The organism is Pseudomonas zhanjiangensis (genome assembly GCF_041027545.1).
Classification (GTDB): Bacteria; Pseudomonadota; Gammaproteobacteria; order Pseudomonadales; family Pseudomonadaceae; genus Aquipseudomonas; species Aquipseudomonas zhanjiangensis.
The window spans coordinates 335169-389442 of the sequence record NZ_JBFTEG010000003.1; the positions used below are offsets into that span (position 1 = coordinate 335169).

Here is a 54274-nt window from a genome sequence, read left to right on the forward strand (position 1 = left end):
GATTTATGCTGGTGGCGCGCTCCTATGGCGCCATCATCGAACTGCTTAGCAGTGAGTCAGGACTAGTGAGCAATACTGAAGGCTATCGCGCGAGTCTCGGCGTGTTGGGCTATCTGCTACCAGATCTCGGCGCGCTGGACGTGCGGATGCTGGCGCTCTACGGCAAGCCGGAGTTTCTGCCGGCCGATTGGCCCTGGATGCTGTTGAGTAACTTGGCCTACGCCGTCGCCCTACTGGCATTGGCGGTGTGGGCGCTGCAGCGCAAGCGGTTCGCCTGATTATGCGCAACCGTCGCTCTTGGCCCCTGCTGCTAGCGTTGGTCGGCTTCGCCCTTTTTTCTGCCGCCTCGCAATGGCGCGCCCAGGCGCCTGCGCTTGTCGCGCCCACCGTTGAAGGGCGGGTTGTGATAGCCGCGCCAGTATTGCTGGCGCTGTTCGGTGGCGATCGCTTCCTGGCGGCCAGTCTGGAAACCATGCGCCTAGCGGCTACTGGGGTGGATTGGGGGCAGGCCGATACTGGCTACCTAATCCGTGCCCAGCAGGAGGTAGCCAAGCTCAATCCCTGTCATGAAGATAACTACTACCTGGCCAACGGCCTGTTGACCTGGGGCGGGGCGGATCGTGAGGGCACCGAGGTGCTACGCCAAGCCATGCAGTGCCGCTTCTGGGACGAGCTGCCGCCGTTTTTCTATGGCTTCAACCAGGCGTTCTTCAACAAGGACATCGCCGAGGCCAGCCGTGCGCTGAACCTGGCGGCCCAGCGCGCCACCGGTAATGCGGCGGGCTTTCGCAAGCTGGCGGTGATGCTGCAGGCGGAGTCCTTCGCCGACGAGAAGCTGGCCCTGGATTACTTGATTCAGCAGCGCGACGCGGCGCGCGACGATCCCAAGTTGCAGCAGATGCTCGACAAGCGTGTTGTGCGCCTGCAAGGCCTGGTCGACCTGCGCGACGCGCAGCGCCGCTTCGAGGCGGATAACGGCGCCCTGCATGATCTGCAGCAGCTGGTAGAGTCTGGTTTGCTCAAGGCCCTGCCGGATGACCCGCTGCGCCTCGGCTACGAGCTGCGCGACGGGCGCATCATCCTGAAGAAAATGAAAGTTGCCGGAGTGGAGGATCAGTCGTGAATGCGGCACTGGAGTTTCACGGCGTCAGCCAGACCTTTCATGCCAAGGGCAAGTCGGTGCGGGCGCTGCGCGATGTCAATCTCAGGGTGACTGAGGGCGAGGTGTTCGGCTTCGTCGGACCCAATGGTGCCGGCAAGTCCACCACCATCAAGGTGATGCTCGACCTGATCAACGACTATTCCGGCGAGGTGACACTCTACGGCACCTCCTCGCGCGACCCCAGGTCGCGTGAGGGCATCGCCTATGTGCCGGAAACCCCGGCGCTGTACGAGCAGTTCACACCGCTGGAAATCCTGCGCATGGCCCTGTCGATGTACGGTATTCGCCGCCGCGATGAAAAAGTCTGGTGCATGAGCTGGTTGGAGCGCTTTTCGGTGGCGGAAAATGCCAACCGGCGTGTTCGCGAGCTGTCCAAGGGCAATGTGCAGCGCGTCGCCCTGGCCCATGCCATGGTCGTAGAGCCTAGATTGCTGGTGCTCGACGAGCCGCTGTCCGGCCTCGACCCGGTCGGTCGCAAGGACGTGGTGGATATCCTCAATGAATACAAGGGCCAGGGCGGGGCGATCTTCTTCACTTCCCATGTGCTGCACGATGTCGAGCGCATCGCCGACCGCTTCGGCTTCATCAACAAGGGCGAGCTGTTGACCGTGCGTTCGCCCCGCGAGCTGGCGGCCGAGCGGGTCGATCAGATGCTGGTGCGTTTCAATGCCGAGCAGCCGATCGAGCCGGGAGCGCGCCAGTTGCGCGACGGTGAGTTCGAGTGCGAAGTCAGCCAGCAGTCGCTGCCGGCCTTTATCGCCCAGTTGAACCAGGTGGGCGGGCATCTGCTGACGGTGAAGCCGGCGGTGTCGCTGGAGACCGTGTTCTTCAAGATTCTCGAGGGTGCATCCGGCGGGGGCGAATCGCCGAAAGCGCCGGTGCCGGCCAGGGTGCCGGCCTAATCTTCATAATGCTGTCGCCCCGCACTTGGCGGGGCGATTGCTATGTAATTCTGCTTTCGCTGCGGCTTACAAACTCAGCCGCATCGACAGATCCACCGCCTTGACATCCTTGGTCAGTGCGCCGATGGAGATGTAGTCCACGCCGGTTTCGGCGATGGTACGCAGGGTGCTCTCGTTGATTCCGCCGGAAGCCTCCAGTTTGGCCCGGCCCTGGTTGAGGGCCACCGCCTGGCGCATGTCGTCCAGCGACAGCTCGTCGAGCATGACGATGTCGGCGCCGGCATCCAGCGCTTCGCGCAACTCCTCCAGGCTTTCCACTTCGATCTCCACCGGCTTGCCCGGGGCGATCCGGTGGGCCGCTTGCACCGCCTGGGCGATGCCGCCGCAGGCGGCGATATGGTTTTCCTTGATCAGGAACGCGTCGTACAGGCCGATACGGTGGTTGTGGCAGCCGCCGCAGGTGACCGCGTATTTCTGCGCCAGACGCAGGCCTGGGAGGGTCTTGCGGGTATCGAGCAGTTTGACCTGGGTGCCCTGCACCAGGTCGGCATAGTGCCGGCAACGGGTCGCCACCGCGGAGAGGGTCTGCAGAAAGTTCAGCGCGCTGCGCTCGCCGCTGAGCAGGGCTCGGGCCGGACCTTCCAGGTGGAACAGTGGCTGGTTGGGGCTTACCCGTTCACCATCGCGGACCTGCCAGTGCACCGCCACGCGCGGGTCTAGCCGGCGGAATACCGTGTCGACCCAGGCGGTGCCGGCAACCACCGCCTCTTCGCGGGTGATCACGCTGGCGTGGGCCAGGCGCTCGGCCGGGATCAGTTGGGCGGTGATGTCGCCACTGCCGATGTCTTCGGCCAGGGCGCGGCGCACGTTGGCCTCGATTTCGGCGGACAGGTCGGCGAGGGTGAGATTGGGCATGTCGGGCTCCAGGGGCTGGGTCCGGCGATTATAGGGATTGCCGGCGTGCGCTGCAGCGGGAAAGGCGCAGGATTATCGGACAGGCGGTCAACGGAGGGGCGATGCCGGGCGCTTGGCCTGCGGGCAGCCTGTTGCCGGGCACTGTATCGGGTGCACCATCGAGTTGGCCTGGGCAACAGAAGCGGGATTGCTGCGGCGGGTCGCCCTGGGGCGGCGTTTCCCAGATGGCCAGCGACTATGCTTACTGGAGTGGCGCCAGTCGCCGCGCCCGTCTAGGCGCAGGCAATTTTCGCGGTGACGCTTGCCGGGCAGCGCGTGGTTCGGCCAGTGAGGAGCGCTTTTGCACTAACTGTGACTTGGGTCATATCTGGAGCAGAAGCCCGCTTTGGTATGTGTTGGTGCATCCCTATAATGGCTTTGCTCTTCGTTAAAAATTGACGCCACACCCTTGACGTTACGGACGACGCCCAGCTGTTGTTTTGCAGGTGGTCACGCCCTGTCGTGCCATCTGCTGGAGAGTTGCAATGAAGACTGAAGCGAAAGTGGTGCACCTGAACAAGGTGGCCTCCGAGCAGTCTCACACTTCGCCGGTAGGAAGGCTGCCCGTGGCGCTCACCCAAGTCCGTGACAAGGCTGCGCAACAACTCAAGCAGGCACTGCAGGCGCTGTTCGACAACGCCGACGACACCCTGTTCGAGATGGCCGACCGTGCGCTGAGCAACCCCGAGCAGAATACCTTCTTCGAGGCCATGCGCGACTTGCGCTTGAAGCGCAAGAGCATCGAGCGTGGCTTCCTGCAAAACGTCTTCGAGGCCTTCGTCGCGCTCAACCAATACGAGGTCGGCAAGCCGGCGGCGCTCGATGGCCTGTCCTTCGACAGCCTGTCGCTGGTACAGAACGACGAGCTGGAAGAGTCCGTGGCGCTCGATGCCATGGTCGCCAAGGTGATGAGCCGCGATGGTCTAGCGGTCAGCCACTTGACCACCCGGATGAACGTGCTGGTCAGCAAGAAACTCGATGATCGCGGTAATCCATTGGGGCCCTCTGCGCTCTGCGGTTTCTTCCTGGAGGCGTGCAGCAGCCTGGGCGTGGAGATCAGGGTCAAGCTGATCATCCTCAAATTGTTCGAGAAGTACGTGCTGGCCGACCTCGAGCAGCTGTATGCCGAAGCCAACCAGACGCTGATCGCCGCCGGCGTGCTGCCGGAATTGAAGTCGGTGCCATTGCGGCGCAATCCTGGCCGTTCGGCGCCCGGTCGTGTCGAGGCTGCTGCGTCTATGTCGGCGCACGCAGGCGGGATCGGCGATGAGGAAGTGCAGGAGGTCTTCGGTGCCTTGCAGGAGCTGCTGGCCGAGGTGCGCGGTACGGTCGCGCCGCGGCGCCCGGCGCCTGCTGGCGCGCAGCCCATCTCCAGCAACGACCTGATGCGCCTGCTCTCGCATATGCAGCAACGAGCACCGGCGCAGGCGAGCGATGATTTCGACCTGCGCGAGCAGCTGGAACGGCTGCTTGGTCGCGCCAGCGCCAAGAGCGGCAAGGCCCGGGTGGTCGGGGAGGTCGATGAGGACGTCATCAACCTGGTGTCCATGCTGTTCGAGTTCATTCTCGACGACCGGGTGCTGCCCGATTCGCTCAAGGCGCTGATCGCCCGCTTGCAGATTCCCATGCTCAAGGTCGCGGTGCTGGACAAGACCTTCTTCAGCCGCGGTAGTCATCCCGCCCGGCGCTTGCTCAATGAAATCGCTTCCGCCGCCCTGGGCTGGGGCGAGCATGACGACAGCCAGCGCGACAGCCTGTATCTAAAGATCGAGCAGGTCGTGCAGCGCCTGCTCAATGATTTCGTCGACGATCCCCTGATCTTTTCCGAATTGCTGGCCGACTTTCTGGCATTCACCGGTAACGAAAGACGCCGCAGCGAGTTGCTCGAACAACGCACCCGCGACGCCGAGGAAGGCAGCGCCAGGGCCGAACTGGCCCGGCGCCAGGTCGAACTGGCGCTGAACGAGCGGTTGCTAGGCAAGAAGCTGCCAGAGGTGGTAGTGCGCTTGCTCGAAGAAGCCTGGAGCAAGGTGCTGATGCTGGCCTGCCTCAAGCACGGAGTCGACTCATCCGAATGGCGAGCGGCCCTAGCTACCATGGACGACCTGATCTGGAGCGTCGCGCCCCACGAGGATCCCGAGGCCAGGCTGCGCCTGCTCGAACTGGTGCCCGGGTTGCTCAAGGCCTTGCGCGAAGGCCTGGCCAGTGCAGCCTTCGATCCGTTCTCCACCGGTGAGTTCTTCAGCCAGCTGGAAGTGCTGCATGTGCAGGCGTTCCACCGTTTCAAGCGGATGACACATGAGTCGGAGCAAGCGGCTGAGCCTGCCCTCGAGGCGAATGAGACCGCTGTCGCCAACGGCGCAGCGGAGCCGGCGCTGTTGGCGCTGGGGGCTGTCGAGGCCGCGGACGAGCCGGCGATGGTCGAGGTGGTCGAGGAGATCGTTCTGGGGGCGCCCGAGCAGGCCGCTGTGCCGGAGCCCGAGGCCAGCCTAGCGGTCGATGACGCCACCCTGGCGCAGGTCGATAGCCTGCGGGTAGGCAGCTGGGTCGAGTTTCAGGAGGACGAAGAGCACCGGTTGCGCTGCAAGTTGGCGGCGGTGATAAAGCCGACCGGCAAGTACATCTTCGTCAACCGCACCGGCATGAAGGTTTTGGAGAAAACCCGCATGGGGCTGGCCGTGGAGTTTCGCCGCAATGCCATTCGCCTGCTCGACGATGCGCTGTTGTTCGACCGCGCCCTGGAATCGGTGATCGGCAACCTGCGCAAACTCAAGGGGGCCTGAGCGCGCGCGGCGATTGTCCTGGGCCTAGTCGGCTGCCGGCAATGGCGTGCGCGGCGAGTCCACCGTCCATTGCCGGTTTCCTGGGCGGCTGACGCTTGGCCTGGTGGTGAGGGTGCTCTAGAGTGATGGCTCTGACGAGGAGCCTTTATGCAGTTGGATTGCACCAGTGGTTGGTGTCACGGCATACGCCACTGTCCCTCCCCCAATTTCAATGCGCGTCCGCCGGGCGAGATCTCCCTGCTGGTCATTCACAATATCAGCCTGCCACCGGGCCAGTTCGGCACCGGCAAGGTGCAGGCGTTCTTTCAGAATCGTCTGGTCGCCTCGGAGCATCCCTACTTTGCCGAGATTGCGGCGCTGCAGGTATCGGCGCACTTCCTGATCGAGCGCGACGGGGTGATTACCCAGTTCGTTTCCTGTAACGAGAGGGCCTGGCATGCCGGCCAGTCCTGTTTCGACGGCCGCGAGAACTGCAACGATTACTCCATCGGTGTCGAGCTGGAAGGAACCGACCAGCAGCCCTTTACCGATGTCCAGTACGCGGCCCTGGTTGAGCTTACACTTGTCTTGCAACGGTGCTTTGCGGCGATCACCCTAGAGCGAATCTGCGGGCACAGCGATATCGCGCCGACACGCAAGACCGATCCGGGGCCGGCATTCGATTGGCCACGCTTGCGTGCCGCACTCATGGACAAAAAGGAGCGGGTATGACTTTCCTGGTGTTGCTACTGGTGCTCTGGGTCGAGAAATTCTCTTCGTGGCGTACCCATATCCAGCACGATGGCCCTTGGTTGCGCTTGCTGGCCTGGACCGAACGGCAGAATGATTTCGTCGAGAGCCCGTGGCTGGCGGTCATAGTCCTGGTGCTGTTGCCCCTCCTGGGTCTATGGATTGTTTTGGCCGTGCTGCAGCCACTGCTCTACGGCTGGCTGGTGTTGCCGGTGCACCTGCTGGTGCTGGTCTACAGCCTGGGACGTGGCGACTTGCAGGCGGCACTGGGGCCCTTCCGCGATAGCTGGCGCCGCAGTGACGGCGAGGCGGCCTATCTGGTGGCCCGGCGCGACCTGGCGCTGGAGGCCGAAAACGAGTCGGCGCTGCTGCAGTCGGTGCAGAAGTACATGGTGTGGCAGGCCTACCAGAGCTTCTTTGCGGTGATCTTCTGGTATGCCTTGCTCGGCCCCCTGGCGGCGCTGGCCTATCGGCTGCTGGCGATGATGGCCGAGCATGGCCAGCAGGTGAATGTTCGCGAGCGCGCCGTGGCCCTGCGTCATGCCTTCGACTGGTTGCCGGTGCGCGTGCTGGCGGTGAGCTTCGCCATAGTGGGCGACTTCGTAGCGGTCAATCGGGCGCTGCTGCATGAACTGTTGAGCTGGGACATTTCCGCGGCGCAACTGGTGATCAACGTCGGCCGCGCCGCCAGTGAAGCGCCTGAGCCGCAGATCGGCGAGGCTGGCGTCGCCAGCCTGGATGGTCTGTGGCAGTTGATGGTGCGTGCCGCGGTGCTCTGGTACGCGGTGTTTGCCCTGTGGGCGCTGTTCTACTAGGACATTGCTGGCGGAGCGGGCACGCCCGTCTGGTTGGCTGATGCGTCCAGGCGTCGCACCGACGCCTGCGCCTGCTCCTGCCGGTGCAGCGCTTGGTTGGTCAGGCGGTTCTAGGTGCCAGTCATGCTCTTGCCGCAATGCCAGGAGCTTTCCCCGGTAAAGCGGCTTCGGCTGCCGCCGTGCCCTGCATGTACAGCTGTCCGGGGCATGGTCATATCCTTCGCGACGGGGCTGCGCCGAGCGAGCGGCGCGAGTCCCATTTCGTCCAGCGCAAGGCCGCGCCATTCTTAACCTTAAGTTACAGTGCATCGCGTCGATAACGGGTATATAGGTGGCTGTGTTCGGTTCGCCTATCGCGGCGTGGTCAGTGCGCATCTGCCTGGATGCACTGCGTTGATCCTGCGTCTCGGATCGAGCTCTGAGGAGTGCAAAGTGGCCCTGTGACCCGCCGGGCGGCTTTCTGTTTCGCGCCAAAATAACTAGAACTGGAGACGTCCTGTGAAGACCGTGCTGTATCCGGCCATCGCGCTAATGAATCGCCTCAGCTTCGGCATGAAGTTCAGTTTGATCAGTGTCTTGTTCTTTCTGCCCATGCTGGTGACCAACTTCTACCTGGTGCGTGACTCCTACCGCCAATTCGTCGGTACCCAGGCCGCTCTCGAGAGCCTCGATCTGCTCGGCGCCTCGTTGTCGCTGCGGCGAGATCTGGAGAGTTTTGCCGACCTGTTGCAGATCAACGAAATGATCGGCCAGTCAGGTCAGGCTGGTGATCTCGAGAAGCGCATCGAACAGTTGCACGGCGATCTGGAAAGCGCATTGCAGGGGCTGATGCCGGTGGTGCACGAGGCCGAGCAAATCGCCGAGTTCAATGCCAAGCGCGACGAGATGCTCGCCGAGCTCAAGGCGCTGGAGGGCGACACGTCCTTGCAGAGCAAGACGGCGACGGCCAGGAAGCTGCTGGGCAAGTCGCAGGTATTCATCAAGCTGGTCGCCAGCCAGGCGGGGCTGAGCCAGGACCGCCAGCGCGAGGTGCGCCAGATGGCCGAGTTGGTCACGGTGGTGACGCCAATGGTGACCGCGCCCCTGAGCGAGGGCCGCGCGGTCGGCGCCTATTCATTGGGCCAGGGCTTTCTGAACTCGGCGGCGAGCACCAAGTTCGACGACTTGCTCCTGGAGTTGGAAAAACTTCATGCAGAGTACGGCCTGAACCTGCAGGACGCCTTGAATGCCAACCCGGACGCACGTGCGGCGCTGGAGTCTCTGGCCATGACCAGCCAGGCAACCCTCAAGGACACCGCGCAGTTGTTCGAGGACAGGGTGGTGATCGCCGACAGCCTGGACACGCCTTGGCCGCAGTTCTTCGATGAAGTCAGCGGCGCGCTGGGCAAGACCTATGCGTTCAACGATGCGGTGCTGGCGTTCCTCGATCAGCAACTGCAGATTCGCCTGCAGGAAAACCGTGGCCAGATGCTGCTGCTGGCGGTCGCGCTGGTGCTGGTATTCCTGTTGATCGTCTACCTCTACAGCGGCTTCTATGTGTCGACACGTACCACCTTGAAGAGCCTGGGTCAGGTGATGGACAAGGTCGCGGCCGGCGACATGACCGTCAGCTTCAGCCCCCAGAGTCGAGACGAGCTGGGCGAGCTCGGCCTGGTCTTCAACGAGACCGTGCGCAAGGTTCACGACCTGATCGAGCGTGTCGGCCAGACCGTGGTGGAGGTCGAGCGCCAGGCCGACAGCGTCGAGACGGTGTCGGGTCAGAGCAACCAGTCGGTGGCCAGCCAGCGCAGCCAGATCGAGCAGGTGGCGACGGCAATGAATCAGATGTCCGCCACCGCCCAGGAAGTGGCGCGTAGCGCGGCGGCTGCGGTGGACAGTGCGCAGAGCGTCAATCAGGAAACCGTCAGCGGTCGTGCCCTGGTCGAGTCCCAGGTCGGCAGCATCCAGCGGCTGGCCGACGAGATCGACCAGTCGGTTGCGGTGATCAACCAACTGGCCAGCGACAGTGCGTCGATCAGCCAGGTGCTGGACGTGATCAAGGGGATCGCCGAGCAGACCAATCTGCTGGCGCTCAACGCGGCGATCGAGGCGGCGCGGGCCGGCGAGCAGGGCCGTGGTTTCGCCGTGGTGGCCGACGAAGTGCGCAATCTGGCCAAGCGCACTCAGCAGTCCACCGAAGAAATCGAGAAGATGATCGACAGGTTGCAAGGCGGCGTGGGTGCAGCGGTGAAGACCATGAACGTCAGCCACCAGATGGCCGATGGCACGGTCAGCGAATCGGGCAGGGTACAGCTCGCGCTGGAAAATATCCTGGGCGCGGTGGGCATGATCGTCGACCAGAGCCAGCAGATTGCCGCGGCCGCCGAACAGCAAACCGCAGTGGCCCACGATATCGACCAGAACATCGTCGAGATCAACCGCGCCGGCGAGCGTACCGCCGAGGGCGCCAGCCAGACCGAGCGGGCCAGTCGCGAGCTGTCCGAACTGGTTTCGCGGCTCAAGCAGCTGATCGGTGCCTTCCGCGTCTGATCGGCCCGATGAATGCACAAGGCCCGCCAATTGGCGGGCCTTGTGCATTCAGAGGCCGCGGCCTGGCGGCGCAGGCGCCCGGGGTTGGCCCGATTGGCGAGTGGCGGCGGCCCGATCCGTCGCTGCCTGGGCCGCTGGCCTGGCCCATACTGCCGGCCCATCCGCCGCCCTGCCAGGGTGGCCGCCCGCCATTCTTGCTGAAGGAACGCCCATGCCATTGCTCCGTCCCTGGCTCGCTGCCTGCTGCCTGTTGCTGGCCGGCCTGGCGCCCGCCGCCGAGCGGGAGTTCACCATCCTCCATACCAATGACTGGCAGTCGCGTCTGCTCGGCTTCGGCCCGAACAACGAATACAGTCCGGCCACCGTGAATGACGACGACACCGTCGGTGGCGTGGCGCGCCTGGCCACCCTGGTGCAGGCGCGGCGCGCGGCTGCCGGCGAGCAGGCAGTACTGTTGCTCGACGGTGGCGATTTCAGCATGGGCACGCTGTTTCACACGGTCAGCCGCGAGATCGGTGGCGAACTGCGCCTGCTCAGCGAACTGGGTTACGACGCGGCGACCCTGGGCAATCACGAGTTCGACTTCCGGCCGGCCGGCTTGGCGGCAATGATTACGGCGGCGCAGCGGGTCGCGGGACCGTCCCTGGTGCCGCTGCTGGCGAGCAATCTGCAGTTCGACCCGGCGCGCCATGAAGATGACAGCCTGCAGGCACATGCCGAGGCGGGGCGCATTCTGCCCTACAAGCTGATCGACAAGGGCGGCATCCGCTTCGGGCTGTTCGGCCTGCTCGGTGACAATGCGGTAGCGGTCAGCCCGATGATCAAGCCGCTGACCTTTGCCGACCCGGTGGACACGGCCAGGGCCATGGTGCGCAAGCTGCGGGCGGAAGGCGCCGAGGTGATCATCCTGCTGTCGCACATGGGCATTGTTCAACAGCCCGATGGCAGCTGGCGCGGCGAGGAGGTGGAACTGGTCGAGCAGGTGCCGGGTATCGACATCGTCGTCGGCGGTCACTCGCACACGGCGCTGGCCCAGCCGCTGCTGGTCAACGGGCGTACCCCGGTGATGCAGGCCGGTTCGGAAATCCAGTACCTCGGCGAGTTGCGCATGCGCCTGGACGCCGGTGGCAAGCCCCATGTGCTCGAATACCGGCTGAATCCATTGAACGACCAGATACCCGGTGACCAGGCCATTACCGCCGAGGTCGAGGGGTTCAAGCGAGTAGTCGAGGCGCGAATGCTGGCGCCCAAGGGGTATCGCTTCGACCAGCCGCTGGCCAAGGTCGACCGTAGCCTGACCCGCGAGTTCGATGATCCCGTGCTCGGCAATCTGGTCACCGACGCGCTGCGCCATGCCGCCGCCAGCGATATCGCCTTCACTGGCAACGGTACCCTGCGTGACAATCTGGTCCAGGGGCGTGGCGGTGTGCAGAGTGTCTCCGACCTGTTTCGGCTGGCGCCGCTGGGCATCGGTGAGTTCGACGATGTACCGGGCTACCCGCTGCTCAAGGTGTACGTCACCGGCCGGGAATTGAAGAATATTCTCGAGGTGCTGCTGGTCGCCTACCAGATGCGTGACAGCGCGAGTTACTACCCGCGCGTATCGGGCCTTCGCTTTGCCTACAACCCCTATCGAGCGCCACTCGACAGGGTAAGCAGAATCGAGCTGGGCGATGCCGAGCAGGGTTATCGCGCCCTGGACCTGAGCGATGAGCGGCTCTACAGCATCGGTGCGACGAGCTATGTCGGCAGCTTCACCTGGTTGATCGGCGATCTGAGCAAGGGGCTGCTCCAGGTGCAGCCCAAGGACGCCCAGGGTCGCCCCCTGGCCGATCTGAGGCCGGCGATCATCGATGCCGATCCCGCCAAGCCAGGTGTACAGGAGTACAAGGAGTGGCAGGGCCTGCTCGACCATATCCGCAGCCTGGCGGACCTCGATGGCGATGGCCTGGCGGACATTCCCACCCATGGCGCGGCAGCCGAACTGCGCATGTTGCGCGAGCCGAGCCTTTCTCCGGCCGCTCTATATCGCTATGCTGGCATTATGCAATGGGGGGCGAGCGTGGCGCTGTTGGCCGCTTTGCTGCTGATCATCGGGTTGGTGCGGCGCAAATGGCCGCGCAGTGGCGGGCGGCTGGAGCCGGCCTGAGCCCTGCGTGGATCGCCCGGCTGCAAGCCGCCGTCGCTCGACGCCGACTCCAGAGTATATCGAAAGCCATTGGGCTGAAGACGCGGGCAATTGGTCAATGAGGCAAGAGAGCTGCCTCGAAGGGGAAGCAGGGATGTCGAATGATGCCGCTCTAAATATGGATGAGATCGATGCCTTGGCCGAAGCCATTGGCGTGCCTGATCGAACCACGAGCAAGGTGCTGTTGGTCGAGGATGACCCCAATACCCTGGGTAAGCTGGCCAAGCTGCTCGGCCAGGCGGATATCGCTTACCTCGTCGCGGCGAGTCCGCAGAAGGCGCTGGAGGCGCTGAGCGCCGATATGGACATCGGTCTGATGATCATCGATCTGCGGGTCAGCGGCGAGGGGGCCGGCCTGGAGTTGATTCGACAGGTGCGCGACTCCGAGCATGCGCTGATACCGGTGATCATGGTTTCCGGCGACGCAGGCGTGGGGGACGCCATCGAGGCAATGCGCCTGCATGTGGTGGATTTCTTTCTCAAGCCCTTCGACCTGCCTCAACTGCTACAGGTGCTGCGCGGCGAATTGGGCACCTAGCGGTCCCTGTGATTGAGATAGCGGGAGCAGGGTCCCCCGCGCGCCGACTTGCCCTGGTTCGCCAAGCTCGGTAGATGGCGAGCACCTTGCGCGCAATCCTCAGACGTGCGCAGGTTCGTCGGCGGAGCCTTTGTGACCCAGGCACTCGGCTGGGGTGTCAAAGCCGCCTACGCCTCACCTGTGGTGAGGCATCGAGCGAGGGGATGCAAGCGTGAACGATCTGCAAGAACTGTTCGACAACAATGCCCGCTGGGCCGAGGCGATCACTCGGGAGGATCCCGAGTTTTTCGCCAAATTGGCCCGTCAGCAGGTGCCGGAATACCTGTGGATCGGCTGTTCGGATGCGCGGGTGCCGGCCAACGAGATCGTCGGGCTGCTGCCGGGCGATCTGTTCGTCCATCGCAACGTCGCCAACGTGGTGCTGCACACCGACCTCAACTGCCTCTCGGTGATTCAGTACGCGGTCGACGTGCTCAAGGTCAAGCACATCCTGGTTACCGGCCACTACGGCTGTGGCGGGGTGCGCGCGTCCATGCAGGATTCTCAATACGGCCTGATCGACGGTTGGCTGCGGACCATTCGCGACCTCTACTACGAACATCGCGAGCACCTGGCGAAGTTGCCGAGCGAGGAGGAGCGGGTCGACCGCCTCTGCGAGCTCAACGTGATCCAGCAGGTCGCCAACGTCAGCCACACCACCATCGTGCAGAATGCCTGGCATCGTGGTCAGTCGCTGTCGGTGCACGGCTGCATCTACGGCATCAAGGACGGTCGCTGGAAGAACCTCAACGTCACCGTCAGCGGCATTGAGCAGCTACCCCCGCAATACCGCCTGCGCCCGCTCGGCCAGAGCTGAGATGGCCAACAGCTCGCGCAGCCTGGCCCTGCTGGGGTTGCTGGTTGCGGTGCTCTGCTGGTCGGGCAACGCCCTGGTCGCCCGCGCCGTCGCCGGTGAGATCGCGCCATTCGCCCTGGCCTTCTGGCGCTGGTTCCTGGCCCTGGGCTTGTTGCTGCCGTTTGTTCTGGCGCCACTATGGCGCCATCGCGCGGCGCTACGGTATGCCGGCTGGCGGCTGGTGGTCCTCGGCGCGCTGGGTATCGCCGGCTATAACTCGTTTCTGTACAGCGCGGCGCAGAGTACCGTGGCGATCAACATCACCCTGGTCAACACCTGCCTGCCGCTGATGACCTTCATTGGCGCCGGCCTGCTGCTCGGCGAGTGGCCGCAGCCCCGCGCTTGGTGGGGCATGGGGCTGGCGGCGAGCGGCCTGCTGGTGCTGATAAGCCGGGGCAGTTGGAGCGCGTTGACGGCGTTGGCCTTCAACCCTGGCGACCTGATCATGCTGGTGGCGGTGGCCGACTGGGCTCTGTACTCACTGCTGCTGCGACACTGGGCCGCCTACCTGGTGCCGATCCCGGCATTGGCCCTGCTCGGCGTTCTGATGCTGCTTGGCCTGCCGCTGATCCTGCCGTTCTACCTGTATGAGCTCAGCCAGGGCGCGCGCTTTGCGATCAGTGCCAGCACTCTCGGCGCCATCGGCTATACGGCCGTATTTGCCTCCCTGCTGGCTTACCTGGCCTGGAACCACGGCGTGCGGGTGGTCGGTGCTGCCAAGGCGGCGCTGACCAATTACCTGATGCCGGTCTTCACCGCCCTGCTCGGGTGGTTGCTGCTGGGTGAGGGTTTGCAGGGCTTTCACTGGGTTGGCGGCGGGATGATCTTCGCCGGCTTGCTGTTGGGCGCGCAGCGACAGCCCCGGCGCCTACGCCTTGCGCGGAGCCGTTGACCCAGGCGCTGGCTCGGGTCGCCGACCTTGTCCCCGCGCGTTACCGCCGGGCTGGCGCTGCGCCGTCGCTGCGCTGCCTTGCTAGACTGGCAAGCAACAGGCTCCGAGCGTACGAGCCCGCTAGTTCAGGGCCGGCGTGGTGGGTGGAGGTTGCCGATGATCGGACACGTGTTTGCCTGTGTGCTGGCTGCTGCGATGCTGGGGAGCTTGGCGGTGCAGGCGGGTTACGCCGCAGAGCCCTCCCATCTTCTCGATGGCAAGACCTTCATCGGCCGCAATGGCGAAAAAGGCCATTCGCTGGCGACCGATGAGCAGGAGGCGCTTATCTTCGCCGACGGCCTGTTCACCTCTGCCTCTTGCGAGCCCTACAGCTTTGGCAGCAGCGAGTACTCGACCCGAGTCGACGGCGAGCGAATCTACTTCGAGGCGCTCACCACCAGCCCCAGCCATGGCCAGATTGCCTGGCAGGGCGTGGTCGAAGGCGATACCGCACGCGCCACCTTTGTCTGGACCAAGAAGCGTTGGTATTGGGATACCCGTCGTGAATACTGGTTCGAGGGTACGCTCAAGGAGTAGGAGGGCCGCGGACGCTGCATTAATTTTGCAACGGAGACCCAGCAATGGCCCAATCCCGGCATACGGCACGACTGCCCTTGCGTTGGGCGCGTTACCTGAAGGTCGCGCTGTTTGTCGCGGTGGTGGTGGGGCTGAATGTCGCTGGCTCCTGGCTGATGCGACAGATCGACTTTCAGCTCTTCCCTCGGCATGAGCCCTTCATGCATGCCATGGTGCTGGGCGTTGCGCTGCTCTATGTGCTGCTAATGGCCACGCCTTTCATGCCGGGTATCGAGGTCGGCCTGACGCTGATGTTCCTGCTTGGCAGCAAAGGCGCGTTACTCATCTATTTGTGTACGCTGGCGGCGCTGTCGCTCAGCTTCGCCGTGGGGCGCGCCCTGCCGCCAAGGTTGCTGTGGCTGATGCTCGACTGGCTGCACCTCTATCGTGCCGGCGACCTGATCCGCCAGCTTGAGCCGCTCGACTCGAAGGCGCGATTGAAACTGCTGAACGACAAGATCCCTACCGCAGTCGCCCCGTTTCTGCTTGAACACCGCTACCTGACGATCGCCTTGCTGCTGAATCTGCCGGGTAATGCCTTGATCGGCGGCGGTGGTGGTATTGGGCTGATCGTCGGTATGAGCAGGCTGGTGCCATTTCCTGGCTATCTCGCGCTGGTGGCCTGTGCCGTGGCGCCCGTTCCCTTGTGGTTCTGGTGGCGCGGTGCTTGATTTCCACGCTGGCGATGCCGACAGCTCGATCGGCTCGGGCAGCGGTGTGCATATGCCTCAGTACCGCCAGTGTCTCCTGAGCGGAGCTCGCCTCTGCAGCCTTGTGCGCCACCCGAGCGCCTACACCTTGAGCCAGAGAAGCCCATGATGTGGGGGCAGCCGGTCTCCATGTTATTCATTTGACGTTTAGGGGCATAGTGCCGGTCCAGTTGGCTGTTCGCGTCTGGGGCTACCGGTAACTGCTCCACAGGATGATGGGCGGCTGCCCAGGCGTATCTTCGGCGGCAGCGGTTATTAGTCCTTGCTTCACTCGCCACACAACTAGCTTCTTTCCGAACGGGTCGGTGCCAAACCTGGCGCCTGGAAGCTGGTCGAGGCGGGTGTAGTCGGCGAGTTTTCTCGTGAGGTAGTCCTGCAGCTTAGGGAAGCTCCCTGCAGCGAACTCGATACGTACGTTGTGTAGCTTGCCGTCGGAAAAGAAGAAGGTTACCAGGCGGGCCGGAATGTTGTCGTACGCATGACTGATGTGGGCCGAACACAGGTAATCATCGTGGGCGTCAATGCGTTCAGCTGGGCCCAAGTTGCCGTAGCACTTGAGCTCATGGCCGCGTGCCTTGTTTTCGCCTATGACCTCGTGTTGAGGGCGTGCAGAAAAGTAATCCGGGGATTCTGCGTATGTAGGGGTGCCCAGACGCTCATACCAGTCGGCTATCTCGTACTGATAGCGTTGCGGGAGAGTGGGGTAGAGGAGCGTGCCAGCTGCGAACAGCGCACCTGCGACGAGTACGGTCTTGAGAATGTTCATTGGCTTCCTGCCTGTCTGGGGGCTGAGCGGGCTGTGATTACTCGCGCAAACAAAAAAGGGCTTACCTTTCGGTAAACCCTTGTTTTGTTTGGTGGCTACGCAGGGACTTGAACCCCGGACCCCAGCATTATGAATCACCTGAGCGGCTACACACTGACCCAGGAAACGCCATAGAGCAAGGCTTTCAGCCCGCCTCGCCCTCGTCAAAGCAGAGCTTTCCAGAAAATTCGCCCAATGTAGTCACCCTGCCCCCTTTACCTTCCTGCTCTCGCGAGATAGTTTTCGCTAATGGCAATCTGCCAATCAACGGACTAGAGCTACGTCAGGATGACCCATCGCGACCCCCTCCTATTACGAGTTCAGGCATATCCTATATATGCCCTACCTAACTTGTATGTCTGCAATAATGCTAAGCAATTATAGGCCAGGATGATGCTTGAGAATAAAAGCCCAAGGGAGCAAAGTGGCAGAGACTCTTTCAGCAGATATCGCGCACAAGTTCGCTCAGCAGCGGTAGCAACTCTCTCGATTCTTGAAGGGCTCGATATCGATAGGGTTTACTGCGACTTGCATGACGACTTCGTCATCAGAAAGAAAGATAGCAATGGTTTTACCTATATATTTTACCAAGTAAAAACCAAGGGCAAGCAAAACCATAATTGGACCGTTAATGAATTATTCGGGCTCAAGTCCACGCTAAGAGACCAGTCCAAGCAATGTTCAAAGGCCATAAAAGACAGCTTCATTGGCAAGCTCTTGCTACATACAGTTGTTTTTGATCAGTACTGCAACTCTGTTGTATTTCAAAGCAATATTCACAATAGCGATGAAGTTATAGATCTGCTGGAAGATATAGAGTCTGGCGCCTTTGCTCATAAATTTACAAGAGTCCTCATTGATCGATTTAACGAATGCTTTAGTGAAGACCCTAAAAAGTACACTTTAGAAGAAATAAAAGAGCGACTTTCTAAGTTAAAGCTTTGCCCAGACGTTTCCTACCTAAAAGAAAATGACAGCTCTTTTGATTTGGTTGTAAAAGAGAAAATTTATCAATTTAGCGAAATCGAACTTGAGCGCGCTGAATTCAGGGAGATTTTGCTCAGGCTACTTGACCTGGTTGAGAGAAAATCAAGTGGAATCATAAAAACCTGGAGTGCAGAGTCCATCGAGACTTTTGCAGGAATCTCTATTGATGACCTGTTATCTGTATTGAGTATATCCAGAGAGGCCTACTTAGCCTTGCTTGATGGGGGAGACCCTAACGCTATTAAGTCGGCATCTATGATTCAGAGGTCTTTGCGCAACAGTGGCGCAGACATATCTGCCGTCATGTACTGCTCAAGATGCAAAATAGATTGGGATTTGTGGTTTAGAAATGCACGACACATCATCCCTGAATTGGATCTTTTATTTATTTCCGAACGAATCGGATCTATACTTTGGACTGCCGTCACTCCTCAAGGCATGCTATCCGTTAGCAGTTTGCGGCAACCTGTCAAAGATTTTCTGAGCGAGCTTGACACTAAGGATCTAAAATTCGATCTAAATGATGATCTTGTTTTAGGCGGCATATTCTCTGCACTCGTCAAAGGTAAGTCATGAACTTTGATAGTTTTTTCTCTGCGATTGAAAAGAGCGATTTGCTCTTACCAATCGAGACTGCGACGGTAAGTAAATACCACATTGGTAACGAAGCTCTTTTCCAGCTTCCTCTCATTTGCTTGATCGTTCTTTTGATGGCAAAAGACAAGAGAAAGCCTAGGGTTTCTGAACTAGGCCAGCTTGTAGGTGAGAGTATTGAAGGTGCCATGCCAGGCTTTAAAGGCTCAGCTCAGCACTTAGGCTGGTCTGCAAACCTAAGGGTTAGAACTGTTAAGGCTATTACTTTCCTTGAGAGCACCTCTCTTATTGAGGTCAACAACAGAAAAAGCCGCCTTGCCATTACTGATATAGGCAAAAGAGTGATAGCAAGAGCTACAAGCCAAGATAATGACCTTGCCTATAATCTTGCCCAGATTGCTAGAGCATATAGAAATATCTGTGTTGCTAAGCAGCTAGATTTGGAGTTGGAATGAACCTCATAAGTTTAAAAATTTATCCAAATGGCCCCTCAGGCTGGGGGTCACCACTACTGCATTTCGGCCGCGATATAACGCAACTATACGGACCTAATGGCTGCGGCAAGACTCCCGTCGTGCAATCCATTCCGTATTGCTTAGGTTTTCCTAGTATATTTAGGAATGACATTTACGACAAGTGCAAACATGTTGAGCTTACTGTATCATCTAGAAAAGGTAATCTGATACTTCGCCGAGTATACAGCAGAGACTTTGATCTACAGGTTACAGAGCCCTCTGGAGTTACGCAGCGCTTCTTTAATGAGCTAGATTATTCTCGCTATCTTTTTGAGTGGCTGAATCTAACAGCGCACAATTTAGTCACTACCGGCAATCAACTTGGCTCCCCCTACCTTTCCTCCTTTCTACCACTTTACTATCTAGACCAAGACATTGGGTATGCGGAGATTTATTGCCCACCAAGTCGATTTATTAAGGATCAATTCTCAGAAATGATGAGAATGGTCTTTGATCTACCCGTTAAAAACTCATTTGATGTAAAAAAAGATAAGTTCAGAGCCAAGGAGCATTTGGACTACCTAGATAAAGAAACCCAAACACTAGCCAGAATGGCTGAATCGGCTCAAAAGAGTATTTCTGGAATACATAAATCAAGAGCCGAACTAGTAGCTGAAATAGAGCAGCTCGAAACTCAAGTTGAGAGTCTTCAAAGCTTTGGCGCAAGCCGTGATGATTCCATCGATGCGATTGATCGCCTTATATCTGGCCGTAGAAATGTTATCCGCGAAATATCAGACGAAATCCGCCAACTCCAGATGCGTAATGAAGGCATTGGTAGAATAGTCCACGAAATCAACACTGAAATCGAGACCCTTAATCTTAACGAAGAGGCTCGTAGGGTTTTCTTATCTTTCCAAGAGGTATGTGGTTCCGAAATTTGTCAACTATTTTCCGCCAGTTCAGAGTCTTATACTAAGAACCTGCTTTACCTTCGTGATCAGATCAAGGATCTAGAGCGCAACGCCAGCCTTGACGAACTAAGAGTTGATGAATTAAAACAGCAGCGCGCCGCTCAAGAGGTCGTTATCCAGCAGCTTGTGGATGAACGAAATACCTCAAGTGCCAGCAGCGAAATTTCCGCTCTAGTCAGTTCTATAACTAAGCTAAAGTCAGAAATATTTGAGTTGCAGATGCAACTCAATGAGTTTGATAAAGTCGCGACGCTCAAGGAAAAACATTTCAATTCAATTGTTGAGCGAGACAAAGCATACACATTATATCAGTCGTTCTCTAGCGATAGGTCTTCATCGCCTGAGTTAATCAAGATCAGAGCGGATATTCGCCGGCGTTTTATAGAGTGGCTCGACATACTGCATACATACAACGTTAGTAGGGATATAACCTTTAAAGATGACTTCACGCCATTACTTGGCATTGAAAGCATTGCCCAGATCAAAGGCAGTACTAAAATACGCACTGTGCTGGCCTATCATGCAGCAGTGTTTCAGGTTTTTGCTGAGCGAGAGGTTTCAGGATTTAGATTTATAATCTTAGATACGCCAAAGCAGCATGATATTAATAATGATGACCTTGGTAGATATCTAGATGCTCTTAAACAACTATGCAGTCAGCACGGCACACAAGTTGTATTTTCCACTACTGAATACCACTACTCAGGGGATGAAAATGATTCTGAGTGGCTGCCTACTTATCCGGGTGCTGATCAGAACATGTTCTTGCACCTAGGTGGTATTCAGGACTAAGAATCACCTGAGCGGCTACACTGTTTGCCAGAAAAGCCCATAAACCGGGGCTTGTGGCCCGTCTCTGTCCTAGCCAAAGCAGAGCTTTCAAGAAAAACAGGCCAATGTAGTCACCCCCTGAAGGATCGGTGGAGGTCTCGATGCAAACCTCAAGAGAGAAAGCTCACGAATACACAGAGGTGATGCTCAGCATCCGTCATTACAGCACCCTGCGCTTTGCAATGCTGGGCCTCTATTCAGGTGCTATCAGTGGGTTGGTTATTGGCCAATATGCTGGGGACCCCAGCAGAATCCCCGCGATCCTCCTTCCGATGGCTGGGATCCTCGTAACAGGTATATTTTTCTGGCTTGAGGTCACGCTAGATGGGTTCATGACCGGTTTTGCAGAGGTTGCAAAGGGTCTGAGGTCTAACGGACACTGGGAGCAAAGGAGCGAGCGCCTGATCTACCTCGTTAGGATTCCTCTTCGAGGCATCTATGTTTTAGTTTTCGCCTACTGGGTATGCGTACTCTGGGTGGATCTGGCTGTTGTGCCGAAAGAATGGTGCCGTATAGCCCTGGCCTGATCTCTACTTCTGGCGAATACTGGGGGAATTACCATCCCTGTTTGAAGAGGCTGGGGAAGAAACTAAATCTGTCCCCTTTTATGGTTCTAGAGAGTTATAGGCCTCAAGCTTTCACCTGCCTATTCTTAATAGCATGCTGGGGGCATATCTGTACTATGGCTACCCCCATTGCTTCTATTTCTTCGATGTGTTCATGCCAGTCGCTATCTAGCGCGTTATAGATTATCTCGCCAGAAACTATGGCGACTGCCAGAAATTTTCTGTCTGACGGGTCCATAGAGTTTGGTGGGAGCTCATCAAAGCCAGTTTTTTCATCACTATTTTGGTTGATGCTTACTCTTTGTACTCTCTCGTCAATGTACTGATTGTCATGTAGGTACTTGAAGAACTCGTCTCCCACATCCGGTTGTCCGCTGTGGTACAAATACTTCGCGTATTCGTCCAGCATTAGTCCGTTACTGTCTATTGTTATTCTTCTCTTTCTGCTAACTAATCCTTCAAGAAGCTCTACGCAGGCAAGTTGGCACTCAAAGCAAGCATGTGTGTGTCGACCATTGGCTGCAATGGCTACATTGGTTTCGATAATGCTCATTGCTTAGAAGCCAATATTTTTCTTTTTAAGGCTGCTTTCCTGGCGGCTGAGATCTCTCCCATTTCATCCCCGAAGAAGTTTTCTGGCCAATTACTAATCTCTCCGTACTCATTCAATTGTAGTTTTGATAGTGCCGACTTGCCGCGTATTTGATCGCAGAAAAATAGTGCAACATCTTTGTTGTTGGTATGGTTCTCTGCGACTCTACGTTGCAGTCTTCTTAGAATATGCTCACTATGGCTCTCAATAATGACTTGTAAGCGACGCGTTTTTGATACGTTTAATATTAGATCCGCAAATCGGCTCTGGACCGCTGGGTGTAAATGTATTTCTGGTTGCTCCATCAGTACTACGCTTCCTTCTGGGACATAGTGCAGTAGAACAATCGCTGGAAGTACTTGCGAAACACCAAATCCTACATCCGTTAATAATGCAGGGGTGCTATATTGATCTTTCTTGACAAAGGCTCTATACAGGTTTGAGCCTTCTCCGATTTCAGTGATTGAGAAATCGCTTATTAAACCTAGCTCTTTAAGCCAATAGGCTATCATTTCTTGGAAGGACTTATAGTGCGTGCGCCCTCCGAGGTTTCGCCTTTCGTTTCGGAGAGTCGCTGAAAGAATAGCTGCTACTGTGTGCTCTCCTTTCTTTCCTACGTCTAACGGGCTTGCGCCAGACCAGGCATAATCTCGTTTCGGAGGTTCTCTTAAAGGGCCCAGATAGAAAATTTTGTCCATTTGGCTTTCGTACTCTGTTTCGAATACGCTCAGGAAGTCCGAGTTTTGGAAGTAAGTTTTTGCTTGGTCTGGGAATAGATGGGTTTTAATTGGTCCAGGGAGTGCCCAGGCCCTTGCTTTGACTCTCTTGAATCGAAACTTGCAGTTCTCGTCATCCGACTCTGCTATGAGTTCGTATTCGGTGGTGGTTTTCTTCTTTGGGCTCATATAGAAGCTGTAGTTGCCAAAGAAATATTCGAGGTGCTGGCATATTATTTGTTTCTTCTGATATTTAACTGAACTCCAGATGCTCAGGTTCTCATCTGTCGCCAGTACGTCTGTTCTCTTTCCAAGTGGGTCGTTGATTGTTGTTTTTTTAGGTAGTTCCCACGTAACATTCCAGAGGATTTCGCTGTCTATATTGTGTTTGTGCACAACATCTTGAAATCCACCCAAGTTCACATAGTCATCTGTGCTTCCGAAGTCGAGAACTAATCCTCTGTCTGTTGCATTCTTTGTTTGTTTTAGTAGGAGTAGGAATTGTAGTATTGTACTCTTGCCTGAGCTGTTGGGGCCAAATATCCCTGTGATTGGGCTAAAGTTAATATCTAGATTTTCCCAGGACTTAAAGTTGTCCACGTACAGTCTTCTAAGCATTGTTCTTAACCTTGTCGAAAGCCGTGTTCGCGAGTGATGCAGGTCTGTGGAGTTTCTTCGTGTTCGAGTTTGCCGCCAGGAAACTCCCACATGCCGGCCAGCTTCTTGCCTGGTGCGCGGCGTGTGATTAGGATTTTTCCATCTAGATGAACGACTGCCGCGGCCACCTGACGTCCCATTGCTCTACTCCTTGCCTCTATTCCTTCGGGCGTACCAGCGTCTAGTCACTTCCTTGGAGATCGCTATCCCGCGTTTGGATTGGCCAAGTTTCGATTGGCTTCGTCGTATTCGGGGCTCGTCTGGCCAATTTCTGGTGCTACCTCGCCGCTGACCATCCACCACCGATACGCCGGGTACAGTTTTCCCAGCGCTTCAATCTCGTCTGTGCTAATCCGCACGTCCTTGTTGTAGAGCACCGTTCTCCAGCGATTGGAGCCGATCGGCGTCTCTCGTACAAGGCGATCCATGCCAGCCATGGACGCAACTGTTCTAACGCGCTCGTTTATCATGCTCATTTCGTATAAATATCTTGCTCAAATAATTTGAAAGTCAGCCGGCTTATTCATATGCTTTGTTCAAATAGTTTGACTCAAGTATCTGGGTCGATTGATTGGACGAGTATAGGGCAAACGCTATGGAACAGTCTGGAGTAGTGGGGTTCAACGCACAGGGAAACGCAGAGCGCATCACCGATTTTCGTGATTCGCCTTTTTGCTCCCAACTGGTTTTCGCCGAAATGCTCGGCATTGAAGACGTCAGCCCGGACGTAGTGCACGGCTGGGTTGAGTCTCAAGCCATCCCCACCGTGAAGATCGGCCGCCGCGGCGTCATCAACCTGCACCGCATCCGCCGCGACATTGACCGGGGCAAAACTGTGTTCTGTGCCGGGGATTACGCCGATGAGTAGGGCAGACGCGCAATTCAAGCTGCGTATGCCGGCATCCCTTCGGACCCAGGTCGAGCAGGCCGCCAAAGAGGCCCGCCGCTCCCTCAATGCTGAAATCGTCATCCGCCTTGAGGCGAGCTTCGCCCAGGAAAGGCCAAAGCAGGAGGCTCAGCTGTGATCTACGCCATTTCCCAGCGCCCAGGCGAGGGCATGACCTATGAATCAGTCCAGCTACAACCGTCTGGTGCATCCCGAGAACTGCGCCTGCTCTGTCTGCTGGTCTCAGGCCGAAATGGCCAAGCCCGATCCTTGCCCGTCCACACCCTGCGCCCACTGCCGCCGCGCATTTGCCCGACCTGTGCGCACCCTCAAGATGGGTTGCGTGGCTGGCGTCTGGAAAGTCCTGCTCTCGGAATGGGCAGCGACACCGGCCTTTATCTGCGAGAAACACACGCCACCGCTCCGGCCGCCGAAGTATTGGAGCGTTGTGCAGGACAGCGGCAAGCCCACGCCCTACGTCCCGCGCTGGGATCTGTTCGAGCTGGAGGCCTGAGCCAATGACCGTCTCTTTCCGCATCGGCCGCTACCTGCTGGCTCTGCTCTGGCACTGGTCGATCCCGTTCTCCCTCGGCGGCGTGTTCGCCTCCGTGCTGGCCCTGCAGGGCGTCAGCGAAGGCGTCGATCTGCTCGACCAAGCCCTGGACGCCTCCATCAGTCGAGTGGCGGACGCCTGCGCCCTCGGCACCGATCCACCCGAAAGGCGGTCGCCGCCTGTGTCCGGGGCTGGTTTACCAGTCGCGGGCACAGGTGGCGAAACGGGATGACAAGGGCGTGGCCCTTGGTGTTGGGATATCAATTAACAGAACTAATTACCGGGTCGACAATAAAACTCATTGCTACACAGTGTTACTCAGTAAGAAGTAAGGCCATGACATTTTTCCATTAGTGAAAATAAGGCCCTGTTACAGCGTATAAATAATGTCACCGCAAGCCGCTAAGCCAAGTAAGTAGGAACTTTCAAAAAGTTCACTTGCTCGGGATAACTCGGCCTGCAGAAAGGCAAAACCGCGCACTTAGGCGCACTTAAAACGAGGAAACACCAATGGCACGCTCAACTATGGAAGTTGCATTTCTCGGCACCCAGATGACTCAGGTCGATGATGCCAAGTACGCCAAGATTTTCTATGGCGATGACCCGGACGGCAAAAGCGAACATGGCCTGTCCATCATCGGCATGGCCATTTCGGAAGATGTGGCCGATGAGGTCTTCGCCGCCGGCGCCCACTTCGACCCGCTGCAGAAGGTCCGCATCACCTTCGACGTCGCCCGTGGCGGCCAGAACAAGGGCAAAAATCTGGCCCTGCACATCGAAGCCGTCGACCAGCGCCCGGCCTCCCGCCAGCAGCCGCACAGCCCTCAGCGTCCGGCCCAACAGCCCGCGCCTGATTCCGCCAAGTCGTAACCGGAGGGGCAGGCCGTGTTGATCGTCGACCGCGTGATCTGTGACCTGTGTCGGGGCCCTATGGGCCAACTGCACCACCAACCGGCGCCCCAGGCCGACCGGCTGCCCGATCTGCGCCAAGCGCCTGACTTCACCGTCTGCCCTGACTGCTGGGACTCCAGCGAAGTACCAGCCACCGACCTGATCGAGGCCGGTGCATGAATTTCCTGGCCTGTGAGGGCGACTGGTCGGCGGGCGCTGGTGGCGAACCCATCTGCTCCGGCTCCCTGGTTTCGCTCACAAGCGAGGAAATGCAGGCCCTTAGCGGCTCTGCACTCACCTGGGATCAGGTCGGCGAACTGCAAGGCGAAGTCATCACCCTGTTCGCCCTGGTGTTCGGCTTCCTGGTCCTGAGAAAAGTCCTGAAATAGCGAGGTAACACCCCATGCAACACCTGAAAACCCAGCTGCAAAACGTCGCGTCCGGCTTCGGTCGTCGCTCCCGTCAACTGGCCAGCGGTGCCGCTGTCGGCGCCAGTGCCCTGGCCGGCTCGGTGCACGCCGCAGTACCGACCGAAGCCACCGCCGCCCTCGATACCGCCGGTACCGACGTCGGCACCATCGGCTGGGCCGTGTTCGCCGTACTGATCGCCGCCATGGCCTTCAAGTACATGCGCCGCGCCCTGTAACCCGGCCACACCGCACTCACCAGTGCCGAAGCAACCCAACCCCGCTCCGGCGGGGTTTCTCTTTCTGGAGAACGCCATGAACTACCAACTGTACGTCCTGCTGCTCACCACCCTGGCGTTCTACCTCGTTTTCTTTGGGCGGGTTTGATCATGGCGCTTATCAATCGCTCGGGATTACTCGCACTGTGCCTGCTGTTCTTTGCTCAGGGTACGAGTGCCGCTGGCTACTATTGGATTTCTGACTTTTTTGAAAGATCAGCGCCTTCTCCGTCTACCTTGTGTGGTCCTACCCCCGGAGGTATTGGCGGTTACGGCGTCAAGTACATCTCTGAGGCGGGCACAGAGGGTTATTGCAAGACGAGCTCATCAGGCGGCACCACGAACGGTCACATTCGCCGGGTTGGCGATTCATGCCCTACCGCTGGCCAGATTTACAACAAGCAAACGGGCGTCTGTGAGGACCCGCCACCCCCTGACGAATGCGCCGCCAAGTCGGGCCAATCAACCTCCTGGTCGTTACTGCGCCCCGACACCAACGGCCTCGGCAATATCGAATACGGCTGCTCCGACAGTTGCCGAATCTCGCTAGGCACCTCCACTTGCGCCGCCACCCCCGAGGGTGCCACGCCGGGTATCTGCTATGGCACCGGCTCCTTTACCGGCGCCGCCTGTTCTCCAGGCGATGCCCCTACCGGTGGTACGCCTCCACCCGACCCCGACAACCCCGACGATCCGCCGCCGCCCAATTGTGGCGACGGTTACAGCTGGTCCGGCACTACCTGCGTGCCGTCCGATGGTGGCGATCCTGGCGACGGCGGCGACCCCTCCGATCCCACTGACCCAACCAACCCTGGCGATGGGGGTGATGGCTCAGGAGACGGCAGTGGCGGTGATGGTGGCGGCGATGGCTCCGGTGACGGCAGCGGCGACGGTGACGGCTCGGGTGATGGGGATGGCGACGGCTCGGGCGATGGGGACGGAGAAGGCGACGGCGAAGACGAAGGCGACTGCGATCCCGCGACCGACCCCAACAAGTGCGGTGAAGCCAGCGTCGGCGGGGAAAGCTGCGAAGGGGATCTGACCTGCTCGGGTGACGTCATCCAGTGCGCCATCCTCAAGCAGCAAAAGGAACTGCGCTGCCACGTCGAGGAACAAGACGACTTCGCCAAGCAGAAGCCCGATATCGAAGCGCTCCTGCAGGGCGACAAATTCAAGCTGCAGGAAGGCGGCGAGATCGAACTGCCGTCCTTCATCAACCAAGGCACCCGCTTCCTGCCCTCCAGCTGTCCCGCGGCGGAAAGCTTCTCCCTGAGTACCGCTGGCGGTCGCACCTTCGCGATCAGCTACGAACCCCTGTGCAACGCCGCCAGCGCCCTCAGTCCGCTGTTCCTGGTGGCTGCCAGTGTCTTTGCCGCGCTCTATGTCGGCCGCTCCGTAGGAGGTCAGTGATGCAATACCTGTTCATCGCCCAACTGCTCATCATGATCGTCGGCCCCCTGGTGAAGATGGTCCTGCGCATCCTGGGCTTCGGCTTCGTCACCTATTTCGGCTTCAACCTGATCATCGGTCAGGCGCAGAGCTACGTGTTCGCCCGCATGGGTGAAGCCGGGCCGATCATCCAACAGATTCTCGGCCTCGCGAAGTTCGATGTGGTGATCAACATCTTCTTCGCCGCGATCGCCACCCGCTTCATCCTGGCCGGCATCGACAAGGCCACCGACCGCAAACGCAATCAGGTCTGGCGCAAGCCGGGCGGCACCTCCATCGACGCCTAAAGGAGCGCCTCATGCTCTACATCCGCACCGGTAAACCGGGTCACGGCAAGACCCTCAACACCATCCGCGAAGTCGACCAGAAGGCCCACGCCGAAGGGCGGCTGGTCTACTACCACAACATCAACGGCCTCAAGCCCGAGCAACTGCAAGCGCCCTGGTATCCCTTCGAAGATCCCGAGAAGTGGTATGAGCTACCCAATGACGCCATCGTCGTGGTGGATGAGGCCCAAGGCTGGTTTGGTAGCCGCGACCCTCGCCAGCGTCCGGCGGAACACATCACCCGCTTCGAAACCATGCGTCACCAGGGCCACGAAGTGCATCTGGTCACCCAGGATCCGCGCTACCTCGATGTGCATCTGCGCCGCCTGTGCAACGGCCATGTCCACTACTGGCGGGTGTTCAAATCGCAACAGCTGCTGCGCTTCGAATCCGAAGTGGTGGTGGAAAAGGTCGAAGTCAAAACCAGCTTCAAGGATGCCGACAAGAAGTCCCTGCGCCTGGATAAGCGCTACTTCACCGCCTACACCAGCAGCAACGCCAAGCACCACTTCCAGACCAAGCTGCCAACCAAGTTCATCTTGGCCACGCTGGTCATCATGACTGCCGGCGTGCTGGTCTATCGCGCCTACGACCGCTATGCACAAGCCAAGACCGACAGCGGAACCCTGGCAGCCAGCACTACCAGCCCGGATACGGGCGGCATGGTCGAACAGGTGAAATCCACGGTGGGCGCCTTCATCACCCCGGTCAGCTCACCCGAGCCAGCCAACCCGGTGCAAACGGTTGCCGGCTACCTGGCCAGTCGCCTGCCTCGGGTGCCCGACCTGCCGTCCTCGGCGCCGGTCTATGACCACCTCACCGCTCCTGTCTCCCACCCGAGGCTCTATTGCCTGTCCAGCAGTGACCCCGAGCTGGTGGCCAGAAGGCCGCCGCAGACCGTAAAGGATGGCGTGTCCTGCCAGTGCTACACCCAGCAGTCGACCAAGTACCAGACCTCCTTCGACTTCTGCATTGGTGTGGCCCGGGATGGCTATTTCGATCCGACCATCCCTGACCGCCAGCCAGGAGAAAACCCGATGCTCGCCCAGGCCGAACCAAGGCCATCGGCCCCAGTGCCCGGTTCCGCCCCGGCGACCGAGATCAAACCTTCAGGAGTCACAGTGACCCGCGTTCCTTACGAGAAAGGGCAATTCCTGTGGTGATTGCTCAGCGCCTTCGCTCGGCGCTTTTGGGCGCATGCGCGAGGCACGAGCGCCGCGCCAAAAGCGCGCGCTGACGTCCCTGTAACACGTCAGATAAACAGAAATGAACTCCCACGTTAAACCAGACTATTGGGTGATATATGGCTAAGGCAAAGGACTTTCATCGAATCAATCTGCTGACTGGACTGGAGGATTCGAAAAGTCGTCTTTTCGTTGATCCGGGCCATATGGGCTTCGCCGACCTGTCAGGCGTTCGCCTGCTGCGCTGTGGCGTCGACACCGTGCGTCAGCTGTACCGGGGCATGATTCGCCCGGAAATCATGGCGTTGTTTGAGACACCGGGTGTCATGGTCGATTTCGCCGGCCAGCGCTGGCACTCCGGTCGCGTCGGCCGTGATTCGGGCTACCAGTACAAACTGCAGAACGCCGACCTGGGCATCATCCTCTTGGTGAAGAACTTCAACGCCAAGCTCGACAGCATCGGCCCGCACCTGAAAATCGAAGTGTCGCCCCATGCCATCGACGCGCTGTCGCCCGAGCGTCTGCAAGCACGCCTGGATCACTACGCCGACGCCGTGTTGACCCATGTGGAAATCAACCAGTGCGCCGTGCATCTGGCCTTGGATCTGCAGGGCTGGACGCCGCCTGCCGATCTGGTGGCCCGCATGCACTGCAAGGCTCGCACCCACCGCGATATCTCTGGCATCAATGAAATCAACTGGGCAACCAAAAGCAGTGTCTACGGACGCGGTGAAACCTCGATGTTCGGCTCTGCTGGTGGCGTCCAATTGGCGATCTACAACAAGACCGAGCAGGCCCGCGCCACCGACAAGCTCGACTATTGGGAAAGCGTCTGGAAACGCCGTGACAGCTTCGACGAAGACGACCCGGACAACTACAACCCGGCGCAAGACGTCTGGCGGGTAGAGCTGCGCTATCACCACTCGATCATCCAGCAATTCGCCAGTGGCTCGCTCGACCTGAAAACCGGTGAAGCCATCGACACCCGGTCGTTTGCCGCCTTTGCGGGCCATCTGGACGGCCTGTGGCGCTATGGCCTGGGGCAATTCAAGCTCTTGGCGCGTCCTGGCTATTTCGCGCCGATCTGGACCCTGATTCGGGATGACGTGCGGGTCGATCTGCCGGTGGATTCCCTGCTGGATGACACCGAGTACAAGCGCTACTACAAAACCTCGCGAGGCTTCTCCGGCAAGAACGTGGAGCTGTTCCTGGGAAACTTCGTCAGCCTGCTGGCAAGGGAGCGGGTGGGCGCAAAAAAGGCTTTTGACACCCTCCAGCAATGGGACTGCTGGCCGGTGATCCGCGACCACTATGCCGCCAAGGAAATGAGCGAGCACGACCTGTACAAGCACATCAAGGCATTGCTCGAGGAGCGAAATGTCAGATGGGGCAGGGCGGTATGACGGTTCGCAAGGATGGGAAAACTTGGACCGCTGATTTCTATGAGAACGGTCGCGCCGGTCGGCGTATCCGTAAAAAGGGCTTCGCCACCAAGTCAGCTGCTCAGCGCTACGAGTCGGACTATTTCGCCTCTCTCAATCAGACCGGCAGGCCGCTCGATGATCGCCTCTCGGATCTGGTCAGCGTCTGGCATGCCTTGCACGGCTGCTCGCTCAAGGATGAAAAGGCTCGGTTGTCGCGCACCCTGGCAGTAGTAGAGCGCCTGGGCAATCCTCGGGTGTCCGACTTCGATGCCCTGGCCTGGGCCCGTTATCGCCAGTCACGCCTGAAAGATGCCACGCCCAGCACGGTTAACCATGAACAGCGCTATCTGTCCGCCGTGTTCTCTGAGCTGATTCGCCTGGGGGCTTGGTCGGGCATCAACCCGTTGGCCAATGTCCGCCAGATCAAGACTGATCAAACCGAACTGTCCTTCCTGACCCTGGATCAGATTGGGCAACTCCTCGAGGAGTGCCGAAAGTCCACGAACAACCATACCTACCCGGTTGCCCTAATCTGCTTGGCGACCGGTGCGCGTTGGGATGAAGCGGAGAGCCTGACGCGGGGCGCGATCTTCGGGGGTAAGGCCCACTTTCACCGGACGAAGAATCGGCAGTCTCGCTCGGTGCCGATCCCGAAGGATGTCGAAGACGCCGCGTTCAAGGTGGCCATGCCTGGAAACGGTCGGATGTTCATGTCCTGCCGGGCGGCATTCCGTAGCGCCTATGAACGCTGCGGTTTTCAAACCCCAGGGCAGCTAACCCACATCCTGCGTCACACCTTCGCCAGCCATTACATGATGGGGGGAGGGGATATCCTCAGCCTGCAACGAATCCTCGGCCACTCCTCGATCACCATGACCATGCGATATGCGCATCTGTCGCCGGATCACCTGGAGTCAGCGCTGAGGCTGTCACCCCTTGCCCAGTGCGTCTATACTCCTGGATGATTTCAATGCAATCAATGATTTCATTTGGGGGCGATATGGCCAGCATCACTATTCGAAACTTAGACGACGACCTCAAGGCACAATTGCGTATGGTTGCCGCAAGCCATGGTCGCTCGATGGAAGAAGAGGCCAGGGTAATTATTCGTCAAGCGCTGTTTAAGTCAGAAAAAAGTGGTGGCTTAGGCAGTCGCATCCACGCTCGATTTGCTGCCGTTGGTGGGGCTGATATAGAGGTGCCTGCCCGCAAGGACAAAGCCCGTGCTGCGAGCTTTGACGAATGATTTTGCTGGATACCAACGTGCTGTCGGAGTTAATGCGGGCTAAACCTGCGCCTGAGGTCTTGGCGTGGGTCGATGCCCAGCCATCAGGCCAGCTGTATACCTGCTCTATTACCGTCGCCGAAATTCTCTACGGTATCGCCCGCATGGATAACGGAAAACGCAAGCAAGGTTTGCTGGAGCTGGCGACGCTAATGTTTGAAGAGGATTTTGCCGGCCGCATTCTTCCGTTTGATACAGAGGCGGCTGTTCACTATGCAGGCCTAGCGGCTGAGAGTGAGGCGAAAGGGAAGGTCGTGGATATGGCTGATGGGCAAATTGCTGCGATTGCCGCTTTGCATGATGCGCGCGTCGCCACGCGCAATGTGAGGCACTTCGACTACCTGAGCGTTCCCATAATCAATCCGTGGGAAGCCTGAAGCAGCTGTGCTTATAGAGAGTGAGTGAGTAGAAGCAGGGCTGGAGCGATAACGGTTAGAAAAACTAAGCGCTGCCTTTTCCAGGGAATCCAGAGGTATGCGATGGCAGCTAGCGATGCTGCAATAAAGAAAAGTAATCTGCTTACTGTTAACGCTACTGCGTAGCAGTACATTACGTTGGCTGGTGCAGGAGGAGGGAAAAAGTAGCAATCAGCTGAGAGCCCTGTGAGGGCCAGCCATCCAAGGGCCCCGAGCGACAGGCTTACCCAGAAGGTGAGCATTGCGATCGTTTTCATTGGCATCCTGCCGTTTCGAGAGGTGTGGGCGCGCTGTAGTCACTTGGTAGTCACTGGCGCAAACAAAAAAGGGCTTAGCTTTCGCTAAACCCTTGTTTTGTTTGGTGGCTACGCAGGGACTTGAACCCCGGACCCCAGCATTATGAATGCTATGCTCTAACCAGCTGAGCTACGTAGCCGAGTGGCGCGCATTATTCGCGTCCTGGGCTTGGCTGTCAAGCCCGAGTTGCGAAAATTTCTGCGCGCGATCAATCGCTTAGACGTTGAAGCGGAAGTGCATGACGTCGCCGTCCTTGACGATGTACTCCTTGCCTTCCAGGCGCCACTTGCCGGCTTCCTTGGCGCCGGCTTCGCCCTTGTACTGGATGAAGTCGTTGTAGGCGATCACTTCGGCGCGGATGAAGCCTTTCTCGAAATCGGTGTGGATCACGGCGGCCGCCTGCGGGGCGGTGGCGCCGACCTTGACCGTCCAGGCACGTACTTCCTTCACGCCGGCGGTGAAGTAGGTCTGCAGGTTGAGCAGTTCGTAGCCGGCGCGGATCACCCGGTTCAGGCCGGGTTCTTCCATGCCCATGGATTCGAGGAACATCTGCTTTTCCTCGTCCTCGTCGAGCTCGGCGATTTCCGCCTCGATCTTGTTGCACACCGGTACCACGGGCGCGCCTTCGGCGTCGGCGATGGCTTGCACGATGTCCAGCAGCGGGTTGTTCTCGAAGCCATCCTCGGCAACGTTGGCGATATACATCACCGGTTTGCTGGTGAGCAGGTGGAAGCCACGCACCAGTTGTTTCTCGTCGTCGCCCAGGCTCTTCATCAGGGTGCGTGCCGGCTTGCCTTCGGTGAAGTGGGGGATCAGCTTCTCCAGCAGGGCCTTCTGCGCCAGAGCTTCCTTGTCGCCACCCTTGGCATTGCGGGCAACCTTCTGCAGTTGCTTCTCGCAGCTGTCGAGGTCGGCGAAAATCAGTTCGAGGTCGATGATCTCGATATCGCGCTTGGGGTCGACGCTGTTGGCGACGTGGATCACGTTGTCGTCCTGGAAGCAGCGCACCACGTGGGCGATGGCATCGGTCTCGCGGATGTTGGCGAGGAACTTGTTGCCCAGACCTTCACCCTTGGAGGCGCCAGCGACCAGGCCGGCGATGTCGACGAACTCCATGGTGGTGGGGATCACGCGCTCGGGTTTGACGATCTCGGCCAGGGCGTCGAGGCGTACATCCGGCATCGGTACTATGCCGCTGTTCGGCTCGATGGTGCAGAAGGGGAAGTTCTCCGCCGCGATCCCGGACTTGGTGAGGGCGTTGAACAGGGTGGACTTGCCGACGTTGGGCAGGCCGACGATGCCGCAATTGAATCCCATGGGTGTGTCCCTCGTGCGCAATGGCGGTAAAGAGTTAAGAGGTGGCTTTCTGGCTGTGCAGCTTCTGCATCGCCTTGCTCCAGTCGCCGGCGAGTACTTCCGGCAGTACGCCGAGGGCGAAGTCGATGCTGCTGTCCAGTAGTTCCTGCTCGCTGCGTGGGGCGCGGCTCAGAACGAAGCTGGAGACCATGCTGCTGTGGCCTGGATGGCCGATGCCAAGCCGCAGGCGGTAGAAGTTATTCTTGTTGCCAAGCTGGGCGATGATGTCGCGCAGCCCGTTGTGCCCGCCGTGCCCGCCACCCTGTTTGAGTTTGGCGACGCCGGGGGGCATGTCGAGTTCGTCGTGAGCCACCAGAATGGCGTCCACCGGGATACGGAAGAAATTCGCCAGCGCCGCTACGGACTGGCCGCTGCGGTTCATGTAGGTGGTGGGGATCAGTAGGCGAACGTCGCGACCCTGGTGACTGAATTTGCCCACCAGGCCGAAATATTTGCGGTCGTTACTGAGGTTGGCGCCCTGGCTGCGGGCCAGGCGCTCAACAAAAAGGGCCCCCGCATTGTGCCGGGTCTGGTCGTATTCGGGGCCGGGGTTGCCCAGGCCAACGATCAGTTGTACGGCAGTCATGTCGGGAGCCCTTTCTAGGAAGCAGCCCGCCCGCGCTGGCAGGCAGGCTGTTTTCCGGTGGTGCGCAGGTTACTCGGCAGCGCCTTCGGCTTCGCCTTCGCCTTCTTCTGCTTCCTTGGCAACGCGGGAGGCGTGGATGTTGGCCACGGCCAGGTCGTTACCGTGAGCCAGTGCAACCAGCTCGACGCCTTGCGGCAGGGTCAGGTCGGACAGGTGGACGATCTGGCCCAGCTCAACCTTGGCCATGTCGACGTTGATGAATTCCGGCAGGTCTTTCGGCAGGCAGGAAACTTCTACTTCGGCCAGGGTGTGGGACACTTCGCCGCCTTGCTGCTTGACGCCAACCGAGCCTTCCTGGTTGAGGAAGTGCAGCGGTACATGGGCGGTCAGCTTCTGGCCGGCAACCACGCGCTGGAAGTCGGCATGCAGGACGAAGCCCTTGGCCGGGTGACGCTGCAGGGCCTTGATCAGTACGCTTTCGTTGCTGCCGGCTACGTTCAGGGTCAGAACGTGGCTGAAGGCCGCTTCGTTTTCCAGCAGCTTGGCGAAATCTTTGGCCAGCAGGCTGATCGATTGCGGGGCTTTCTCGCCGCCGTAAATCACGGCAGGAACCATGGCTACGTTACGACGCAGGCGGCGGCTCGCACCTTTCCCCAGGTCGGAACGCACTTCGGCATTCAGGGCAAATTCAACAGTCATTTCACTTCTCCAAAATAACCAAACCGTCCTTCACGCTTGCGACCAGCGACCGGACGGTGAGGTAAAAAAGCCCCGCAGGGTGCGGGGCGCATTTCGTTCAGCGAGTGTGCCGGCTTAGCGGAACATCGCGCTGATCGATTCTTCATTGCTGATGCGGCGCACCGCTTCAGCGACTACCGGGGCGATATCCAGCTGGCGAATGCGCGAGCAGGATTGCGCGGCGGCCGACAGCGGGATGGTGTTGGTCACCACCAGCTCGTCGAGCACGGAATTTTCGATGTTTTCGATCGCCCGACCCGACAGTACCGGGTGCGTGGCGTAGGCGAAGACCTTGGCGGCGCCATGTTCCTTCAGCGCCTTGGCCGCGTGGCACAGGGTGCCGGCGGTATCGACCATGTCGTCGACCAGGATGCAGGTGCGGCCTTCCACGTCGCCGATGATGTGCATCACTTCGGACTGGTTGGCTTTCTCGCGGCGCTTGTCGATGATTGCCAGGTCCACGCCCAGGCTCTTGGCCACGGCACGCGCACGCACCACGCCGCCGATATCGGGGGAGACGATCATCAGGTTGTCGAAGCGCTGGTCTTCGATGTCATCCACCAGAACCGGGGAGCCGTAGATGTTGTCTACCGGAATATCGAAGAAGCCCTGGATCTGGTCGGCGTGCAGGTCGACGGTGAGTACCCGATCGATGCCTACGACGGTGAGCATGTCGGCCACTACCTTGGCGCTGATGGCCACGCGAGCGGAACGCGGGCGGCGATCCTGGCGGGCATAGCCGAAGTAGGGGATGACAGCAGTGATTCGGGTGGCCGAGGAGCGGCGGAAGGCGTCAGCCATTACCACCAGTTCCATCAGGTTGTCATTGGTTGGCGCACACGTCGGTTGAATCAGGAAGACGTCTTTACCGCGGACGTTTTCGTTGATTTCAATCATGACTTCGCCGTCGGAGAATTTTCCGACCGAGGCATCACCGAGGGGAATGTGCAGCTGACGTACGATACGTCGCGCCAGATCGGGGTTAGCGTTCCCCGTAAAGACCATCATCTTGGACACGCGCAGTACCTGCCGGCTGAGGGTATACCTGGATGAGTATAGAAAATGGCAGGGGCGGCTGGATTCGAACCAACGCATGGCAGGATCAAAACCTGCTGCCTTACCGCTTGGCGACGCCCCTGTATCCTGTGTTGTTGCTAATGCTGTCGAGTTGCTCATTTGCCCTAAGGCGTTAATGGCAGGGGCGGCTGGATTCGAACCAACGCATGGCAGGATCAAAACCTGCTGCCTTACCGCTTGGCGACGCCCCTACATGGTGCAACTCAACGCATCTACTTCCTGGCCAATGTTTCCAGCTTGCGGTGCAACATCGAGACGTTACGACCTTGGGCTACGAAGCTTGGCAAAGTGACTGGAAGTTGGCGGGCGACTTTATCAGCATCGTCCTTGTTTGGGAAGGACCCAAACACACAAGCTCCAGTGCCGGTTAATCTGGTTGGAACAAATTTGTTCAACAAGATCAAAGCGTTATGAACTTCTGGATAACGCTTCTGGACCACCGGCTGGCAGTCGTTATGACCGCCCCCCTCAAGAAGGCTGCGAACTTTAATGGGCGGCGTATCGCGTGTCAACTCGGGGTCGGAGAAAACTTCCGCAGTGCTGACAAGTACTTGCGGTATGGCTACGAGAAACCAGGGCTCATCCAGCTGCAGGGGGGTGAGTTTCTCGCCGATGCCCTCGGCGAAGGCGGCGCGGCCGCGCACGAATACCGGTACGTCGGCGCCCAGACTCAGGCCCAGGCTGGCGAGGCGGTCCTCATCCCAGTCGAGCTGCCAGAGGTGGTTGAGGCCGAGCAGGGTGGTCGCCGCATCCGAACTGCCGCCGCCGATGCCGCCGCCCATGGGCAGGCGCTTGTCCAGCCAGATGTCGGCGCCTAGGGCGCAGGCCGATTGCGCTTGCAGTTGGCGGGCGGCACGCACGATCAGGTTGCTGTCATGGGACACGCCGGCCACCTCGGTATGCAGGCGGATCTGGCCATCCTGGCGCAGGGCGAAGCCCAGCTCGTCACCATGATCGAGAAACTGAAACAGCGTCTGCAGCTCGTGGTAGCCGTCGGCGCGACGGCCGAGAATGTGCAGCATGAGGTTGAGCTTGGCCGGCGCCGGCAGCAGCAGTTCGGCGCCGGCGGGGATTGCGGGGCCGGTCATTGGCCGAGCTGGCGCGGTTGCCAGTCCTTGATTACCAGGGTCACCTGCAGGTCATGGCCATTGAGCTTGAGGCGCTCGGGCAGCCAGTAGCCATTCTGCTCGGCGTAGCGCAGGTACTCGACCTGCCAGCCATCCTGCGTCAACTGCGCCAGGCGGCTGTCGCCGTCCAGGGTCAGGCGGCTCTTGCTGTCGGGGGCGGGCAGCCCGCGGATCCACCAGAGCAGGTGCGAGACCGGCAGGTTCAGGCCCAGTTGCTGTTGCAAAAGGGCTTCCGGAGAGGCCGCCTGGTAACGGCCCTGATTGGCCACCTCCAGAAGGATGTCGCCGGGACGGCCGGTGAGGCGGGCGGCGCCGCGTCCTAGTGGGCCGGACAGGCGGATGTCGTAGTAGTCCTGGCGCTGCAGCCAGAACAGCGTGCCGCTGCCGGAGTCTTTGGGGGCGCGGATGCCGACCTTGCCGCTGATCTGCCAGGCGTCGAGGCTGGCGATGTGCGCGCGGTGGATCTTCCACTGGGCGGCGTCGCCCTGGCCCTCGAGGGATTCGCGTGGGCCGAGGCCGGCACAGCCAGCCAGCAGGGCGATCAGGCCAAAAACGATAAGCTGGCGAACGGGCATCAGAGTGTCTCGGATCCAGTCAGGCGTAGCAGGGTGCTGCGCAGGATGCTGCTGTCGGGTTGTTCCTTGAGCGCGTTGGCCCAGATCTTTCGGGCCTCGCGTTGCTTGCCCTGGGCCCACAGGACCTCACCGAGGTGGGCGGCGACCTCGGGGTCGGGGAAGCGTCTCAATGCCAGTCGCAGCAAACGTTCGGCTTCGTCCAGATTGCCCTGGCGAAAATTTACCCAGCCGAGGCTGTCGAGGATGGCCGGGTCGTCCGGGTTGAGCCGGTAGGCCTGCTCGATCAGCGACCTGGCTTCGGCATAGCGTGTGGTGCGGTCGGCCAGGGTGTAGCCCAGGGCGTTGAGCGCCATGCTGTTTTCGGGGTCGCGCTCGAGGATGAAGCGCAGGTCCTGTTCCAGGCGCTCGATGTCGTCGCGCTTTTCCGCCAGCATCGCGCGGGTGTAGAGCAGGTTGAGGTCTTCCGGGTATTGCTCCAGGGCTTGCTGGATCAGTTGCCAGGCGCGCTCGTGCTGATCCTGCTTGGACAGCGCCTCCGACTCGATCAGGTAGAGCTGGATGGCGTAGTCGGGCTGGCTCTCGCGGGCCTTGCTCAGTCGATTCGATGCCTCGTCGCCGCGCTGGCTGCTGAGCAGTAGCTCGGCCTGGCGCGCCTGTGCAGGCAGGAAGTCGTTGCCCGGGCCAACCAGTCCGTACTCGATCAGCGCACTTTCTGGCTCGCCCATTTCCTCGTAGGCGCGGGCCAGGTTGTAGTGGGCAGCGTCGACGTGGCTGCCGCGCTCGATCAGCTCTTCCAGGTAGATGATGCCTTCGCGCCAGCTTTCGGCCTCCAGGCAGACCAAGGCCAGCGAGAAGCGCAGGTCGTCGTCTTCGGGAAAACGCTGTACCAGTGCCACGAACTCACCCTTGGCATCGTCCAGGCGCTGCTGTTCCACCAGCAGGCGTGCGTAGGTCAGGCGCAGGCGCTTGTCGTCGGGGTGTTTGCGAACGGCCTTTTGCAACAGCGGCAGGGCTTCGTCGCCACGCTTGAGACCCTGCAACAGGCGGGTGCGTAGCAGTAGCGGGGCAATTTCGTTCTTCTTCGCCGGTTGCGCCTCGAGCAGCTCGAGGGCTTCCTGCGGGCGGCCGTCCTGCTGCAGCAGCAGGGCCTTGCCGAACAGCAGCTGGCCGTTGGCAGGGTGCTTCTGCAGCAGGCGATCGAAGCTTTGCAGCAGGCCGGCGCGGGTATCCGGGTCGGTTTCCGCGGCAGACAGGGCGAGGAAGTCGAAGTGGGTATCGCCCTGGCGCTGCAGGACGCTTTCCATATAGTCCATGGACTCGTCATAGCGCCCGGCGCGGGCCAGTTGAATGGCCGCGGCGCGCTGCGCGTCGAGGTTGTCCGGGGCGTTCTGCGCCCAGATCAGTGCGGTATCCAGGGCCGCCTGCTCGGCACCCAGGTATTCGGCGATGCGAAAGCCGCGTTCGGCGACGCCGGGATCCTGGGTCGCGTTGGCCTGCTGCACGTAGTTGCCCAGGGCAATGTCGAAACGGTTGCGCTGGCCCGCCAGTTCGGCGGTGAGCAGGGCGAACAGGGTCTCCTCACTGAACGATGCATATTCCTGGGGCTCTGCCGGTTCGCTGGGCGGAGAGGATTCCTCCACCGGTGGCATGCTGTCCGGTGCAGAGGGAGCAAATGCTTGGCAGCCGCCTAACAGGGCCAGGGCAGTCAAGGACGCGAGGAATCTATTCATAAGGAGTAAAGCGACTTACCAACGGTCGGATCATCATGACACAAGCCGCCAGGCAAGCACATGGGGCGAGGCGTGATAGGCGGCGGGCACACCATGCGCGCCGATTGCGACAATAAGTCAGGGTGGTTGTTCTCAATCTGGCGAAGTAGGACAATTGCGCGCTTCCCTTACTGTCAGCGACTGTGCATGGCCTTTATTGCCCTTGGAATCAACCACAAGACCGCCTCGGTGGCCGTGCGCGAGCGCGTGGCCTTTTCCCCCGAGCAGTTGGTTGAGGCCTTGCAGCAGCTGTGCCTGCGCACGGCCAGCCGCGAGGCGGCGATCCTCTCGACCTGCAACCGCAGTGAGCTGTACCTCGAACAGGAAGCGCTGACGGTCGATGCGGTGTTGACCTGGCTGGCCGAGTACCACCAGCTGAGCCTGGAAGAGTTGCGCGCCTGCGCCTATGTGCTCGAGGACGATGCCGCGGTGCGCCACATGATGCGCGTGGCCTCCGGCCTGGACTCCATGGTGCTGGGCGAGCCGCAGATTCTCGGTCAGATGAAATCCGCCTACGCGGTGGCGCGCGAGGCCGGCACCGTGGGGCCGCTGCTTGGCCGGCTGTTCCAGGCCACCTTCAGTACCGCCAAGCAGGTGCGCACCGATACCGCGATCGGCGAGAACCCGGTGTCCGTGGCCTTCGCCGCCGTCAGCCTGGCCAAGCAGATCTTCAGCGACCTGCACCGCAGCCAGGCGCTGCTGATCGGTGCTGGCGAGACCATCAGCCTGGTCGCCCGCCACCTCTACGAGCAGGGCATCAAGCGCATCGTCGTGGCCAACCGTACCCTGGAGCGCGCCAGCAGCCTGGCCGAGCAGTTCGGTGCCCATGCGGTGCTGCTCTCGGATATCCCGCACGAACTGGTCAACAGCGACATCGTCATCAGCTCCACCGCCAGCCAGCTGCCGATCCTCGGCAAGGGCGCGGTGGAAAGCGCCCTGAAGCAGCGCAAGCACAAGCCGATCTTCATGGTCGATATCGCCGTGCCGCGCGACATCGAACCCGAGGTCGGCGAGCTGGATGACGTCTACCTGTACACCGTCGATGACCTGCATGAGGTGATCGCCGAGAACCTCAAGAGCCGTCAGGGCGCAGCCCAGGTGGCCGAGGAACTGGTCGCCAGCGGTGCCGAGTATTTCATGCTGCGCCTGCGCGAGCTGGCCGCGGTGGATGTGCTCAAGGCCTACCGCCAGCAGGGCGAGCGCCTGCGCGACGAGGAACTGGCCAAGGCCCTGCGCGCGCTCAACAATGGCGTGGCGGCCGAGGACGTGCTGGCCCAGCTGGCCCGCGGCCTGACCAACAAGCTGCTGCATGCGCCCAGCGTGCAGCTGAAGAAACTCTCCGCCGACGGCCGAGTCGATGCACTCGGCGTGGCCCAGGAACTCTTTGCCCTCGACGAGGGCGTGCCGTCCAACAAAGGCCTGCAATGAAAGCTTCACTGATCAACAAACTCGACCTGCTGCAGGATCGCTACGAAGAACTGACGGCGCTGCTGGGCGATGGCGAAGTGATCGCCAATCAGCAGCAGTTTCGCGCCTATTCCAAGGAATACGCCGAGGTCGAGCCGGTCATCCAGGCGTTTCGAGCCTTTCGCAAGGTCCAGGACAATCTCGAGAGCGCCCAGGCGCTGCTCAAGGACAGCGATCCGGACATGCGCGAGATGGCCGAGGAGGAGGCTGCCGAGGCCAAGCAGCAGCTGATCGAACTGGAAGATCGCCTGCAGCGCATGCTGCTGCCGAAGGACCCCAACGATGGCCGCAACGTCTATCTCGAGGTGCGCGCCGGCACCGGCGGCGACGAGGCGGCAATCTTCTCCGGCGACCTGTTCCGCATGTACTCGCGCTACGCCGAGCGGCGCGGCTGGCGGGTGGAGATTCTCTCCGCCAGCGAAGGCGAACATGGCGGCTACAAGGAAGTGATCGCCCGGGTCGAAGGCGAGAATGTCTACAGCAAGCTGAAGTTCGAATCCGGCGCCCACCGCGTACAGCGGGTGCCGGAAACCGAGTCCCAGGGCCGCATCCATACCTCGGCCTGCACCGTGGCGGTGCTGCCCGAGCCGGACGAGCAGGCGGCGATCGACATCAACCCGGCGGACCTGCGGGTCGATACCTACCGCTCCTCCGGTGCCGGCGGCCAGCACGTCAATACCACCGACTCGGCGATTCGTATCACCCACATTCCTACCGGCACCGTGGTCGAGTGTCAGGAAGAGCGTTCCCAGCACAAGAACCGGGCCAAGGCCATGGCCTGGCTGGCGGCCAAGCTCAAGGATCAGCAGGAGGCGGCGGCGCACAAGGAGATCTCCGACACGCGCAAGCTGCTGGTCGGCTCCGGCGACCGTTCCGAGCGCATCCGCACCTACAACTTTCCCCAGGGCCGGGTCACCGATCACCGCATCAACCTGACCCTGTATTCGCTCAATGAGGTCATGGCCGGCGGTGTCGAGGCGGTGATCGAACCGTTGCTGGCCGAGTACCAGGCCGATCAGTTGGCCGCCCTGGGCGATTGAGCCCTGTGGTGCGCCGTGCGCACCCGTAACACGTAGGGTGGATGACGCCTTTTTCATCTACCAGAAGCCTGCGCGGTGGATCGATAGAACGCGATCCACCCTACGAGAGGAATATGGCCAGCATCGAATCCCTGCTGAGCGCGGCCGACCTGCCCGACTCGCCGACCCCGCGGTTGGATGCCGAGCTGTTGCTGGCCAATGCCCTGGGCAAATCGCGCAGCTACCTGCTCACCTGGCCGGAGCGCGAGGTTGCGGCCGAGCCGGCCGCGCGTTTCGCCGCCGACCTGAAGCGGCGTAGGGCCGGCGAGCCGGTGGCCTACATCCTCGGGCGCCAGGGCTTCTGGAGCCTGGAACTGGAGGTGGCGGCGCACACCCTGATCCCGCGGCCCGACACCGAGCTGCTGGTGGAAACCGCGCTGGAGCTGTTGCCGGCGACCCCGGCGGCGGCGCTCGACCTTGGCACCGGCACTGGCGCGATCGCCCTGGCCCTGGCCAGCGAGCGGCCGGCCTGGCGCGTCACCGGCGTGGACCGGGTGGCCGAGGCGGTGGCCCTGGCCGAGCGCAATCGCCAGCGTCTCAAACTGGACAACGTGGCGTTCATCGAGAGCCAGTGGTTCAGCGCTCTGGCCGGCCGGCGCTATCACCTGATCGTCAGCAACCCGCCTTACATCGCCGCCAGCGACCGCCATCTGGGCGAGGGCGATGTGCGCTTCGAGCCGAGCAGCGCGCTGGTGGCCGGTGTCGACGGCCTGGACGACATTCGCCAGATCATCGCGCAGGCCCCGATGTATCTCGAGGCGGGCGGCTGGTTGCTGCTCGAGCACGGCTTCGAACAGGCTGCCGCGGTGCGCGACTTGCTGAGCGCCGGCGGCTTCGACGCGGTACAGAGCCGCCGCGACCTGGGCGGTCACGAACGCATCAGCCTTGGACGTTACCACCATGAGTGAACAGAACATGCTGAACGATGACGAACTGCTGCGCTACAGCCGGCAGATTCTTCTGCCGCAGATCGACGTCGACGGCCAGCTGCGCCTCAAGGGCAGCCGCGTGCTGATCATCGGCCTCGGCGGCCTGGGCTCGCCCGTGGCCCTGTATCTGGCCGCCGCCGGCGTCGGCGAGTTGCACCTGGCCGATTTCGACAGGGTCGACCTGACCAACCTGCAGCGGCAGATCATCCACGACAGCGCCGGCATCGGCCAGAGCAAGGTCGACTCGGCGATGGCGCGGCTGGCGGCGATCAACCCGCAGGTGCGCCTGCACCCGCACCCGGCCGGTCTGGATGCCGATTCCCTGGCGGCGGCGGTGGCGACGGTGGACCTGGTGCTGGACTGCTCGGACAACTTCACCACCCGCGAGGCGGTCAACGCGGCCTGCGTGGCGGCGCACAAACCCTTGGTCAGCGGCGCGGCGATACGCCTGGAAGGGCAGCTCTCGGTGTTCGACCCGCGGCGCGCCGACAGTCCCTGCTACCACTGCCTGTATGGCCACGGCAGCGAAGCCGAGCTGACGTGCAGCGAGGCCGGCGTGGTCGGGCCGCTGGTAGGCCTGGTCGGCAGCCTGCAGGCGCTGGAGGCGCTGAAGCTGCTGGCCGGGTTCGGTGAGCCGCTGGTCGGGCGGCTTCTGCTGATCGACGCCTTCGGCTCGCGCTTTCGTGAGTTGCGGGTCAAGCGCGACCCGGCCTGCAGCGTCTGCGGAGCCGGCCGTGACTGACAGCGCCGCGATCGGCGTTTTCGACTCGGGCGTCGGCGGCCTCTCGGTGTTGCGCGAGATCCGCGCGCTGCTGCCGGCCGAGTCGCTGCTCTATGTGGCCGACAGCGGCCATGTGCCCTATGGCGAGAAGAGCCCTGAGTTCATTCGCCAGCGCTGCCGCCACCTCGCCGAGTTCCTGCTCGGGCAGGGCGCCAAGGCCCTGGTGCTGGCCTGCAACACCGCCACCGCGGCCGGCGTCGCCGAGCTGCGCGAGCGCTATCCGCAGCTGCCGATCGTCGGCATGGAGCCGGCGGTCAAGCCGGCGGCGGCCGCCACCCGCTCCGGGGTGGTCGGCGTGCTGGCCACCACCGGCACCCTGAAGAGTGCCAAGTTCGCCGCCCTGCTCGACCGCTTTGCCAGCGATGTGCGGGTCATCACCCAGCCCTGTCCGGGGCTGGTCGAGTGCATCGAGGGCGGCGCACTGGGCAGCCAGGCAACGCGCGTGCTGCTGCGGGGCTATGTCGAGCCGTTGCTGGCCGAGGGCTGCGACACCCTGATCCTGGGCTGCACCCATTACCCCTTCCTGCGGCCGCTGCTGGCCGAACTGGTGCCCGCCTCGGTCAGCCTGGTCGACACCGGCGCGGCGGTGGCGCGTCAGTTGCAGCGGTTGCTCGCCGAGCATCGGCTGCTGGCCGCCGGCCCGGCGCAGCCGGCGCGCTTCTGGTCGAGCGGCGAGCCGCGGCAGATGCAGGCGGTGCTACCGCTGCTATGGGGCGAGGCAGGCGAGGTACAGGCGCTCTGAGCGGGTCTTGCCGCGACCCATATGCATGGGCAGCCTTTTATTTAGAACAATAATTTCTATACTTCCAGGCAGTGCTACGCGGACCTCTCGTGAATGGGTGACAGAAGGAAATTGCCATGAATAAGTTGGTGTCTTTGGCTGCGCTGGCGGCCTTGTCTCTGGGGGCGGTCGCGGCCCAGGCCGCCGATGTGACCTTTGCCGTGGGCAGTACCGATGAGTCGACCATGGTCTATCGGCTGGGTATCCAGTCCGATTTCGGTCGCCGCTGGATGGACAGCTCGACCGGCCACCTGGGCGGCTACTGGGACACCGGGTACACCTACTGGGAGGGCGACAAGACGGCGAGCAACCACAGCCTGTCGTTCAGCCCGGTGTTCGTCTATGAGTTCGGCGGCGGCAACCTGCGCCCCTATGTCGAGGCCGGGGTAGGGCTGGCATTCTTCAGCAGCACCGAGCTGGAAGGCAGCAAGCTGGGCTCGTCTTTCCAGTTCGAGGATCGCCTCGGCGTCGGCCTGCGCTTTGCCGATCAGGAAATCGGCCTACGGGCGATGCATTACTCCAATGCCGGGCTCAAGGAGCCGAACAACGGCATCGAGAGCTATACCCTGCATTACCGCATGAGCTTCTAAACCTCACGACGAAAAAACCGGGCACTGGCCCGGTTTTTTCGTCAAGGGCTGGCCGCCGCTAGCGATAGATGGCGTCCATGCCGCGGCGCTCCTCCAGGCACTCGGCCGAGGCCATCTCGAATTCGCGGCAGATCAGCGGGCGTTGCTGGTAGATGCTGCAGCGCATGCTGTCGCGGTCCAGCGCGGCGCACCAGCCGTCATCCAGCCGGCGCATGACTTCGCCGCCCCACTCGTCGGTGGCGATGAAGCGCGGCGGCACGCCGGTGTCGCTGATCAGCATTACCTCCAGCTGGCAGCAGCAAGCGGCGCAGTTGGCGCAGGTCGGGGCGGGGCCAGTGGGCAATTGGGTATGGGCAATGTGCGGGCTGTCGGTCATGCCGCAGAGTGTACGCCATGTGCCGGCAGCGGATGGTCGATAGCCGACGCAGGGTGGATCCCTGCGCGTAGCTGGCGCCGTATCCCGCCACCGGCTGCATGCAGACCGGGCGGCCCGGCTGATAAACCGCGCTACGCCGAACGGCGTGAGCGCAGGGTTTGCTCGTACTGGCTGCGATAGAGCCGGGCGAAGCCGTGCAGCAGCGGGATCACCAGTGCCCAGATCAGCGCCAGCACGGCCAGGGTCGGCAGCGTGCCATAGGGCAGGCCGACCCCGGCCAGGGAGGCGCCGGCGTAGTAGGACAACGGCCCGCCGATGGCGCCGAGCAGGCTGCCACGCCACCAGGGCTGGGCGGTCCAGGCCAGGCAATGGTTGAGGGTGGTGGCCAGCAGCAGCCACAGCATTGTTAGCCACAGCGGGATCAGGGTGCGCGGCTCGCCGAAGTCGAACAACCCGAGGTTGAGCAGGAAGCTGTCCAGCGCACTGCCGAGCAGGAAGACGCTGAGCAGCAGCTTGCCCTCGGCGGCCCAGCTGCTGGTCCACAGCAGGTGCACCGCCAGCACCGCGGCGACCACCAGCAGGCCCGGGCCGTCGCCGGCGAGAATGCAGGCCAGCCAGCCGAGCTGGAACAGCAGGGCATTGGCGATCAGTTTGGGCATCGGGTTCTTCCAGTCGTGGTTCGTTTGGCCCTGGCGGTATGGCCACAGGCGGGGCAATGGTGCGCCGGATGGCGCAAGCCGCGCAACACCACGGGCGCTGCGCACGCCTGGCCGAGGTGGTCCTGGGCGCGCGTCATCTGCGCCGGCACCGCCACGCGCCCGTCACAGCGCCGGGTGCGCCCTGGGTTTGCCCAGCAGCAGCTGGGCGGTGCCGATGCTGCGCTCGAGGAAGCCGCCTTCGCAGTAGCACAGGTAGAACTCCCACAGGCGGTAGAAGTGCTGGTCGTAGCCCAGCTGCTCGAGCTTGTGCCGGACCTGCTGCAGGTTGTCGTGCCAGTGTCGCAGGGTGCGCGCGTAGTGCAGGCCGATGTCTTCCATGTGCAGCAGGTTCATGTCGGTCTTGCCGCCGACGATCTCCAGCATCTTCTGCACCGAGGGCAGGGCGCCGCCGGGGAAGATGTAGCGCTGGATGAAGTCGACGCCGCGCCTGGCCTGCGCATAGCGCTGGTCGCGGATGGTGATCGCCTGCAGCAGCATCAGGCCATCGTCCTTGAGCAGGCGCGCGCACTGCTGGAAGTAGGTCGGCAGGAAACGGTGGCCGACCGCCTCGATCATCTCGATCGACACCAGCTTGTCGTACTGGCCGTCGAGGTCGCGGTAGTCCTCCAGCAGCAGGGTGATGCGCGATTGCAGGCCCATCTCCCGGATGCGCTGTTCGGTGTAGGCATACTGCTCGCGCGAGAGGGTGGTGGTGGTCACCGTGCAGCCATAGCGGCTGGCGGCATAGATAGCCATGCTGCCCCAGCCGGTGCCGATCTCCAGCAGATGGTCGCCGGGCTTGAGGGCGAGCTTCTGGCAGATCCGTTCGAGCTTGTTCAGCTGGGCCTGCTCCAGGCTGTCCTGCGGGTCGGCGAAGACGGCCGCCGAATACATCATGGTCGGGTCGAGGAACTGCTCGAACAGCTCGTTGCCCAGGTCGTAGTGGGCGGCGATGTTCTTGCGCGAGCCCTTGCGGGTGTTGCGGTTGAGCCAGTGCAGGGCCTGCACCAGCGGGCGGCCGAGCTGGGCCAGGCCGCCCTCCATGGCGTCCAGCACCTCCAGGTTGCACACCAGCACGCGCACCACTGCGGTCAGGTCCGGGCTGCTCCAGTAGCCGTGGATATAGGCCTCGCCGGCGCCGATCGAACCGTTGGCGGCGACCAGCCCCCAGACCGCGGCGTCCTCTACCCGCACCTCCGCGCGCAGGCTGGCATGGGGGTCGCCGAACAGCAGGCGTTCGCCGCCTTCGCTGAGTACCAGCAGGCCGTGGCGCAGCTGGCCGAGCTGGCGCAGCACCGCCCGGCGCAGCAGGCTGGCGCCGAGGCCGCTGCCGGCACGGATCGAGTCTTTGGCAGAAGTCAGGCTAGGGCTTTTCATGGGGCACTTCCTTCGATTGCGCACGGGCCACGCGGTACGCGCCCTGCGCGGCCTGGTGGGTGAACAGGGGGATGCGCTTGAGCCACAGGCGCAGGGCCTGCCAGTAGATGGCGGCCAGGGTCTTGCCGGTCATCCAGGGGAAGCTCAGCAGGTAGCGCCGCAGGCCGGCGGCATCCAGGGCCTGGCGCTCGAGGCTGAGGCTGGCGTCGAACAGCCTGGTCTCGCCCTGCCAGTCGGCCATGTACACGCCCAGGCGCTGACCGACCGGGCTGAAGCGCATGCGGTACTCCAGATCGGGGGGCAGGAACGGCGAGACATGGAAGGCCTTGGCCACGGCGAACTGCAGCTGGCCGCTGGCGTCGGCCGGCAGCACGTAGTGGTAGCGTTCGCGCCAGGGCGTGTTGCTGACCTCGCAGAGAATCGCTGCCAGGCGGCCGTCGCCAGCGAAGCAGTAGAAGAAGCTGGCCGGGTTGAACGCCAGGCCCCAGCTGCGCGGCTGGGTCAGCAGGCAGATGGCGCCCTGCGGCGCCTGGCCCAGGGCCTCGGCCACGCGCTGGCGCACCGCCTCGCTCAGGGTCATGCCGGCGCCGGTGAATTCGGGCAGGTAGTCCGTCTCCCTGAAGGCGAAGGGCGCCCAGCGGCTGCGCCCGGCCAGGCGTGACAGGCCGAGCACCTGTTCCTGCTCGGCCAGGTCCAGGTACAGCAGGCCCATGCGGTAGCGGAAGCTGTGGGCCTTGGGGGCGAAGCGGCGGTGCCGCACCCAGCCGTAGTAGAGGGCGCTGTTCATCTCAGAGTTCCTCGCCGAACAGGCGGCCGACGCGCAGGGCGCTGACCACGCCGTCTTCGTGAAAACCGTTGGCCCAGTAGGCGCCGCAGTAGTAGCTGTGCTGCGCGCCCTGCAGCTCCTGCCAGCGCGCCTGGGCGGCCAGGCCGGCCAGGCTGTACTGCGGGTGGGCGTAGCGGTAGCGGGCGAGGATCTGCGCCGGGTCGATCAGCGCGGTCTGGTTGAGGCTGACGCAGAAGGTGGTGTCGCTGGCCAGGCCCTGGAGGATGTTCATGTTGTAGGTCACCGCCGCCGGCTGGCTGGCCGGCCCGCCCAGGCGGTAGTTCCAGCTGGCCCAGGCCAGCGGGCGGCTGGGCAGCAGGCGAGTATCGGTGTGCAGGACCACGTCGTTGTCGGCGTAGCGCAGGGCGCCGAGGACCTGCCGCTCCGCCTGGCTCGGCTCGGCGAGCAGGGCCAGGGCCTGGTCGCTGTGGCAGGCCAGCACCACCTTGTCGAAGCGCTGGCGACCGGCCGGGGTGTGCAGGGTGACGCCCTCGGCGTCGCGTTCGACCCGGTTGACCGGGCAGTTCAGGCGGATGCGCTCGCGGAATCCGGCGCTCAGGGCCGGCACGTAGCTGCGCGAGCCGCCTTCGACCACGCACCATTGCGGACGCTCGCTGACCGAGAGCAGGCCGTGGTTCTTGAAGAAGCGCAGGAAGAACTGCAGCGGAAAATCGAGCATGGCGGCCAGCGACATCGACCAGATCGCCGCGCCCATGGGCACGATGTAGTGATCGATGAAGCGCTGGCCGTAGCCGCGCTGCGCCAGGTACTGGCCGAGGCGGGTGTCGGCGTCCAGGCGGCCGTGTTCGAGGTCGGCCAGGGCCTCGCGGTTGAAGCGCAGGATGTCGCGGACCATGCCGAGAAAGGCCGGCGACAGCAGGTTGCGCCGCTGGGCGAACAGGCTGTTGAGGCTATGGCCGTTGTACTCCACGCCGCTGCGCGGATCGCTCACCGAGAAGCTCATCTCGGTGGGCCGGTAGCCGACGCCGAGCTGGTCGAGCAGGCGGATGAAGTTGGGGTAGGTCCAGTCGTTGAACACGATGAAGCCGGTGTCGATCGCATGGCGGCGGCCGCCGACCTCGACGTCGACGGTGTGGGTGTGGCCGCCGACCCAGTCGCTCGCCTCGAACAGCTGGATGTCGTGGCGGCGATGGAGCAGGTAGGCGCTGGTCAGGCCGGCGATGCCGCTGCCGATGATGGCGATTCTCATGGTTGCTCCTCGCCAGTCGGGCCGCTGCGCGCCAGGCGCTTGCCGAGGGCCAGGCGCAGGCGCCCGGGCAGGCGGGCGAGCAGCCGCAGGGTGGTGATGAAGGGGCCGGGAAAGCTGATCTCCAGCGGCCGGCGCGGCAGGCGTTCGACGATATGCCGGGCGGCGCGCTGCACCGGCCAGCGCATGGGCATGGGAAAGTCGTTGCGCCGGGTCAGCGGGGTGTCGATGAAGCCGGGGCTGACCAGGGTCACCTCGATGCCTTCGGCGGCCAGGTCGATGCGCAGCGCCTCGAGCAGGTAGCGCAGGCCGGCCTTGGAGGCGCCGTAGGCCTCGGCACGCGGCAGCGCCAGGTAGGTGACCGAGCTGCCGATGCCGACCAGCAGTGGTTGCTGGCCGAGGCGCAGCAGCGGCAACGCCGCCTCGATGCAGTAGCTGGCCGAGAACAGGTTGGCGCGCACCACCCGCTCGATCATCGCCGCCTCGAAGGCGCGCGCATCGAGGTACTCGCAGGTGCCGGCGTTGAGGATGGCCGTGTCCAGCGCGCCCCAGGTCTGGGCGATGTGCTCGCCGATGGTACGCACCTGCAGCGGCTCGGCGAGATCGCCGGGGACCACCAGCACCTGCCCCGGGTAGCGCGTGGCCAGGGCCTCGAGCGGTTCGCGGCGGCGGGCGCTGACGGCCAGGCGGTGACCGTCCTGCAGCAGCAGCTCGGCCATGGCCGCGCCCAGGCCGCTGCTGGCGCCGGTCAGCCAGATGCGCCGGGGACTCATGCCAGCCTCCACTTGAGCCAGCGGATCGCGCCGCCGAGCAGCGGTAGCTGCTCGTAGAGCAGGGCACCGGCATCGAAGTAGTCGCGGTGCTGGTGCACCCTGTCGCGCCAGAGCAGGTGCGAACAGCCCTCGACCCGGATCGACTGGCCGCCGGCCAGGCGCGGATGACGGTAGCTCAGGGTCCAGCGCAGGTAGCCCTCGCCGTCGCGCACCTGGTCGCAGCCGTGAAAGTCGAAACGCAGGTCGTGGACGCTGGCGTAGAGCGTGGTGAAGTAGTCGCGCAGCTCGCTCAGGCCGCGGACCTGGTGCAGCGGGTCGCTAAACACCACGTCCTCGCTGTAGAGCTCGCCGAGATGGTCCAGGTGGTTCTTGTCCAGGCTGGCGAAGCGCTCGCCGAAGTGACGCAGGTAGTCGCTCATGAGGCTGCCTCCAATCGTTCACGCGGCAGCTGCCTGAAGGCCGCCAGGGCGCGTTCGCGGCTGCGTTTCAGGTCGACCAGCGGCCGCGGGTAGTCGGCCGCGGCGAACAGCTCACCGAGGCTCGCGGGGCTGTGGATGGCCTTGTCGTCGAGGTGGGCCAGCTCCGGCAGCCAGTGGCGGATGAAACGGCCGTGCGGATCGAAGCGTTGCGACTGGCTGATCGGGTTGAACAGGCGGAAGTAGGGCACCGCGTCGGTGCCGGTGGAGGCGCTCCACTGCCAGCCGCCGTTGTTCGCCGCCAGGTCGCCGTCGATCAGCTGACGCATGAAGAAGCGCTCGCCCTGGCGCCAGTCGATCAGCAGGTTCTTGCTCAGGAACATCGCCACCACCATGCGCAGGCGGTTGTGCATCCAGCCGGTGGCGAGCAGCTGGCGCATGGCCGCGTCGATCAGCGGGAAGCCGGTGCGGCCCTGCTGCCAGGCCGCCAGCTCCTCGGGGGCGTCGCGCCAGGGCAGCGCCTCGGTCTCCGGGCGGAAGGCGCGGTGGCGCGAGACCCGCGGGTAGCCGACCAGGATGTGCTTGTAGAACTCGCGCCAGAGCAGCTCGTTGATCCAGCTGACGGCACCCGGGTTGCCGCTGTCGAACTCGCCCTGGTTGAGCTGCAGGGCGGCATGCAGGCACTGGCGTGGCGACAGCACGCCGGCGGCCAGATAGGGCGACAGCCGGCTGGTGCCGCGGCTGGCCGGAAAGTCGCGCTGGCGCTGGTAGTCGGCCAGCTGCTGCTCGGCGAAGTCCTGCAGGCGTTGGTGGGCGGCGGCTTCGCCGGCGGGCCAGAGCTGGCGCAGGGCCTCGTCGGGGGCGCTGAAGCCTGCGACCTGGCGCGGCAGCGCGTCACCGGCGAGCGCCAGCGGCGCCTGCGCCCGGGGCGTGGCGACCCTAGCCGGCGGCGCCAGGTGCAGGCGCTGGTAGCACTGCTTGCGGAACTGGCTGAACACCTGCAGGTAGCTGCCGCTCTTGCTCAGCAGGCTGCCGGGCTGGAACAGCAGCTGGTCCAGGCGGCTGTGAAAGCCCACCCCGAGCCCGGCCAGGTGACGGGCCACGGCGCGGTCGCGGCGGCTCTCGTTGATCCCGTACTCCTCGTTGACCCAGGCGGCCTGGACCTGCAGCTGCCGGCACAGTTCGCCGATCACCGCCGGCGCCCGATCCCAGCTGTCGGCCTCGCGGATCAGCAGGGGCACATTGAGCCTGCCCAGCTCGATGGCCAGCTCGCGCAGGTTGCGCAACCAGAAGTCGACCTTGCACGGCGCCTCGTCATGGGCCTGCCACTGGCCCGGGCTGAGCAGGAACAGGGCCAGGGTCGGGCCGGCCGCCATGGCGGCGGCCAGGGCTCTGTTGTCGGCCACGCGCAGGTCGCTGCGCAACCAGATCAGTTGCTGGGTGGGGCTATTCATGGTTGTTCCAGTAGGTCGAGATCGGCGAGACAGCGCAGGGCCGCCAGGGGGTCCTGCGCCAGGTTCAGCTGGTGCGGCGGGTCGCTCAGCTGCTGCAGTTGCGGGCGCTGGATGTGCACGGCGGGCCCGACCAGCAAACAGGGGCAGGCGTAGCCGGCGAGCAGGCGTGACCAGTGGCTGCTGCTCAGGGCCTGGCTGGAATACAGCAGCAGGGCGCGCGGCTGGATGCGCTCGAGGGCCAGGGCCAGCTCCGCGGGCGGCAGCGGCCAGTCGAATACCTCGACCACGCAACCGGCATTGCTCGCCAGCCAGGCGGTCAGCCACAGGCCCGGCTCCATGGGCCGCGTGGACAGGTTGACCAGCAGCAGGGGGGCGCCCGGGTGCTGGCGATTGTTGTGATAGAGGCGCGCGCCAAGCTTGCTGCGCAGCCAGGAATGGAAGAACACGCGCTCGGCCTGGGCGCCGAACTGGGCGTGCCAGCGCGCCTCCAGGGCCTCGAATAGCGGCAGCAGCAGCTGGCGGCAGAGGGTGTCGGGCGGGTAGACCGCCAGCTCGCGGTTGAGGCAGTCGTCGAGGCCGCGCTCGTTGAGGCTGCAGATCGATTCGAGCAGTCGCTGGCGCTTGGCGTCCCACTGCGAGCCAGTCTCGGCGCAGACGGGCTGCTCGGCGCCGAGCAGGCCCTTGACCTGGCTGACCGAAACGCCGCGATCGAGCCAGGTGAGGATCGCCTGGATCTGCGCGACGTGCTCGGCGCCGTAGAGGCGATGGCCCTTGGCGGTGCGCTGCGGCACGATCAGGCCGTAGCGGCGCTCCCAGGCACGCAGGGTCACGGCGTTGACCCCGGTGAGGCGGGCGACCTCGCGGATCGGCAGCAGGCCTTGGGCGAGGGCGGCCTGGTAGTCGTCGCCATCGCCTGGGCGGGGGGCGCCTGGGTGCGCGTGCGGGCTCATAGGGCGTTACGCAGGCTGAGGTTTTCCGGGTGCGGCTGCAGATAGGCCTGCTGCGCCAGGTAGCGGTCCGGATGGCGGCGCAGGTGGTGCTTGAGCAGGGTCAGGGGCACCACCAGCGGCACGATGCCGGCGCGGTACTGGCCGATCAGCTGCTGCAGCTCCTGCTTGTCGTCGCCGCTCAGGGCGCGCTTGAAATAGCCGCTCAGGTGCTGCAGGACGTTGCTGTGGGTACGCCGGGTGGCGCACTGCTTCAGCGCCGTCATCAGCGCGCTGAAGTAACGCGGCGCCAGGTCCTGCAGATCGTGCTGCTGCAGGTTGCCGAGCAGGCGGCCGAGGGCCTTGTACTGCAGCGGGTGGTGGGCCATCAGCAGGTACTTGTAGCGCGCGTGGAAGTCCAGCAGGGCCTTGCGCGTCAGGCCCGCGCGCAGGCGCTGTTGCCAGTCGGCATAGACGTAGACGCGGGTGAGGAAGTTCTCGCGCAGCACCGGGTCGTTGAGCCGGCCGTCCTCCTCCACCGGCAGGTCCGGGCGCTGCGCGCAGAAGGCCTCGGCGTAGATGCCGCGGCCCCTGGGCTCGCTGGGGCGGCCGCCGTCCTGATAGACCTTGACCCGCTCCAACCCGCAAGAGGGCGACTGCTGCATGAAGATGTAGCCGCAGATGCCGTCCTGCTCAGCGGCCATGCGCCGGCCGTAGGCCGCCAGGGCCTGGGTATGATCGCGCTCGCGCGCCACCGTGCCGACCGCCCGCGGCGCTGCCGGATCGCCGATCAGGCGGATGGGCTCGCGGGGTACGCCCAGGCCGATGGCCATCTCCGGGCACAGCGGCACGAAGTCGAAGTGTTCGCTGAGGCTCTGCCTGCACAGGCGCGAAGCCTTGTGTCCGCCGTTGTAGCGCACCTCCTGGCCGAGCAGGCAGGCGCTGATGGCCACGCGGATCTTCGGCTGGGTCGGGCTGGGGAGCGGCATGGGGGCGTCCTCCGGATAAACTTGTACTTGAGACTGTTTTTGTACAACTTGTGTTTATCCTAGAGTCTTGCATGTACAAGTCAAGCGATTTG

60 protein-coding genes and 3 tRNA genes (1 of these 63 running past the window's edge) are annotated in these 54274 nt (G+C 61.9%); 37 read left to right on the forward strand and 26 right to left on the reverse strand.

What is annotated here, in order from left to right; genetic code table 11:
- The 3 genes from AB5S05_RS06365 to AB5S05_RS06375 all read left to right on the forward strand — a co-directional run.
- Positions 1-278: the end of an ABC transporter permease gene (locus AB5S05_RS06365; RefSeq protein ID WP_369286650.1), read on the forward strand. The gene continues 532 nt to the left of window position 1, outside the view; only the last 278 of its 810 coding nucleotides appear in the window; its start codon lies beyond the left edge, outside the window; it ends in the stop codon at positions 276-278.
- 125 nt (positions 279-403) lie between these two features.
- Positions 404-1123, forward strand: coding sequence for a hypothetical protein (locus tag AB5S05_RS06370; RefSeq protein ID WP_369286651.1), 720 nt, complete (start codon positions 404-406; stop codon positions 1121-1123).
- Positions 1120-2064: an ABC transporter ATP-binding protein gene (locus AB5S05_RS06375; protein ID WP_369286652.1), complete on the forward strand. Its 945-nt coding sequence runs from the start codon at positions 1120-1122 to the stop codon at positions 2062-2064. Before AB5S05_RS06370 ends, AB5S05_RS06375 begins: the two co-directional genes overlap by 4 nt.
- Before the next feature lie 66 nt (positions 2065-2130).
- On the opposite strand, the gene nadC is transcribed toward AB5S05_RS06375, so the two are convergent.
- Positions 2131-2979: a carboxylating nicotinate-nucleotide diphosphorylase gene (gene nadC, locus AB5S05_RS06380; protein WP_369286653.1), complete on the reverse strand. Its 849-nt coding sequence runs from the start codon at positions 2977-2979 to the stop codon at positions 2131-2133.
- 524 nt (positions 2980-3503) lie between these two features.
- On the opposite strand from nadC, the gene AB5S05_RS06385 reads away from it, so the two are divergent.
- The 10 genes from AB5S05_RS06385 (at position 3504) to AB5S05_RS06430 (ending at position 15673) form a co-directional block, all read left to right on the forward strand.
- Positions 3504-5801, forward strand: coding sequence for a DUF1631 domain-containing protein (locus tag AB5S05_RS06385; RefSeq protein ID WP_369286654.1), 2298 nt, complete (start codon positions 3504-3506; stop codon positions 5799-5801).
- Between the two features lie 147 nt (positions 5802-5948).
- Positions 5949-6512: a 1,6-anhydro-N-acetylmuramyl-L-alanine amidase AmpD gene (ampD, locus tag AB5S05_RS06390; protein ID WP_369286655.1), complete on the forward strand. Its 564-nt coding sequence runs from the start codon at positions 5949-5951 to the stop codon at positions 6510-6512.
- Positions 6509-7345 carry a regulatory signaling modulator protein AmpE gene (gene ampE, locus AB5S05_RS06395; RefSeq protein WP_369286656.1) on the forward strand — a complete coding sequence of 279 codons (837 nt, stop codon included), beginning with the start codon at positions 6509-6511 and terminating at the stop codon, positions 7343-7345. Before ampD ends, ampE begins: the two co-directional genes overlap by 4 nt.
- Before the next feature lie 498 nt (positions 7346-7843).
- Positions 7844-9874 carry a methyl-accepting chemotaxis protein gene (locus AB5S05_RS06400; protein ID WP_369286657.1) on the forward strand — a complete coding sequence of 677 codons (2031 nt, stop codon included), beginning with the start codon at positions 7844-7846 and terminating at the stop codon, positions 9872-9874.
- Between the two features lie 211 nt (positions 9875-10085).
- On the forward strand, positions 10086-12023 hold the full coding sequence (locus AB5S05_RS06405) for a bifunctional metallophosphatase/5'-nucleotidase (protein ID WP_369286658.1): 1938 nt from the start codon (positions 10086-10088) through the stop codon (positions 12021-12023).
- 157 nt (positions 12024-12180) lie between these two features.
- A complete protein-coding gene (locus AB5S05_RS06410) occupies positions 12181-12600 on the forward strand; it encodes a response regulator (protein ID WP_369286659.1) in 420 nt (139 codons plus the stop codon).
- 211 nt (positions 12601-12811) lie between these two features.
- Positions 12812-13456 (forward strand): carbonate dehydratase, encoded by a 645-nt coding sequence (gene can, locus AB5S05_RS06415; RefSeq protein ID WP_369286660.1) that lies wholly within the window; start codon positions 12812-12814, stop codon positions 13454-13456.
- 1 nt (position 13457) lies between these two features.
- Positions 13458-14387 carry a DMT family transporter gene (locus AB5S05_RS06420; RefSeq protein ID WP_369286661.1) on the forward strand — a complete coding sequence of 310 codons (930 nt, stop codon included), beginning with the start codon at positions 13458-13460 and terminating at the stop codon, positions 14385-14387.
- Between the two features lie 156 nt (positions 14388-14543).
- Positions 14544-14963: a hypothetical protein gene (locus AB5S05_RS06425; protein WP_369286662.1), complete on the forward strand. Its 420-nt coding sequence runs from the start codon at positions 14544-14546 to the stop codon at positions 14961-14963.
- A 44-nt stretch (positions 14964-15007) separates the two neighbouring features.
- The gene (locus AB5S05_RS06430) at positions 15008-15673 is read left to right on the forward strand and encodes a hypothetical protein (RefSeq protein WP_369286663.1); all 666 of its coding nucleotides are present in this window, start codon (positions 15008-15010) and stop codon (positions 15671-15673) included.
- A gap of 229 nt (positions 15674-15902) precedes the next feature.
- Here the strand turns inward: AB5S05_RS06430 and AB5S05_RS06435 are convergent, their stop codons facing one another.
- Positions 15903-16478: a hypothetical protein gene (locus AB5S05_RS06435; protein WP_369286664.1), complete on the reverse strand. Its 576-nt coding sequence runs from the start codon at positions 16476-16478 to the stop codon at positions 15903-15905.
- 432 nt (positions 16479-16910) lie between these two features.
- Here AB5S05_RS06435 and AB5S05_RS06440 point away from each other — a divergent pair, with 432 nt between their 5' ends.
- From AB5S05_RS06440 to AB5S05_RS06455, 4 genes are all read left to right on the forward strand, one after another.
- Positions 16911-18080, forward strand: coding sequence for a dsDNA nuclease domain-containing protein (locus AB5S05_RS06440; RefSeq protein ID WP_369286665.1), 1170 nt, complete (start codon positions 16911-16913; stop codon positions 18078-18080).
- Positions 18077-18553, forward strand: coding sequence for a hypothetical protein (locus tag AB5S05_RS06445; protein WP_369286666.1), 477 nt, complete (start codon positions 18077-18079; stop codon positions 18551-18553). Before AB5S05_RS06440 ends, AB5S05_RS06445 begins: the two co-directional genes overlap by 4 nt.
- On the forward strand, positions 18550-20319 hold the full coding sequence (locus AB5S05_RS06450; protein ID WP_369286667.1) for an AAA family ATPase: 1770 nt from the start codon (positions 18550-18552) through the stop codon (positions 20317-20319). Before AB5S05_RS06445 ends, AB5S05_RS06450 begins: the two co-directional genes overlap by 4 nt.
- 140 nt (positions 20320-20459) lie before the next feature.
- Positions 20460-20885, forward strand: a complete 426-nt coding sequence (locus AB5S05_RS06455; RefSeq protein WP_369286668.1) for a hypothetical protein — start codon at positions 20460-20462, stop codon at positions 20883-20885.
- A 103-nt stretch (positions 20886-20988) separates the two neighbouring features.
- Here AB5S05_RS06455 and AB5S05_RS06460 read toward each other — a convergent pair whose 3' ends face one another.
- The 4 genes from AB5S05_RS06460 to AB5S05_RS06475 form a co-directional block, all read right to left on the reverse strand.
- Complete coding sequence (locus AB5S05_RS06460; protein ID WP_369286669.1) at positions 20989-21477, reverse strand: hypothetical protein; 489 nt, start codon at positions 21475-21477, stop codon at positions 20989-20991.
- Positions 21474-22850, reverse strand: a complete 1377-nt coding sequence (locus AB5S05_RS06465) for an AAA family ATPase (protein ID WP_369286670.1) — start codon at positions 22848-22850, stop codon at positions 21474-21476. The genes AB5S05_RS06460 and AB5S05_RS06465 overlap by 4 nt, the downstream gene beginning before the upstream one ends.
- 5 nt (positions 22851-22855) lie before the next feature.
- Positions 22856-23029 carry an NUDIX domain-containing protein gene (locus tag AB5S05_RS06470; protein WP_369286671.1) on the reverse strand — a complete coding sequence of 58 codons (174 nt, stop codon included), beginning with the start codon at positions 23027-23029 and terminating at the stop codon, positions 22856-22858.
- Between the two features lie 63 nt (positions 23030-23092).
- A complete protein-coding gene (locus tag AB5S05_RS06475; RefSeq protein ID WP_369286672.1) occupies positions 23093-23365 on the reverse strand; it encodes a hypothetical protein in 273 nt (90 codons plus the stop codon).
- Between the two features lie 119 nt (positions 23366-23484).
- On the opposite strand from AB5S05_RS06475, the gene AB5S05_RS06480 reads away from it, so the two are divergent.
- The 14 genes from AB5S05_RS06480 (at position 23485) to AB5S05_RS06550 (ending at position 31949) form a co-directional block, all read left to right on the forward strand.
- Complete coding sequence (locus AB5S05_RS06480) at positions 23485-23757, forward strand: helix-turn-helix domain-containing protein (protein ID WP_369286673.1); 273 nt, start codon at positions 23485-23487, stop codon at positions 23755-23757.
- Positions 23750-23914: an Arc family DNA-binding protein gene (locus tag AB5S05_RS06485; protein ID WP_369286674.1), complete on the forward strand. Its 165-nt coding sequence runs from the start codon at positions 23750-23752 to the stop codon at positions 23912-23914. Before AB5S05_RS06480 ends, AB5S05_RS06485 begins: the two co-directional genes overlap by 8 nt.
- Before the next feature lie 39 nt (positions 23915-23953).
- The gene (gene pflM, locus AB5S05_RS06490) at positions 23954-24289 is read left to right on the forward strand and encodes a lysogeny maintenance protein PflM (protein WP_369286675.1); all 336 of its coding nucleotides are present in this window, start codon (positions 23954-23956) and stop codon (positions 24287-24289) included.
- Between the two features lie 4 nt (positions 24290-24293).
- Positions 24294-24560, forward strand: a complete 267-nt coding sequence (locus tag AB5S05_RS06495; RefSeq protein ID WP_369286676.1) for a hypothetical protein — start codon at positions 24294-24296, stop codon at positions 24558-24560.
- A 278-nt stretch (positions 24561-24838) separates the two neighbouring features.
- Positions 24839-25198, forward strand: a complete 360-nt coding sequence (locus tag AB5S05_RS06500) for a hypothetical protein (protein ID WP_369286677.1) — start codon at positions 24839-24841, stop codon at positions 25196-25198.
- Between the two features lie 197 nt (positions 25199-25395).
- Positions 25396-25608: a hypothetical protein gene (locus AB5S05_RS06510; protein ID WP_369286679.1), complete on the forward strand. Its 213-nt coding sequence runs from the start codon at positions 25396-25398 to the stop codon at positions 25606-25608.
- A gap of 14 nt (positions 25609-25622) precedes the next feature.
- On the forward strand, positions 25623-25865 hold the full coding sequence (locus AB5S05_RS06515) for a major capsid protein (RefSeq protein WP_369286680.1): 243 nt from the start codon (positions 25623-25625) through the stop codon (positions 25863-25865).
- Between the two features lie 150 nt (positions 25866-26015).
- The gene (locus tag AB5S05_RS06520; protein WP_369286681.1) at positions 26016-27314 is read left to right on the forward strand and encodes a virulence factor TspB C-terminal domain-related protein; all 1299 of its coding nucleotides are present in this window, start codon (positions 26016-26018) and stop codon (positions 27312-27314) included.
- Positions 27314-27640 (forward strand): DUF2523 domain-containing protein, encoded by a 327-nt coding sequence (locus tag AB5S05_RS06525; protein WP_369286682.1) that lies wholly within the window; start codon positions 27314-27316, stop codon positions 27638-27640. Before AB5S05_RS06520 ends, AB5S05_RS06525 begins: the two co-directional genes overlap by 1 nt.
- An 11-nt stretch (positions 27641-27651) precedes the next feature.
- Positions 27652-28842, forward strand: a complete 1191-nt coding sequence (locus AB5S05_RS06530) for a zonular occludens toxin domain-containing protein (RefSeq protein WP_369286683.1) — start codon at positions 27652-27654, stop codon at positions 28840-28842.
- Between the two features lie 140 nt (positions 28843-28982).
- On the forward strand, positions 28983-30266 hold the full coding sequence (locus AB5S05_RS06535; RefSeq protein ID WP_369286684.1) for a phage replication initiation factor: 1284 nt from the start codon (positions 28983-28985) through the stop codon (positions 30264-30266).
- Complete coding sequence (locus tag AB5S05_RS06540; protein ID WP_369286685.1) at positions 30263-31252, forward strand: phage integrase; 990 nt, start codon at positions 30263-30265, stop codon at positions 31250-31252. The genes AB5S05_RS06535 and AB5S05_RS06540 overlap by 4 nt, the downstream gene beginning before the upstream one ends.
- 35 nt (positions 31253-31287) lie before the next feature.
- Positions 31288-31533: a FitA-like ribbon-helix-helix domain-containing protein gene (locus AB5S05_RS06545; RefSeq protein WP_369286780.1), complete on the forward strand. Its 246-nt coding sequence runs from the start codon at positions 31288-31290 to the stop codon at positions 31531-31533.
- The gene (locus tag AB5S05_RS06550; RefSeq protein ID WP_369286686.1) at positions 31530-31949 is read left to right on the forward strand and encodes a type II toxin-antitoxin system VapC family toxin; all 420 of its coding nucleotides are present in this window, start codon (positions 31530-31532) and stop codon (positions 31947-31949) included. Before AB5S05_RS06545 ends, AB5S05_RS06550 begins: the two co-directional genes overlap by 4 nt.
- Positions 31950-32347: 398 nt before the next feature.
- Here the strand turns inward: AB5S05_RS06550 and AB5S05_RS06555 are convergent.
- The 10 genes from AB5S05_RS06555 to AB5S05_RS06600 form a co-directional block, all read right to left on the reverse strand.
- Positions 32348-32424 (reverse strand) — tRNA-Met (locus AB5S05_RS06555).
- Between the two features lie 77 nt (positions 32425-32501).
- Positions 32502-33602 (reverse strand): redox-regulated ATPase YchF, encoded by a 1101-nt coding sequence (ychF, locus tag AB5S05_RS06560; RefSeq protein WP_369286687.1) that lies wholly within the window; start codon positions 33600-33602, stop codon positions 32502-32504.
- Between the two features lie 34 nt (positions 33603-33636).
- Positions 33637-34227, reverse strand: a complete 591-nt coding sequence (gene pth / locus AB5S05_RS06565) for an aminoacyl-tRNA hydrolase (RefSeq protein ID WP_369286688.1) — start codon at positions 34225-34227, stop codon at positions 33637-33639.
- A 69-nt stretch (positions 34228-34296) separates the two neighbouring features.
- Positions 34297-34926 (reverse strand): 50S ribosomal protein L25/general stress protein Ctc, encoded by a 630-nt coding sequence (locus AB5S05_RS06570; protein WP_369286689.1) that lies wholly within the window; start codon positions 34924-34926, stop codon positions 34297-34299.
- Positions 34927-35040: 114 nt separating this feature from the next.
- The gene (locus AB5S05_RS06575) at positions 35041-35982 is read right to left on the reverse strand and encodes a ribose-phosphate pyrophosphokinase (protein ID WP_369286690.1); all 942 of its coding nucleotides are present in this window, start codon (positions 35980-35982) and stop codon (positions 35041-35043) included.
- A gap of 46 nt (positions 35983-36028) precedes the next feature.
- Positions 36029-36103, reverse strand: a tRNA-Gln gene (locus AB5S05_RS06580).
- 55 nt (positions 36104-36158) lie between these two features.
- A tRNA-Gln gene (locus tag AB5S05_RS06585) sits at positions 36159-36233 on the reverse strand.
- A 21-nt stretch (positions 36234-36254) separates the two neighbouring features.
- On the reverse strand, positions 36255-37130 hold the full coding sequence (ispE, locus tag AB5S05_RS06590; RefSeq protein WP_369286691.1) for a 4-(cytidine 5'-diphospho)-2-C-methyl-D-erythritol kinase: 876 nt from the start codon (positions 37128-37130) through the stop codon (positions 36255-36257).
- Positions 37127-37744, reverse strand: a complete 618-nt coding sequence (lolB, locus tag AB5S05_RS06595; protein ID WP_369286692.1) for a lipoprotein insertase outer membrane protein LolB — start codon at positions 37742-37744, stop codon at positions 37127-37129. The genes ispE and lolB overlap by 4 nt, the downstream gene beginning before the upstream one ends.
- A complete protein-coding gene (locus AB5S05_RS06600; protein ID WP_369286693.1) occupies positions 37744-39474 on the reverse strand; it encodes a tetratricopeptide repeat protein in 1731 nt (576 codons plus the stop codon). Before AB5S05_RS06600 ends, lolB begins: the two co-directional genes overlap by 1 nt.
- 186 nt (positions 39475-39660) lie before the next feature.
- On the opposite strand from AB5S05_RS06600, the gene hemA reads away from it, so the two are divergent.
- The 6 genes from hemA to AB5S05_RS06630 all read left to right on the forward strand — a co-directional run bounded on the left by hemA (position 39661) and on the right by AB5S05_RS06630 (position 45140).
- A complete protein-coding gene (gene hemA, locus AB5S05_RS06605; RefSeq protein WP_369286694.1) occupies positions 39661-40941 on the forward strand; it encodes a glutamyl-tRNA reductase in 1281 nt (426 codons plus the stop codon).
- Complete coding sequence (gene prfA, locus AB5S05_RS06610; RefSeq protein ID WP_369286695.1) at positions 40938-42020, forward strand: peptide chain release factor 1; 1083 nt, start codon at positions 40938-40940, stop codon at positions 42018-42020. The genes hemA and prfA overlap by 4 nt, the downstream gene beginning before the upstream one ends.
- A gap of 113 nt (positions 42021-42133) precedes the next feature.
- Positions 42134-42967 (forward strand): peptide chain release factor N(5)-glutamine methyltransferase, encoded by an 834-nt coding sequence (gene prmC, locus AB5S05_RS06615; RefSeq protein WP_369286696.1) that lies wholly within the window; start codon positions 42134-42136, stop codon positions 42965-42967.
- 7 nt (positions 42968-42974) lie between these two features.
- Positions 42975-43730, forward strand: a complete 756-nt coding sequence (locus tag AB5S05_RS06620) for a molybdopterin-synthase adenylyltransferase MoeB (protein WP_369286781.1) — start codon at positions 42975-42977, stop codon at positions 43728-43730.
- The gene (gene murI, locus AB5S05_RS06625) at positions 43723-44511 is read left to right on the forward strand and encodes a glutamate racemase (RefSeq protein WP_369286697.1); all 789 of its coding nucleotides are present in this window, start codon (positions 43723-43725) and stop codon (positions 44509-44511) included. Before AB5S05_RS06620 ends, murI begins: the two co-directional genes overlap by 8 nt.
- Positions 44512-44627: 116 nt before the next feature.
- Positions 44628-45140 (forward strand): acyloxyacyl hydrolase, encoded by a 513-nt coding sequence (locus tag AB5S05_RS06630; protein WP_369286698.1) that lies wholly within the window; start codon positions 44628-44630, stop codon positions 45138-45140.
- Positions 45141-45198: 58 nt separating this feature from the next.
- Here the strand turns inward: AB5S05_RS06630 and AB5S05_RS06635 are convergent, their stop codons facing one another.
- The 10 genes from AB5S05_RS06635 to AB5S05_RS06680 form a co-directional block, all read right to left on the reverse strand.
- A complete protein-coding gene (locus tag AB5S05_RS06635; RefSeq protein ID WP_369286699.1) occupies positions 45199-45516 on the reverse strand; it encodes a YkgJ family cysteine cluster protein in 318 nt (105 codons plus the stop codon).
- A gap of 131 nt (positions 45517-45647) precedes the next feature.
- Complete coding sequence (locus tag AB5S05_RS06640; RefSeq protein WP_369286700.1) at positions 45648-46175, reverse strand: DUF2878 domain-containing protein; 528 nt, start codon at positions 46173-46175, stop codon at positions 45648-45650.
- Positions 46176-46337: 162 nt separating this feature from the next.
- The gene (locus tag AB5S05_RS06645; RefSeq protein WP_369286701.1) at positions 46338-47591 is read right to left on the reverse strand and encodes a class I SAM-dependent methyltransferase; all 1254 of its coding nucleotides are present in this window, start codon (positions 47589-47591) and stop codon (positions 46338-46340) included.
- On the reverse strand, positions 47578-48378 hold the full coding sequence (locus AB5S05_RS06650) for a DUF1365 domain-containing protein (RefSeq protein ID WP_369286702.1): 801 nt from the start codon (positions 48376-48378) through the stop codon (positions 47578-47580). The genes AB5S05_RS06645 and AB5S05_RS06650 overlap by 14 nt, the downstream gene beginning before the upstream one ends.
- Position 48379: 1 nt before the next feature.
- Positions 48380-49627, reverse strand: coding sequence for an NAD(P)/FAD-dependent oxidoreductase (locus tag AB5S05_RS06655; protein WP_369286703.1), 1248 nt, complete (start codon positions 49625-49627; stop codon positions 48380-48382).
- Positions 49624-50397 carry an SDR family NAD(P)-dependent oxidoreductase gene (locus AB5S05_RS06660; RefSeq protein ID WP_369286704.1) on the reverse strand — a complete coding sequence of 258 codons (774 nt, stop codon included), beginning with the start codon at positions 50395-50397 and terminating at the stop codon, positions 49624-49626. Before AB5S05_RS06660 ends, AB5S05_RS06655 begins: the two co-directional genes overlap by 4 nt.
- A complete protein-coding gene (locus AB5S05_RS06665) occupies positions 50394-50816 on the reverse strand; it encodes a nuclear transport factor 2 family protein (protein ID WP_369286705.1) in 423 nt (140 codons plus the stop codon). The genes AB5S05_RS06660 and AB5S05_RS06665 overlap by 4 nt, the downstream gene beginning before the upstream one ends.
- A complete protein-coding gene (phrB, locus tag AB5S05_RS06670; RefSeq protein ID WP_369286706.1) occupies positions 50813-52267 on the reverse strand; it encodes a deoxyribodipyrimidine photo-lyase in 1455 nt (484 codons plus the stop codon). The genes AB5S05_RS06665 and phrB overlap by 4 nt, the downstream gene beginning before the upstream one ends.
- Positions 52264-53217, reverse strand: coding sequence for a MerR family transcriptional regulator (locus tag AB5S05_RS06675; RefSeq protein WP_369286707.1), 954 nt, complete (start codon positions 53215-53217; stop codon positions 52264-52266). The genes phrB and AB5S05_RS06675 overlap by 4 nt, the downstream gene beginning before the upstream one ends.
- Positions 53214-54182, reverse strand: coding sequence for a YbgA family protein (locus AB5S05_RS06680; protein ID WP_369286708.1), 969 nt, complete (start codon positions 54180-54182; stop codon positions 53214-53216). Before AB5S05_RS06680 ends, AB5S05_RS06675 begins: the two co-directional genes overlap by 4 nt.
- Positions 54183-54274: the final 92 nt, after the last annotated feature.

Coding starts and splice junctions, on each gene's coding strand:
- nadC (WP_369286653.1), bottom strand. CDS start 2,979: ATGCCCAATCTCACCCTCGCCGACCTGTCCGCCGAAATCGAGGCCAAC.
- AB5S05_RS06385 (WP_369286654.1), top strand. CDS start 3,504: ATGAAGACTGAAGCGAAAGTGGTGCACCTGAACAAGGTGGCCTCCGAG.
- ampD (WP_369286655.1), top strand. CDS start 5,949: ATGCAGTTGGATTGCACCAGTGGTTGGTGTCACGGCATACGCCACTGT.
- ampE (WP_369286656.1), top strand. CDS start 6,509: ATGACTTTCCTGGTGTTGCTACTGGTGCTCTGGGTCGAGAAATTCTCT.
- AB5S05_RS06405 (WP_369286658.1), top strand. CDS start 10,086: ATGCCATTGCTCCGTCCCTGGCTCGCTGCCTGCTGCCTGTTGCTGGCC.
- AB5S05_RS06410 (WP_369286659.1), top strand. CDS start 12,181: ATGGATGAGATCGATGCCTTGGCCGAAGCCATTGGCGTGCCTGATCGA.
- AB5S05_RS06420 (WP_369286661.1), top strand. CDS start 13,458: ATGGCCAACAGCTCGCGCAGCCTGGCCCTGCTGGGGTTGCTGGTTGCG.
- AB5S05_RS06425 (WP_369286662.1), top strand. CDS start 14,544: ATGATCGGACACGTGTTTGCCTGTGTGCTGGCTGCTGCGATGCTGGGG.
- AB5S05_RS06430 (WP_369286663.1), top strand. CDS start 15,008: ATGGCCCAATCCCGGCATACGGCACGACTGCCCTTGCGTTGGGCGCGT.
- AB5S05_RS06435 (WP_369286664.1), bottom strand. CDS start 16,478: ATGAACATTCTCAAGACCGTACTCGTCGCAGGTGCGCTGTTCGCAGCT.
- AB5S05_RS06440 (WP_369286665.1), top strand. CDS start 16,911: ATGCTTGAGAATAAAAGCCCAAGGGAGCAAAGTGGCAGAGACTCTTTC.
- AB5S05_RS06445 (WP_369286666.1), top strand. CDS start 18,077: ATGAACTTTGATAGTTTTTTCTCTGCGATTGAAAAGAGCGATTTGCTC.
- AB5S05_RS06450 (WP_369286667.1), top strand. CDS start 18,550: ATGAACCTCATAAGTTTAAAAATTTATCCAAATGGCCCCTCAGGCTGG.
- AB5S05_RS06455 (WP_369286668.1), top strand. CDS start 20,460: ATGCAAACCTCAAGAGAGAAAGCTCACGAATACACAGAGGTGATGCTC.
- AB5S05_RS06460 (WP_369286669.1), bottom strand. CDS start 21,477: ATGAGCATTATCGAAACCAATGTAGCCATTGCAGCCAATGGTCGACAC.
- AB5S05_RS06465 (WP_369286670.1), bottom strand. CDS start 22,850: ATGCTTAGAAGACTGTACGTGGACAACTTTAAGTCCTGGGAAAATCTA.
- AB5S05_RS06470 (WP_369286671.1), bottom strand. CDS start 23,029: ATGGGACGTCAGGTGGCCGCGGCAGTCGTTCATCTAGATGGAAAAATC.
- AB5S05_RS06475 (WP_369286672.1), bottom strand. CDS start 23,365: ATGAGCATGATAAACGAGCGCGTTAGAACAGTTGCGTCCATGGCTGGC.
- AB5S05_RS06480 (WP_369286673.1), top strand. CDS start 23,485: ATGGAACAGTCTGGAGTAGTGGGGTTCAACGCACAGGGAAACGCAGAG.
- AB5S05_RS06485 (WP_369286674.1), top strand. CDS start 23,750: ATGAGTAGGGCAGACGCGCAATTCAAGCTGCGTATGCCGGCATCCCTT.
- pflM (WP_369286675.1), top strand. CDS start 23,954: ATGAATCAGTCCAGCTACAACCGTCTGGTGCATCCCGAGAACTGCGCC.
- AB5S05_RS06495 (WP_369286676.1), top strand. CDS start 24,294: ATGACCGTCTCTTTCCGCATCGGCCGCTACCTGCTGGCTCTGCTCTGG.
- AB5S05_RS06500 (WP_369286677.1), top strand. CDS start 24,839: ATGGCACGCTCAACTATGGAAGTTGCATTTCTCGGCACCCAGATGACT.
- AB5S05_RS06510 (WP_369286679.1), top strand. CDS start 25,396: ATGAATTTCCTGGCCTGTGAGGGCGACTGGTCGGCGGGCGCTGGTGGC.
- AB5S05_RS06515 (WP_369286680.1), top strand. CDS start 25,623: ATGCAACACCTGAAAACCCAGCTGCAAAACGTCGCGTCCGGCTTCGGT.
- AB5S05_RS06520 (WP_369286681.1), top strand. CDS start 26,016: ATGGCGCTTATCAATCGCTCGGGATTACTCGCACTGTGCCTGCTGTTC.
- AB5S05_RS06525 (WP_369286682.1), top strand. CDS start 27,314: ATGCAATACCTGTTCATCGCCCAACTGCTCATCATGATCGTCGGCCCC.
- AB5S05_RS06530 (WP_369286683.1), top strand. CDS start 27,652: ATGCTCTACATCCGCACCGGTAAACCGGGTCACGGCAAGACCCTCAAC.
- AB5S05_RS06535 (WP_369286684.1), top strand. CDS start 28,983: ATGGCTAAGGCAAAGGACTTTCATCGAATCAATCTGCTGACTGGACTG.
- AB5S05_RS06540 (WP_369286685.1), top strand. CDS start 30,263: ATGACGGTTCGCAAGGATGGGAAAACTTGGACCGCTGATTTCTATGAG.
- AB5S05_RS06545 (WP_369286780.1), top strand. CDS start 31,288: ATGGCCAGCATCACTATTCGAAACTTAGACGACGACCTCAAGGCACAA.
- AB5S05_RS06550 (WP_369286686.1), top strand. CDS start 31,530: ATGATTTTGCTGGATACCAACGTGCTGTCGGAGTTAATGCGGGCTAAA.
- ychF (WP_369286687.1), bottom strand. CDS start 33,602: ATGGGATTCAATTGCGGCATCGTCGGCCTGCCCAACGTCGGCAAGTCC.
- pth (WP_369286688.1), bottom strand. CDS start 34,227: ATGACTGCCGTACAACTGATCGTTGGCCTGGGCAACCCCGGCCCCGAA.
- AB5S05_RS06570 (WP_369286689.1), bottom strand. CDS start 34,926: ATGACTGTTGAATTTGCCCTGAATGCCGAAGTGCGTTCCGACCTGGGG.
- ispE (WP_369286691.1), bottom strand. CDS start 37,130: ATGACCGGCCCCGCAATCCCCGCCGGCGCCGAACTGCTGCTGCCGGCG.
- lolB (WP_369286692.1), bottom strand. CDS start 37,744: ATGCCCGTTCGCCAGCTTATCGTTTTTGGCCTGATCGCCCTGCTGGCT.
- AB5S05_RS06600 (WP_369286693.1), bottom strand. CDS start 39,474: ATGAATAGATTCCTCGCGTCCTTGACTGCCCTGGCCCTGTTAGGCGGC.
- hemA (WP_369286694.1), top strand. CDS start 39,661: ATGGCCTTTATTGCCCTTGGAATCAACCACAAGACCGCCTCGGTGGCC.
- prfA (WP_369286695.1), top strand. CDS start 40,938: ATGAAAGCTTCACTGATCAACAAACTCGACCTGCTGCAGGATCGCTAC.
- prmC (WP_369286696.1), top strand. CDS start 42,134: ATGGCCAGCATCGAATCCCTGCTGAGCGCGGCCGACCTGCCCGACTCG.
- AB5S05_RS06620 (WP_369286781.1), top strand. CDS start 42,975: ATGCTGAACGATGACGAACTGCTGCGCTACAGCCGGCAGATTCTTCTG.
- AB5S05_RS06630 (WP_369286698.1), top strand. CDS start 44,628: ATGAATAAGTTGGTGTCTTTGGCTGCGCTGGCGGCCTTGTCTCTGGGG.
- AB5S05_RS06635 (WP_369286699.1), bottom strand. CDS start 45,516: ATGACCGACAGCCCGCACATTGCCCATACCCAATTGCCCACTGGCCCC.
- AB5S05_RS06640 (WP_369286700.1), bottom strand. CDS start 46,175: ATGCCCAAACTGATCGCCAATGCCCTGCTGTTCCAGCTCGGCTGGCTG.
- AB5S05_RS06645 (WP_369286701.1), bottom strand. CDS start 47,591: ATGAAAAGCCCTAGCCTGACTTCTGCCAAAGACTCGATCCGTGCCGGC.
- AB5S05_RS06650 (WP_369286702.1), bottom strand. CDS start 48,378: ATGAACAGCGCCCTCTACTACGGCTGGGTGCGGCACCGCCGCTTCGCC.
- AB5S05_RS06655 (WP_369286703.1), bottom strand. CDS start 49,627: ATGAGAATCGCCATCATCGGCAGCGGCATCGCCGGCCTGACCAGCGCC.
- AB5S05_RS06660 (WP_369286704.1), bottom strand. CDS start 50,397: ATGAGTCCCCGGCGCATCTGGCTGACCGGCGCCAGCAGCGGCCTGGGC.
- AB5S05_RS06665 (WP_369286705.1), bottom strand. CDS start 50,816: ATGAGCGACTACCTGCGTCACTTCGGCGAGCGCTTCGCCAGCCTGGAC.
- phrB (WP_369286706.1), bottom strand. CDS start 52,267: ATGAATAGCCCCACCCAGCAACTGATCTGGTTGCGCAGCGACCTGCGC.
- AB5S05_RS06675 (WP_369286707.1), bottom strand. CDS start 53,217: ATGAGCCCGCACGCGCACCCAGGCGCCCCCCGCCCAGGCGATGGCGAC.
- AB5S05_RS06680 (WP_369286708.1), bottom strand. CDS start 54,182: ATGCCGCTCCCCAGCCCGACCCAGCCGAAGATCCGCGTGGCCATCAGC.